General features: G+C 36.7%; 51 protein-coding genes and 1 other annotated feature (2 of these 52 only partly in view). Of the genes, 36 read left to right on the top strand and 15 right to left on the bottom strand.

Going from position 1 to position 57671, the window contains the following annotated elements; genetic code table 11:
* A protein-coding gene (locus MKY13_RS13375; RefSeq protein ID WP_339213263.1) for a TraR/DksA C4-type zinc finger protein crosses the window boundary here: on the bottom strand, positions 1 to 594 show its 5' portion. The gene continues 93 nt to the left of window position 1, outside the view; only the first 594 of its 687 coding nucleotides appear in the window; its start codon is at positions 592 to 594; its stop codon lies off the left edge, out of view.
* A gap of 129 nt (positions 595 to 723) precedes the next feature.
* Between MKY13_RS13375 and MKY13_RS13370 the strand changes: the two genes are divergently transcribed.
* Positions 724 to 2388, top strand: coding sequence for a ribonuclease J (locus MKY13_RS13370; protein WP_339213261.1), 1665 nt, complete (start codon positions 724 to 726; stop codon positions 2386 to 2388).
* Between the two features lie 67 nt (positions 2389 to 2455).
* Here the strand turns inward: MKY13_RS13370 and MKY13_RS13365 are convergent, their stop codons facing one another.
* Positions 2456 to 3022: an integrase gene (locus MKY13_RS13365; protein WP_339213259.1), complete on the bottom strand. Its 567-nt coding sequence runs from the start codon at positions 3020 to 3022 to the stop codon at positions 2456 to 2458.
* A gap of 275 nt (positions 3023 to 3297) precedes the next feature.
* Entirely contained in the window at positions 3298 to 3558 is a 261-nt protein-coding gene (locus MKY13_RS13360) for a KGG domain-containing protein (RefSeq protein WP_339213257.1), read from the bottom strand.
* A 420-nt stretch (positions 3559 to 3978) separates the two neighbouring features.
* On the opposite strand from MKY13_RS13360, the gene MKY13_RS13355 reads away from it, so the two are divergent.
* From MKY13_RS13355 to crtI, 5 genes are all read left to right on the top strand, one after another.
* The gene (locus MKY13_RS13355; protein WP_339213255.1) at positions 3979 to 5775 is read left to right on the top strand and encodes a carbon starvation protein A; all 1797 of its coding nucleotides are present in this window, start codon (positions 3979 to 3981) and stop codon (positions 5773 to 5775) included.
* Positions 5776 to 5976: 201 nt separating this feature from the next.
* On the top strand, positions 5977 to 6663 hold the full coding sequence (locus MKY13_RS13350) for a carotenoid biosynthesis protein (RefSeq protein WP_339213254.1): 687 nt from the start codon (positions 5977 to 5979) through the stop codon (positions 6661 to 6663).
* A gap of 22 nt (positions 6664 to 6685) precedes the next feature.
* Positions 6686 to 7300, top strand: coding sequence for a lysophospholipid acyltransferase family protein (locus MKY13_RS13345; RefSeq protein ID WP_339213252.1), 615 nt, complete (start codon positions 6686 to 6688; stop codon positions 7298 to 7300).
* Between the two features lie 34 nt (positions 7301 to 7334).
* Positions 7335 to 8414, top strand: a complete 1080-nt coding sequence (locus MKY13_RS13340) for a glycosyltransferase family 2 protein (protein WP_339213250.1) — start codon at positions 7335 to 7337, stop codon at positions 8412 to 8414.
* On the top strand, positions 8411 to 9859 hold the full coding sequence (gene crtI / locus MKY13_RS13335) for a phytoene desaturase family protein (RefSeq protein ID WP_339213248.1): 1449 nt from the start codon (positions 8411 to 8413) through the stop codon (positions 9857 to 9859). The genes MKY13_RS13340 and crtI overlap by 4 nt, the downstream gene beginning before the upstream one ends.
* A gap of 8 nt (positions 9860 to 9867) precedes the next feature.
* Here crtI and MKY13_RS13330 read toward each other — a convergent pair whose 3' ends face one another.
* Positions 9868 to 10431: a GNAT family N-acetyltransferase gene (locus MKY13_RS13330; RefSeq protein WP_339213246.1), complete on the bottom strand. Its 564-nt coding sequence runs from the start codon at positions 10429 to 10431 to the stop codon at positions 9868 to 9870.
* A 224-nt stretch (positions 10432 to 10655) separates the two neighbouring features.
* On the opposite strand from MKY13_RS13330, the gene MKY13_RS13325 reads away from it, so the two are divergent.
* The 3 genes from MKY13_RS13325 to MKY13_RS13315 are packed head-to-tail and all read left to right on the top strand — an operon-like array spanning position 10656 to position 13155.
* Positions 10656 to 11420 carry an ABC transporter ATP-binding protein gene (locus MKY13_RS13325; RefSeq protein WP_339213244.1) on the top strand — a complete coding sequence of 255 codons (765 nt, stop codon included), beginning with the start codon at positions 10656 to 10658 and terminating at the stop codon, positions 11418 to 11420.
* Positions 11421 to 11440: 20 nt separating this feature from the next.
* Positions 11441 to 12373, top strand: a complete 933-nt coding sequence (locus tag MKY13_RS13320; RefSeq protein ID WP_339213242.1) for an ABC transporter substrate-binding protein — start codon at positions 11441 to 11443, stop codon at positions 12371 to 12373.
* Between the two features lie 20 nt (positions 12374 to 12393).
* Positions 12394 to 13155, top strand: a complete 762-nt coding sequence (locus tag MKY13_RS13315) for an ABC transporter permease (RefSeq protein WP_339213240.1) — start codon at positions 12394 to 12396, stop codon at positions 13153 to 13155.
* 16 nt (positions 13156 to 13171) lie between these two features.
* Here the strand turns inward: MKY13_RS13315 and MKY13_RS13310 are convergent, their stop codons facing one another.
* Complete coding sequence (locus tag MKY13_RS13310; protein ID WP_339213238.1) at positions 13172 to 13600, bottom strand: helix-turn-helix domain-containing protein; 429 nt, start codon at positions 13598 to 13600, stop codon at positions 13172 to 13174.
* Positions 13601 to 13803: 203 nt separating this feature from the next.
* Between MKY13_RS13310 and MKY13_RS13305 the strand changes: the two genes are divergently transcribed.
* Together MKY13_RS13305 and MKY13_RS13300 are read left to right on the top strand one after the other, a co-directional pair.
* Complete coding sequence (locus MKY13_RS13305; RefSeq protein WP_191700395.1) at positions 13804 to 14319, top strand: DUF4242 domain-containing protein; 516 nt, start codon at positions 13804 to 13806, stop codon at positions 14317 to 14319.
* Between the two features lie 20 nt (positions 14320 to 14339).
* Positions 14340 to 15383 (top strand): acyl-CoA dehydrogenase family protein, encoded by a 1044-nt coding sequence (locus tag MKY13_RS13300; RefSeq protein WP_339213236.1) that lies wholly within the window; start codon positions 14340 to 14342, stop codon positions 15381 to 15383.
* A 37-nt stretch (positions 15384 to 15420) separates the two neighbouring features.
* On the opposite strand, the gene MKY13_RS13295 is transcribed toward MKY13_RS13300, so the two are convergent.
* Complete coding sequence (locus tag MKY13_RS13295) at positions 15421 to 15630, bottom strand: helix-turn-helix transcriptional regulator (RefSeq protein WP_191700393.1); 210 nt, start codon at positions 15628 to 15630, stop codon at positions 15421 to 15423.
* A gap of 9 nt (positions 15631 to 15639) precedes the next feature.
* On the bottom strand, positions 15640 to 16110 hold the full coding sequence (locus MKY13_RS13290; protein WP_339213234.1) for a DUF2975 domain-containing protein: 471 nt from the start codon (positions 16108 to 16110) through the stop codon (positions 15640 to 15642).
* Between the two features lie 165 nt (positions 16111 to 16275).
* Between MKY13_RS13290 and MKY13_RS13285 the strand changes: the two genes are divergently transcribed.
* The gene (locus MKY13_RS13285; RefSeq protein ID WP_339213232.1) at positions 16276 to 19473 is read left to right on the top strand and encodes a DEAD/DEAH box helicase; all 3198 of its coding nucleotides are present in this window, start codon (positions 16276 to 16278) and stop codon (positions 19471 to 19473) included.
* A gap of 104 nt (positions 19474 to 19577) precedes the next feature.
* Here MKY13_RS13285 and MKY13_RS13280 read toward each other — a convergent pair whose 3' ends face one another.
* On the bottom strand, positions 19578 to 20027 hold the full coding sequence (locus MKY13_RS13280) for a universal stress protein (protein ID WP_191700390.1): 450 nt from the start codon (positions 20025 to 20027) through the stop codon (positions 19578 to 19580).
* A 136-nt stretch (positions 20028 to 20163) separates the two neighbouring features.
* Entirely contained in the window at positions 20164 to 20760 is a 597-nt protein-coding gene (locus MKY13_RS13275) for a biotin transporter BioY (protein ID WP_191700389.1), read from the bottom strand.
* 204 nt (positions 20761 to 20964) lie between these two features.
* On the opposite strand from MKY13_RS13275, the gene MKY13_RS13270 reads away from it, so the two are divergent.
* From MKY13_RS13270 to MKY13_RS13260, 3 genes are all read left to right on the top strand, one after another.
* Entirely contained in the window at positions 20965 to 22428 is a 1464-nt protein-coding gene (locus tag MKY13_RS13270) for a YdiU family protein (RefSeq protein ID WP_339213228.1), read from the top strand.
* Between the two features lie 147 nt (positions 22429 to 22575).
* Positions 22576 to 23073, top strand: coding sequence for a sigma-70 family RNA polymerase sigma factor (locus MKY13_RS13265; RefSeq protein WP_191700387.1), 498 nt, complete (start codon positions 22576 to 22578; stop codon positions 23071 to 23073).
* Positions 23060 to 24193 (top strand): hypothetical protein, encoded by a 1134-nt coding sequence (locus MKY13_RS13260; protein ID WP_339213225.1) that lies wholly within the window; start codon positions 23060 to 23062, stop codon positions 24191 to 24193. The genes MKY13_RS13265 and MKY13_RS13260 overlap by 14 nt, the downstream gene beginning before the upstream one ends.
* Before the next feature lie 40 nt (positions 24194 to 24233).
* On the opposite strand, the gene nspC is transcribed toward MKY13_RS13260, so the two are convergent.
* From nspC to MKY13_RS13235, 5 genes are all read right to left on the bottom strand, one after another.
* Entirely contained in the window at positions 24234 to 25424 is a 1191-nt protein-coding gene (gene nspC, locus MKY13_RS13255; RefSeq protein WP_339213223.1) for a carboxynorspermidine decarboxylase, read from the bottom strand.
* On the bottom strand, positions 25424 to 26653 hold the full coding sequence (locus tag MKY13_RS13250) for a saccharopine dehydrogenase family protein (protein ID WP_191700384.1): 1230 nt from the start codon (positions 26651 to 26653) through the stop codon (positions 25424 to 25426). Before MKY13_RS13250 ends, nspC begins: the two co-directional genes overlap by 1 nt.
* A gap of 158 nt (positions 26654 to 26811) precedes the next feature.
* Positions 26812 to 27288, bottom strand: coding sequence for a hypothetical protein (locus MKY13_RS13245; protein WP_339213221.1), 477 nt, complete (start codon positions 27286 to 27288; stop codon positions 26812 to 26814).
* A gap of 108 nt (positions 27289 to 27396) precedes the next feature.
* Positions 27397 to 28206: a pyrroline-5-carboxylate reductase gene (proC, locus tag MKY13_RS13240; protein ID WP_339213219.1), complete on the bottom strand. Its 810-nt coding sequence runs from the start codon at positions 28204 to 28206 to the stop codon at positions 27397 to 27399.
* Positions 28207 to 28364: 158 nt separating this feature from the next.
* Complete coding sequence (locus tag MKY13_RS13235) at positions 28365 to 28823, bottom strand: hypothetical protein (protein WP_339213217.1); 459 nt, start codon at positions 28821 to 28823, stop codon at positions 28365 to 28367.
* A 260-nt stretch (positions 28824 to 29083) separates the two neighbouring features.
* Here MKY13_RS13235 and MKY13_RS13230 point away from each other — a divergent pair, with 260 nt between their 5' ends.
* From MKY13_RS13230 to MKY13_RS13155, 16 genes are all read left to right on the top strand, one after another.
* Positions 29084 to 30076, top strand: coding sequence for a DUF3196 domain-containing protein (locus MKY13_RS13230; protein WP_339216939.1), 993 nt, complete (start codon positions 29084 to 29086; stop codon positions 30074 to 30076).
* A 109-nt stretch (positions 30077 to 30185) separates the two neighbouring features.
* The gene (gene tig, locus MKY13_RS13225) at positions 30186 to 31475 is read left to right on the top strand and encodes a trigger factor (protein ID WP_191700379.1); all 1290 of its coding nucleotides are present in this window, start codon (positions 30186 to 30188) and stop codon (positions 31473 to 31475) included.
* A gap of 420 nt (positions 31476 to 31895) precedes the next feature.
* Positions 31896 to 33167 (top strand): ATP-dependent protease ATP-binding subunit ClpX, encoded by a 1272-nt coding sequence (gene clpX, locus MKY13_RS13220; RefSeq protein WP_191700378.1) that lies wholly within the window; start codon positions 31896 to 31898, stop codon positions 33165 to 33167.
* A gap of 156 nt (positions 33168 to 33323) precedes the next feature.
* Complete coding sequence (lon, locus tag MKY13_RS13215) at positions 33324 to 35666, top strand: endopeptidase La (RefSeq protein ID WP_339213212.1); 2343 nt, start codon at positions 33324 to 33326, stop codon at positions 35664 to 35666.
* The gene (yihA, locus tag MKY13_RS13210; RefSeq protein ID WP_191700376.1) at positions 35666 to 36247 is read left to right on the top strand and encodes a ribosome biogenesis GTP-binding protein YihA/YsxC; all 582 of its coding nucleotides are present in this window, start codon (positions 35666 to 35668) and stop codon (positions 36245 to 36247) included. The genes lon and yihA overlap by 1 nt, the downstream gene beginning before the upstream one ends.
* Before the next feature lie 169 nt (positions 36248 to 36416).
* Complete coding sequence (locus MKY13_RS13205; protein WP_339213209.1) at positions 36417 to 36590, top strand: YjfB family protein; 174 nt, start codon at positions 36417 to 36419, stop codon at positions 36588 to 36590.
* Between the two features lie 173 nt (positions 36591 to 36763).
* Positions 36764 to 38458: a phosphate ABC transporter ATPase gene (locus MKY13_RS13200; RefSeq protein WP_339213207.1), complete on the top strand. Its 1695-nt coding sequence runs from the start codon at positions 36764 to 36766 to the stop codon at positions 38456 to 38458.
* Between the two features lie 79 nt (positions 38459 to 38537).
* Entirely contained in the window at positions 38538 to 39986 is a 1449-nt protein-coding gene (locus tag MKY13_RS13195; RefSeq protein WP_191700373.1) for an S-layer homology domain-containing protein, read from the top strand.
* A gap of 12 nt (positions 39987 to 39998) precedes the next feature.
* A complete protein-coding gene (locus tag MKY13_RS13190) occupies positions 39999 to 42956 on the top strand; it encodes a VWA domain-containing protein (RefSeq protein WP_191700372.1) in 2958 nt (985 codons plus the stop codon).
* A gap of 295 nt (positions 42957 to 43251) precedes the next feature.
* Entirely contained in the window at positions 43252 to 44610 is a 1359-nt protein-coding gene (gene hemA / locus MKY13_RS13185; RefSeq protein WP_339213203.1) for a glutamyl-tRNA reductase, read from the top strand.
* Between the two features lie 134 nt (positions 44611 to 44744).
* Positions 44745 to 45572: a cytochrome c biogenesis protein CcsA gene (gene ccsA / locus MKY13_RS13180; protein WP_191700370.1), complete on the top strand. Its 828-nt coding sequence runs from the start codon at positions 44745 to 44747 to the stop codon at positions 45570 to 45572.
* Positions 45573 to 45590: 18 nt separating this feature from the next.
* A complete protein-coding gene (hemC, locus tag MKY13_RS13175; protein WP_191700369.1) occupies positions 45591 to 46523 on the top strand; it encodes a hydroxymethylbilane synthase in 933 nt (310 codons plus the stop codon).
* A complete protein-coding gene (locus MKY13_RS13170) occupies positions 46513 to 47256 on the top strand; it encodes a uroporphyrinogen-III synthase (RefSeq protein ID WP_339213198.1) in 744 nt (247 codons plus the stop codon). Before hemC ends, MKY13_RS13170 begins: the two co-directional genes overlap by 11 nt.
* The gene (hemB, locus tag MKY13_RS13165; RefSeq protein WP_339213196.1) at positions 47253 to 48233 is read left to right on the top strand and encodes a porphobilinogen synthase; all 981 of its coding nucleotides are present in this window, start codon (positions 47253 to 47255) and stop codon (positions 48231 to 48233) included. Before MKY13_RS13170 ends, hemB begins: the two co-directional genes overlap by 4 nt.
* A 1-nt stretch (position 48234) precedes the next feature.
* Positions 48235 to 49524, top strand: a complete 1290-nt coding sequence (gene hemL, locus MKY13_RS13160; protein ID WP_339213194.1) for a glutamate-1-semialdehyde 2,1-aminomutase — start codon at positions 48235 to 48237, stop codon at positions 49522 to 49524.
* A 64-nt stretch (positions 49525 to 49588) separates the two neighbouring features.
* Positions 49589 to 50242, top strand: a complete 654-nt coding sequence (locus MKY13_RS13155) for an alanine racemase (protein WP_191700365.1) — start codon at positions 49589 to 49591, stop codon at positions 50240 to 50242.
* A gap of 300 nt (positions 50243 to 50542) precedes the next feature.
* On the opposite strand, the gene MKY13_RS13150 is transcribed toward MKY13_RS13155, so the two are convergent.
* The gene (locus MKY13_RS13150; RefSeq protein ID WP_225223664.1) at positions 50543 to 50734 is read right to left on the bottom strand and encodes a hypothetical protein; all 192 of its coding nucleotides are present in this window, start codon (positions 50732 to 50734) and stop codon (positions 50543 to 50545) included.
* 115 nt (positions 50735 to 50849) lie between these two features.
* Positions 50850 to 51233, top strand: a binding site (T-box leader).
* A 57-nt stretch (positions 51234 to 51290) separates the two neighbouring features.
* Between MKY13_RS13150 and MKY13_RS13145 the strand changes: the two genes are divergently transcribed.
* From MKY13_RS13145 to MKY13_RS13125, 5 genes are all read left to right on the top strand, one after another.
* Positions 51291 to 53933 carry a valine--tRNA ligase gene (locus MKY13_RS13145; protein WP_339213191.1) on the top strand — a complete coding sequence of 881 codons (2643 nt, stop codon included), beginning with the start codon at positions 51291 to 51293 and terminating at the stop codon, positions 53931 to 53933.
* A 97-nt stretch (positions 53934 to 54030) separates the two neighbouring features.
* Entirely contained in the window at positions 54031 to 55302 is a 1272-nt protein-coding gene (locus tag MKY13_RS13140) for a folylpolyglutamate synthase/dihydrofolate synthase family protein (RefSeq protein ID WP_339213189.1), read from the top strand.
* Positions 55299 to 56555, top strand: coding sequence for a Mur ligase family protein (locus MKY13_RS13135; RefSeq protein WP_339213187.1), 1257 nt, complete (start codon positions 55299 to 55301; stop codon positions 56553 to 56555). The genes MKY13_RS13140 and MKY13_RS13135 overlap by 4 nt, the downstream gene beginning before the upstream one ends.
* Before the next feature lie 160 nt (positions 56556 to 56715).
* Positions 56716 to 57315 (top strand): translation initiation factor 2, encoded by a 600-nt coding sequence (locus MKY13_RS13130; RefSeq protein ID WP_339213185.1) that lies wholly within the window; start codon positions 56716 to 56718, stop codon positions 57313 to 57315.
* Between the two features lie 105 nt (positions 57316 to 57420).
* Positions 57421 to 57671 carry the start of a Maf family protein gene (locus tag MKY13_RS13125; RefSeq protein ID WP_191700360.1) on the top strand. 343 nt of this gene lie beyond the right edge of the window, so only the first 251 of its 594 coding nucleotides appear in the window; it begins with the start codon at positions 57421 to 57423; the stop codon falls past the right edge of the window.

Here is a 57671-nt window from a genome sequence, read left to right as displayed (position 1 = left end):
CAATGCCGAATACATTTCCTCACCATCTTTGTCCTTGTATAAATCATTGTAATGGTCATAATCTCCTTCAAAATCAGCAGGTGTATCTGAATTTCCGTATTGAGCAACGATTTGGAACGAATCTTCATTATCTTGCAGTTCATCATGATCTTCTCTACCTGAAAATGAATTGTCTACAGCAGGATGAAGTAGCTCCTCTTCGATTGGACGATCGGTTGGTACTGATTTTGCTTCACTATGATCGATGCAAAATGTTGTATACGGTATTGCGCGAAGGCGATCATAAGGAATTTCTGCATGGCATGTTGCACAAACTCCATATGTACCATGCTCCATCCTTTCAAAAGCAGCATTTACCTGTACCAATAGATCATCACTATGGACTTTTAGCGCCATATCCTTTTCGCGATCATATAACTCAGTTGCTAAATCTGCTGGGTGATTATCGACTGTTGATAATTCATCTGTTGAATCACGTAAGCTTGCGCGGGCAAGTAGTTCGTTTTCATTTTCATTTACATCACCGATTAATTCTGATTTTTGTTCGATCAGCTGTTTTTTTAATTTAGCAAGTTGTTTTTCTGTTAGCATCATTATCAATCCTTTCTTAGTTAGTATGAACGAAATGGCGCAAAATATTTCATGACTTCAATCTCCGTTCTCGTATAGTTCATACCGTATAGGCAATACTATTTTTTATGATGCGAACAGGAGGAATGAAAGTTGCAAAATACCGATAATAAACTTTCCATTTTCGCTTTAGGTGGTATAAATGAAATCGGAAAAAACATGTATGTCATTGAATATGGGGAAGAGCTAGTAATTATTGACTGTGGTGCAAAATTTGCAGACCAAAGTTTATTGGGAGTAGATTTGATTATTCCCGATTTAAGTTATTTAGAGGAAAATAGACATAAAATAAAAGCTTTAGTTGTGACGCACGGGCATGAAGATCATATTGGCGGCATTCCCTTTATGCTAAAGAAGTTAAATATGCCTATTTATGCTTCCCGATTTACGCTTGGATTAATCGAATTAAAATTAAAGGAACATAAACTTTTACGGGATACTGTTTTAAATGAGATTAATGCTGAATCTCGTATTGATTTTGAGCATTTGTCTGTAACATTCTTTAAAACAAGCCATAGTATTCCTGATTGTTTAGGTATTGTATTTGATACTCCAGAAGGGAAAATAGTCCATACAGGAGATTTTAAATTTGATTTTACCCCCGTAAACGATCAAGTTTCGGATATTCATAAGATGGCAGCAATCGGTACAGAAGGGGTATTAGCGCTAATATCTGAAAGTACAAATGCGGAGCGACCAGGATTTACCCCTTCTGAACAAATTATTGCCAACCATTTAGAAGAAGAATTTCAAAAAGCGACAGGCAAAGTATTTATTTCTACATTTGCTTCTAATGTAAATAGAATTCAACAGATTGTAGAAGCAGCAAAAAAGACGAACCGAAAACTTGTACTGCTAGGTCGGAGTATGGTAAACGTTACTTCTGTAGCAATGCGACTCGGTTATTTAGATATCCCGGCTTGGATGTTAGTTGAACCACGGGATATGAGAGAACTTCCTCCAGAGAGGATAGTTGTATTATGTACAGGTAGCCAAGGAGAGCCACTAGCAGCATTATCGCGGCTTTCAACGGGCCGAAATCGTGATGTGAAAGTTATACAGGGAGATACAGTGATTTTTGCTGCTTCGCCAATACCGGGAAATGAAAAGGACGTTTCTAAAATTGTTGATAACTTATTTCAGCTTGGTGCAAAAGTGGTATATGGAAATTCCAGTGTAACCGGAATGCATGTATCAGGTCATGGCTATCAGGAAGATTTAAAAATGATGCTGACACTTATGAAACCGAAGTATTTTATCCCTATTCATGGGGAATATCGCATGCTTCATATCCACCGATTACTCGCAGAAGCAGTGGGTGTTAATTACAATAATACTTTTATTCTAAAAAATGGGGAAATTGTCGATATTAAAAATGCTGAAGCTAGGCAAACTCGTGCCATTACTGCAGGAGATACGTATGTAGATGGTGTTGGCAGCGATGAAGTGGGGGAGATTGTACTACGCGATCGCAAGCAGCTATCAGAGGAAGGTATGCTCGTAATTGTTGTAACCATCAGTCAATATGATGGTTCGATTATTTCGGGACCGGATAGTATTTCACGAGGTTTTGTTTACGCGAAAGAATCCGAGGCATTAATAAATGATATAAATGAGATTTCAAAAGCGGCAGTAATGAACTTTAAGGAATCCAATCCATTTGCTATGAAAAAGGCGATTAAGAAAGCTGTAGATCAATATATATTTACGTTGAAAATGAGAAAACCAATGATTTTACCGATTGTTATTGAAATCTAAATGCAACGAAAATAACGTTCTGAAAGGATAAAAATCCTTGCAGAACGTTTTTATATTATCTAAATTATTATGCCGGTTGAAGTTTTGATTCATCTTGAATTTCCTTAAATAGGGCTAAATCTTCTCTGTAATTATTCAAGTATGAGGACAAACTGTGATTTTTTATTTTTTCAAACGTATCGATATTTACTAATTGTAACTTATTATTAAGGATTTTTGCATTAAACCATGCTGTCTCTTCGAAGGCAATATTCATTATATGTTCTTCAATAATCATACTTAAAAGGCTAGTTGTATTATAGATTTCATTTAAAGAATTTTCATTTCTCATTTCAAAAAAATCAATTGTTCTTGGTAGAGAAGCCTGTAATGCCGGTCTGTCAATAGCATGTCCTAGCTCGTGTAGTGTTAATGCCTTTATATATATTTCTAAAGGTATAATATTAGAGAATTCTGCGGCAGCTTCTACTAAACGATTCGCATCGAAACTAACGATATGCGTAATGAAATTATAACTCATATTTACACCTGTATAATCTTGCTTTAGTTCAATATTCATGCCGGTAGCTAGAATAGTAGAATGAATAATTTCTTTAAGATATTGATTTGTATATTGGTGCATGAATATTGTCATTTCCCTCTCTCTATTAAATAAGTTATATTAAAATATTTGTTTTTATAAATGAACATAAAGTAATATATAATTTTTTTTGAATAATTTCAAATAGTTTGTTTACAATTTTATGTAATATGCTATTTCTTAAAGTAAAAAATAGGGTTAAAGCTTGTTATGGTGCTTATTTATGCATAAAAAAGATGCCTGCCGTGTTTTATACAACGGCAAGCATCTTTTTATTATACGCGTATTTTACTGTTCATTTTTATTTGATTTCATTCATGTTGATTGTCTTAATTGTTATTATTGTTGCTGTTATTTCTACTGCTAGCTTCTCCGCCTTTGCGGCCAGCTTCTTCACGGCTCATTTTACCGCCATTGTTATTGCCATTGTTGTTCTGGTTGTTTCCATTACTTGCTTCTCCGCCTTTACGGCCGATTTCTTGATAAAATTCTTGGTTGTGGTTATTGGATGTAGCTTCTCCGCCTTTACGACCCGCTTCTTGAACTGTCATTTTCCCATTGTTGTTCTGGTTACGATTGTTATTAGCCATTTCTAACATCCTCCTAGAATATTTTTTAAGCCTATTGCTAAGCTTACTAGTTTAATTCCCACCCTTACATTTATTAAACATTAATTATATTTCAAATATATTACAAGTAAATGATTGATTTTTATTATATATCTTAATTGAGCATGGTGTGAATCCTTAGAGTGCCTGGTTACAGCGCCATGTTAGATGAGTATTTATCATCAAATTATGACAACCAAAAAAAAAATAATTCTTCTTCTATTTACAAAAATATTTAATATCTTTTTATAAAATGGAAAATGTATTCAATTTTGTAACTTTGTACGTTAAAATAACTATTACACAAAATTTTCTGTTAATTTTTAATTTTTGTAGTACAACAGAGTTTTTTTTTGATATTGTTATATTACAACAAAAATATAATTTAGGAGGAAAAGAGAAGTGAATGCAATTACACTAGTTATAGGGGCTATTTGTATATTAGTAATAGCTTATCGTTTTTATGGTATTTTCTTTACTAAGAAAGTATTAAAAATTAATGAAGACAAGCCAACACCTGCTCATGAAAAAAATGACGGACAAGACTATGTACCGACAAATAAATGGGTAGCATTCGGGCATCATTTTGCGGCTATTGCAGCTGCAGGTCCATTAGTAGGACCTATTTTAGCAGCACAATTCGGTTATTTGCCGGGTTACCTTTGGCTATTAATCGGTGCCGTTATTGGGGGAGCCGTACATGATGCGGTCGTATTATTTGCTTCCATGACAAAAGGTGGTAAATCGCTCTCCGAAGTAATGAGAGAAGAGCTTGGACCGGTTGCAGGATTCTGTACAGGTTTAGCAATGCTTTTCATAATTACAATTACTATGGCAGGTTTGTCAATGGTTATATTGGGAGCGCTTGCAGAAAACCCATGGGGAACATTTGCTGTTGCAGCGACAATCCCTATTGCTATGCTGATGGGCTTAATTAATAAGTTCTCGGGTAACTTAAAGCTCTCTACTATTATAGGGGTCGTCTTACTCGTAGCGGCTGTCTTCTACGGTCCATCGATTCAAGGAACTTGGCTCGGTGAGGTATTAACATTAGACCGTGAAACATTATCAATTTTATTACCGATTTATGCATTCTTTGCGGCAGCTTTACCAATATGGTTCTTATTAGCGCCACGTGATTATTTAAGTAGCTTCATGAAGATAGGTGTATTTATTGCCTTGATTATCGGGGTATTTATTATTAATCCTACAATTCAGTTTCCAGCAATTATTCCTGACTTTTTAGGTGGCGGAGGACCGATCGTAGCGGGTCCTGTTTGGCCATTCGTTTCAATTACAATTGCCTGTGGTGCAATTTCCGGTTTCCATGCTTTTGTCGGTTCAGGAACAACACCGAAAATGCTAGATCGCTGGGAAGATATTCGTGTAGTAGGTTTTGGGGCAATGCTCGTAGAATGTGTCGTTGGGGTTATGGCTCTAATAGCAGCAACGGTTTTACATCCTGGAGATTATTTTGCAATTAACTCAACGCCTGAAAAATTTGCGACATTAGGAATGTCTGTAGTGGATTTACCTGCATTATCTGAAGCAATTGGGATGGATTTAGAAGGACGTACAGGGGGCGCGGTAACGCTTGCTGTCGGTATGGCATCAATATTTGCCGGGGTAGAATGGTTCAGTCATTTAACGGCATATTTCTATCAATTTGTTATTATGTTTGAAGCGGTATTTATATTAACAGCAATCGATGCAGGTACACGTACTGCGCGTTATTTAATTCAAGATTTCTTAGGAAATGTGTATAAGCCATTAAAGAAAACCGATTGGCTGCCCGGTGCAATCGGCGCGAGCGCCCTGGCCTGTGTCATGTGGGGTTACTTACTGAATTCCGGGGATATTGCATCCGTCTGGGCATTGTTCGGCGTATCCAACCAATTAATGGCGTCAATCGGTTTAGTATGTGGTGTAACTTTCGTACTGAAGATTGCAGATAAACGCATTTACGTATTAACATGCTTTATTCCATTAGTATATTTATATATTACAGTAAACGTAGCAGGATTCTGGATGGTGAAAAATGTCTACTGGAACAGCATGGCTGGCGGATACAATATTTTAAATGGAATTTTATCTATCATCATGTTAACGCTAGGTTTAATTATTGTCATAACATCATTTATTAAATGGCGTGAATTATGGGCACACCCGCGCTTTAAAAAACAGGCAACAGCAAATTAAATGTATGATCTAAACCGAAATGGAACCAAACCTCCATTTCGGTTTTTATTTGAAACGAAATCGCATTTGTTTACGGGTTACAAGAGAAGTGAATATAATGGAAAAAGGAAATAATGGTTTAATAAGGGAGTGAATAAAATGCGTTTTGCAGATTACATATTTTACTTTTTTCTTTTTTGGTACATATGCGGAGTAGTACTTGTGGGCTTTGATTTGTTGCCTAGTTGGCTTGAATGGTCGAATAGTGTATTTATTATTACAACCGGAATATTAGGAGGGATTTATTTCATTATTCATTTCCGCTTTAAATTGGGGTTCTTAATATTTGTTGGAATATTTGTGTCTACATTCATCATTGAATACTATGGGTCATCTAGTCAATTTTTGTTTGGTGATTATACGTATTCCAATTATTTTGCACCGAATGTTATGGGGGTTCCAGTTGCAATCGGTTTCGCATGGGTAATGGTTATTGCAACAGGTCATGCTATTATCATGAAGTTTGGTGTGCAAAATATAATTTTAAGAGCACTACTCGGTGGTGTTTTAGCGCTCACAATGGATTTAATATTAGATCCAGTAGCCTATAAAGCAAAACAATATTGGATATGGCACGAACCGGGAATATACTATGACATTCCGTGGACGAACTTTTTTGGCTGGTTTATTATCGCTTTTTTCATTCATATAATTCTTTCATTCATTTCTGTTTCACAAGTGAATAAAGTTTGGCAGGATCGACTCGTTCTTTTGTATATCTTGATTATTATCATGTTTGCTTTAATCGGATTAATGAATGGAATATATTTGGCCAGTATAATAGTTGTGACATCAGTTCTCTTTTTAATATTTTCACTTCGAAAAGAGGGGCAATATGCGAGTAGCTAAAAAGAATAAAATCGCTAGGAGAATGTTTCGACTCGTTCAACAGAAATTGTTGAAGCGAAGTTTTGCGCATATTTATATAAAGGAGGATTTTCCTCTCCCCAGCAATGCACTATATATTGCTAATCACAGTTCTTGGTGGGATGGTCTGCTTTTGTTTGAATTGGAGCAAAGGGGATATATTCCAAATCTATTTGTCATGGTAGATGAGCAGGGAATAAAAAAATTCCCGATTTTTCAATGGATAGGTGCGTATTCAGTTAATCAACAAAACCCGAAACATATTATAGAATCCATCCGCTATACGAAAAGTCTATTACAGGATGGAAAAAATATTTGTATATTTCCTCAAGGAAAGGAATGGCATTTAGAGCAAAGGCCACTTTATTTTCAACAAGGTGTAGCAATGATTGCCAAGCAAGTGAAAGATGTTCCGGTCGTTCCTATAACTTTTTACTATACATTTCGGAATGAACGAAAAGCGGAAGTATGGATTTGGATTGGAGAACCAATTCAATATGAAGATAAATGGAGTCGAGAACAGATGACACAGTATTTTGAAGAGATAGTCATGGAGCAGTTAAATGCGCTGAAAAAAGATGTCGTTCAAAATGATTATACAAGTTTCATAAAAATATGATGAGGTGACAAGGATGCTATTTATTTACTGTTTTATGTTAAGTATTTTTGTCATTTGGACAATTTTGAATGGCTTGTTTTTACCTCAAATTAAAAAAAGGCATGGGGAAAATCAAGATCTTGTTTCCATTCTTATCCCTATGCGCAATGAGCAAAGAAATGTAAAAAAATGCATCTCTATGCTAAAACAACTTACATATCCAAAGCTTGAGTTCATTATTTATAATGATCAATCAACCGACTTAACTGGACAAATGCTCTATCAGGAAATTGATGGTGATGCTCGCTTTCGTGTGATTGAGGGAGTGGAGTTGCCGTCTAGTTGGGTAGGAAAAGTGCATGCCTGTCATCAGCTACAGCGAGCAGCCACTGGGAAATATTTGGCGTTTATTGATGCAGATGTAACCTTGTCATCCCACATTTTTGAAAAAGTAGTACCACTTATGAAGAAAAACGAAATCGGTCTAATTACCGGGTTTCCACATTTTATGTATTCTAATTGGCTGGATCGGCTTGTACTTCCGATGATGCATTTTCTTGTGAATTTTCATTTGCCTATTGCTTTGGCAAATTATACGAAATGGCCGGCTGCTACGGCTGCCAATGGGACTTTTTTATTTTTCGAAAGAGAAGCTTATGAGAAAATGGGTGGTCATCTTGTAGTGAAAAACTCTCTATTGGAAGATGTAGAAATAGCGCGGGCGATGAAAAAATCAGGAATGCGGGTGTTATTAGTTAATCTTAGTAAAAACATTTCATGTGAGATGTACACTAATGCATTTGAAACGTGGCAAGGTTTTTCTAAAAATACATTTAAGGGCCTAAATTATTCTTTTAGAAATGCCGTGCTGTTTATCCTTTTTTATAGTGTAACTTATGTGTTTCCGCTGGTACTTCTTATTAATAGTATTGTTTTTTTTAATTGGCTGTATGCTATCCCGTATATTTTGATTGTTATTCAAAGAATGGTTTCCGACTTCAAAAGCAAGTCACCCTTATATTACGCATTATTCATGCCACTGTCTTCATTGGCAATGCTAATTATCTTGTGTAATTCAATTTATTTGTATCAAACGAAACAATCGTATGTTTGGAAGGGACGTGAATACGGATGAAGAAAGTAGCGATAATTGGTGGTGGGCTAGGGGGACTGTCCGCAGCTATTACACTTGCAAATGCAGGGATGGATGTTACAGTATTTGAAAAAAATAAAGAATTGGGCGGAAAAATGCGCTCAGTAGATCTCGGTACACATCATTTTGATTTTGGACCGAATACGATTACAATGCGTCCTGTTTTTCAGCGGGTATTAGCACAAACTGGGGTAAATCCGGATGATTATTTAAATTTTATTCCTTTACGAGTTCATATGAAGAATGTAAGTTCAAAAGGAGAAGTATTATACTTTTCCAACGACCAGCAATATATGATTGAGCAAATTAAAAAGTTTTCTTTAAGCGACGCGGAAAATTATCCTGCTTTTATTACGGAAATTTCAAGAATCTACTTTTTGGCACAGCGTCATTTTTTGCAAACAACATTTACGAGCTGGCGAGACTATATGAAACCATCATTACTATCAGCACTAGTAAAAGTACGACCTTTTGAAACTTTGGAGCAATTTATAAGAAAGTATTTTCAGCATCCGTTTATCGTTCAATGTTTTTTACGCTATGCGACATATATTGGTTCATCGCCATACATAATGCCTGCAACATTTGCTATGATTGCTTATTTGGAATTGGTTGATGGTGTTGATTACGTTGAGGGTGGAACATCAAAGATTGCGCAAGCATTTAAAACCCGTGCTAAGCAACTAGGTGTGAAATTTCATGTAGGGTGTGAAGTGACAAAAGTTCAATATGGAAAGACCCAAATTCACAGTATTATCGATCAGTATGGAAATACACATACAGTCGATGCTGTATTTATGAATTCTGATCGACTAAGTGATGTCTTTGAGATTGAACAAGTAAAAAAAGATATTCAGCCATCCAGTTCAGCATTTGTCTTACTGCTTGGGCTTAATAAACGGATTGAAGGGTTGCATCATCATAATGTCTATTTTCCTGAAAACTATGAACTGGAGTTTGACGCACTCTTTTCAGATCACTATGTTGAAGATCCCACAATTTATATTTGTAATTCTTCGTATACCGATCGTTCCATTTCACCAAGTGGAGATAATTTACTAGTTTTAGTAAATGCCCCACCAACAAAAAATGGAACTTTACAAATCGATTCACATCAATATCGCCAACAAATAATCGGACAGTTAAAGGACCTTGGTATGGATATCGAGGATGCTATTGTGGAGGAAAAAGTAATAACACCCGAGTATTTAGAGAAGGAATTTTATGCTTTTCGAGGCGCATTATATGGTGCGGCATCCAATTCAGTAAAATCCGCCTTTTTTAGACCAAGTAATCGGCATGCCAAACTGAAAAATTTATATTTTGTAGGCGGGACAGTACATCCTGGAGGAGGGTCCCCGCTCGTCACACTGGGGGGCATGAATGTAGCCAAAAAATATATAGCTAAAAATGGTCAGGAAATTTAGAGTTAGCTCTAATTTTCCTGACCATTTTGTGTAATGTATAAATAATTTAAGTAGTCTTCTTTTAAAATTGCATTTAAAATACAGGGCTGTTTTTGTCTCTCCTCCAATAGTAAATGCTCTTCCTGAAATTGCTGTTCAACATTTAATGAAATGAACGGTAGTTTTTCCTGTGCTTTTTGTGAACGGATATTAACAGTACGAGCACCTGCAAACACAACATCCAATTTCAGCTGCTCAAATGCAATTTTTAAAATTTCAATTTTCGATGGCAAATTATAGCCAAGCCCCCAAAACTCAAAACCAATCCAACTACCGATGTGACAATGTTTCTTATGCTGGTCAATAAACATTAGTGTCGTAATACCAACTAATTTTTCTTCCTCATTTAGAATTACACGAGAAACCGTCTTTCCTTCAGATTCTTCTATTAAGTTATTAATAATAAAATTTTCCGTATCTTCTATGGATTGAGTAGGTAAACCAAGTGCATTTTTTACTTCGGGTGCCTGAGATAAACGATGTATTTCCTTCGCATAACGAAGATCATGGGGAACTAACTTCACTTTTTTCATTTTATTTCAACCTCACTTTTTAAATGAACTTCCATCACTATGTAGATAACTATATATTGTTCCATTCTATATTATATTCATAAAATAACCGACATTTTTTTAGAAAATAAAAATAAATCGGAAAATAAGGTTGTTTTATTTAAGTAAGTATAATAATATAACTCATATAATATAAAACCGAGTTGAATAATCGGCATTGGGGTGAAAGGTAATTGTCTTCAGTAATGATTGATATTAGGAATGTAAGTAAGTCTTATGGTGAACAGGGTCCAACAGTACTGCAGGATATTTCTTTCGATATAAAAAAAGGTGAAGTTATCGCGATTTTAGGGAAAAGCGGCTGTGGAAAAAGTACATTGCTTAATTGTATAGGCGGTTTTGAAGCAGTAAACAACGGCCAAATTTTGCTCGATGAAGTGCCTGTCAAGAAACCGAGTAAGCGATGTATTATGCTGATGCAAAACTATGGGTTACTGCCATGGCGCTCTGTCCGGAAAAATGTAGAGTTGGGCATTGAAAATATAAGTTTATCAAAGCAGGAAATAGCTGAAAGAACGCTACATTATTTACGAATGGTTGGATTAGAAGATCGGGCCAATGCTCTACCTAGTGAATTATCTGGTGGGATGCAGCAACGAGTTGCTATAGCACGTGCCTTGGCAATGCAACCAGAGGTCATTTTAATGGATGAACCATTTGGCGCGCTCGATACATTTACACGCTACTATTTACAGGATGAATTAATGCAAATTCAGCATCGAGAAAAGATGACAATTGTATTAGTAACACATGATATTGATGAAGCTATTTATTTAGCAGACCGCATTTTAATTATGAAGCCAAATCCTGGAGAGATTCATAAGGAAATTGTATTGAGATTACCAAAGGAACGAAATCGTGCTGATGCAGACTTTCAGTATTATCGAGAATTAATTTTTAATGAATTTCAATTTACACACGAAAAAGCGACGATCGAATTTAATATTTAAGTTTTCAGGGGGGTTAGTGGATGAAAAAGCTATGTTTAATAATGACAATGTTATTTGTTACACTTTTAGCTGCATGCGGAAATAATGATTCTGCAGTCGATGGTGAAAAACCAACAATAAAAATTGGGTATTTACCAATTACACATGCGGTGCCTTTATATATGCAGAATGATGAGAACTTTGAGGATTATCATTTAGAGTTAGTAAAGTTTGGTTCTTGGCCAGAGCTAATGGATGCGCTTAATACGGGAGCAATTGACGGGGCATCTGTACTAATTCAATTAGCTATGAATGCAAAGGAAAAAGGTATTGATTTAAAAGCAGTGGCACTCGGTCACCGTGATGGCAATGTTTTAATTGCAGGTAATGATATTAATTCTGTTGAAGAGCTAGTCGGAAAATCCTTTGCAATTCCAAGCAGGTTTTCCACACATAATATTTTGTTGTATGAAATGCTGAAAAAACATGGCATTGCCTATGATGAAGTTGATGTAATCGAACTACCGCCAGCAGAAATGCCGGCAGCTTTAGCAGAAGGGCGAATTGCGGGTTATGTTGTAGCTGAGCCATTTGGAGCGATTTCTGTAGCTCTTGAGAATGGTAAGGTATTGTATCAGTCAGAAGAAATATGGAAAGATTCCATCGATTGTGGCTTAGTATTGCGAGGTAAATTTATTGAAGATAATAAAGAATTAGCCGACAAATTTGTTAATGACTATGTAGCAGGTGGAGAGCTTGCACAAGGAAAAGACAAACATATGCATGAAGTGGTCGGGCAATATTTAACAGTGGATCAAAATGTGTTGGATATTTCTCTTGATTGGATTTCATATGACAATTTAAGTATTGAACAAGAAAGCTATGCTATTTTACGTGATGCATTAATGGAAATGGGATTATCTGATGACCCACCATCCTATGAAGACTTTGTTGATGCTAGCTTTGTAAATTAATAGAGGAACGGAGGGATATTATGGCCATAGTGAAAAAACTGTCACCGATTGCGATTGGCTTTATACTGCTTCTTATCTTCTGGCAATTTGCCATCTTGATCGGTGGACATCAGGCAGCACTCTTCCCTCCGCCTTTAAAAGTGGGGGAAGCATTATTAGCAATCATTTCGGATGGTTCTTTGTTTGTTCATATTCAAATTAGTTTATTTCGATTTTTTTCAGGTTATTTAGCAGCAGTAATTGTGGCCATTATTTTAGGCCTTCTACTAGGTAGATCGACAATCGTATGGAAAGTAGTGGACCCAATTGTTCAAGTATTGCGTCCAGTTTCTCCAATTGCATGGTCACCTTTTATCGTATTATGGTTTGGCATTGGCAATATGCCCGCGATTGTCATAATTTTTATAGCTGCTTTTTTCCCGGTCCTTTTATCGACCGTATCTGCTGTCAAAAAAGTAGACAAAACCTATTTACGTATTGCTTCCAATTTTGAAATGAGCCCGTTTGAAACATTACGGAAAATTGTATTACCGGCATCATTCCCGATGATTGCAAATGGTTTGCATATGGCGTTAGGTTCTGCGTGGATTTTCCTTGTAGCGGGTGAAATGGTCGGTGCGCAATCAGGGTTAGGATTTTTAATTATTGATGCAAGAAATTCTTTAAGTCTTGATTTAGTAATGGCTTGTATCGTTGTCATTGGGGTTCTTGGAATAGCGTTAGATAAAGGCATTCATTATTTTGAAAGTTGGGTCAATCGTATTTGGGGCGGCGCAAAATAAAACTGCCTAAAAAGTTTTAGACAGTTTTTATAGGTCGTATTTGAATATTGTCGATTCGATCACCCGTTTTAGTAGAGTAATACCCAATTTCAACCCGATTTTCATCAGGATCGACAATTTCTTTATAACAAGTTTCAAGATGCTCAGCTCCCCAAATAATCATCGCATTAAATACATGCTCCAGGGCAGTGCCTTTTTCGGTTAATGTATAGCGGTAACGAGGTGGATGAGCAACATAAAGTTCGCTTTGGACAATATGGGCTTCTTCTAATTCCTTTAAACGATTGGAAAGAACGTTTGCCGAAAGTCCGGGTAGCTTGAGCTTAATATCATTGAAATTTGTTTCACCTATTAGAAGTTCGTGGATGATTAGAAGTGTCCATCTATCCCCGAGAATATTTAATGTTTGTGCAATGTTACAAGGTAAATCATAACGAGTTTTCATGCTTATGCCTCCTTCGTACTTAGTATAAACATTAATTTTATGCAAAGCGAGTTAATTTTTTTAACTTAAGGGGTTTGAAATTTTCAAAAATATGTACCTCATGACAAATAGGTGCAATTAATTATTGATATTCATAGTGCGATCTAATTGGACGCCTATTTGAATATAGAGAAATTTAATATTAACTACTAGGAGGAATTTAAATGAGTTTATATTTAGTAGAATCAACAATTAATGAAGTATCTTCAAAAGAGGCATTTTCGGCATTAGTAGATAAAGTGCATGCAACAAAAAATGTAGGGGTTATCGAAGTACAAGTAGCGAAGGATTTTTCACGTGGCTATTTTATTATTGAAGCAACGGAAGAAGAAACAGCGAAAGAAGCTTTACAATCACAAGGTGTTTCCATCGACTTAATTAAGGAAGTTCGTTTAATCGGTAAAGAATTAGATGAAGTAAAAGCTGGCGGCGAGCAAGTAAATTATTTAGTTGAGTGGGAAATTCCTGCTGAAATTACAATGGAAAAATATTTGGAACGCAAAAAGAAAAACTCTGTAAAGTATGAAGAAGTACCTGATGTAAAATTCTCTCGTACGTATGTATGTGAAGATATGACAAAGTGCTTATGCTTCTATGATGCACCAGACGAAGCAGCTGTAAAACGTGCACGTGAAGCAGTACAAACACCGATTACATCGTTAACGGAATTATCGGACTAAAAGGAAAGGATGCGGAGAGAATGGCATTGAACAAACAATTATTAGCGCAAATCATCGAGGAGAAATTAAAACCTTTAGTAAAGAAAGTCGATGAGCAGGCACATTATGCAGAAAGCTATATTTTAGCATTAGGCGAGGCTGGATTTTTCCAATCGGCAAATAAAGATCAATCGAGTTTATTAGTAGATGAAGCGACAGTTGTCCGTGAAACAGCAAAAGTATGTATGACGACAGCATTTTGTGTTTGGTGCCATCTAGCCGCATTAACTTACTTAAGAAATAGTGATAATCCATTTTTGAAAAATGATGTGTTGCCTCAATTAGAAAATGGCGTAAAGTTAGGGGCAACAGGATTATCAAATGCAATGAAATACTATTCTGGTTTGGAGAAGCTTCATTTAACTGCCGAAAAGACAGAAGCAGGTTATATTATTAACGGGACATTACCAGCTGTTTCGAATTTAGGGAAGCGCCATTATTTTGGTGCGATTGCTACAATTGATACACGGGAAGTGATGGTGCTCGTTTCAACAAATGCATCAGGTTTGGAAATGACCGAACGACTTGGGTTTATCGGGGTAAATGGAAGTGCAACGTATACTTGTAAATTTGAGAATGTCCTTATTCCAAATGATTTTGTTATATCGGAGGATGCAAAGGCATTTTGCGATATTATACGACCGACATTCATTTACTACCAAGTTCCGCTTGGTGCCGGGGTTATAGCTGCAGCAGCTGATGGCATAGAGAAAGTAAAAGCAAAGCAAAACGGCTGTAATGACTTTTTGAAAGTACAGGCAACTGAACTACGTAGCCATCATGAAAGAATTGAAGCGGAATTAACTCAATTAGCAAGCGATTTAACACTAAAAGATGTAGTAAATACGCGTTTACAGGCAGTCCATGATACATTAGCTGCAGTGCAGGCAAATATGATTCATAATGGTGCAGCGGGCTATGTAGCTGGTAGCGTACCTTCCCGCAAACTGCGTGAAGCATACTTCTTTGCAAATTTAACGCCAACTGTCCGCCATTTAGAAAAAATAAAATCAAATTTTACTTAAGTAAAAAGGGGCTATCCAGTTAGCCCCCTTTTTTAGTTTAGTTTTCTTTTCGATACTCCAACAAATCCCCAGGCTGACAATCAAGCGCTTCACAAATTGCTTCTAATGTAGAAATGCGGATGGCCTTTGCTTTGCCATTTTTTAAAATAGATATATTCGCCATTGTAATGCCGACCCGTTCAGAAAGTTCGGTCACGCTCATTTTCCTTTTCGCCAGCATAACATCTATATTAATAATAATCGTCATCTTTTCACCTCATATCGTTAAATCATTTTCAGCTTTAAACACTAGCGCATGTGTTAACAACTTTTGTAGAACAGCTGCAAACACAGCGATGACGATTGATGCAAAAATGATAATAAGTGAAAATAACATGATTCCGGGTGCATCATCTATATCTGCAATACGAAATAAAAACGGTAAATCTACAATAAACAATACACTGATTGCAATCGCACAGCGCTTGATTTTTTTTAAAGCTTCTACCGATAAATTGGAAAAAGCAAGCTGTTGATCAATATAGCTTAATAATTTTGTCGTTTGGAAAAGAGCAATAAAATAAGGTATTGCAGAGAGATACATAACAGCTACCATTGGAATGAACAATAAAAAGGCCTTCGTTTTTGGAACGAAAATCAAATCATAAGCTAAATACGATAACACTGCAGCAATCGGTAAACCAATTATAACGACGGCAACCTTTAAAAATATAGTTTCACGCTTCATAAATTCCACCTCGCTATTTTAAATTTATATTGATAATAAGATTATATTTATCGATTTACAATAAATATGTATTGAAAGGTGAATATTTTTTCTATGAATTGCTTGGAGCTAGTATTTCGATGTGGTACATGAGAAAATGAACTAAAAAGAAAAAGGGGGATCAGCATGGATATTAAACTTTCGGAAAATCAGATAAAAGATCTATGCGGGACCGTTTCTTTTAAAAAAGGACAGACTTTTTATCAAACAGGGAAAGTAAATTTCCTGCAATATACGGATATTTTCGGAGAAGCGGTTGTGAAAAGTACAGAACAATTCATTGTCCGTGTGGAAAAAGAGACTACTGGTAAGTTTAAAACCTCCTGTAGCTGCCCGACATTAGAGGGCTACAGTAAAAGCTGTCAACATGTTGCGGCGGTGCTTATTGCTATTTTAAATCGTAATAAAAAAACATCTCCTTCTTCGCATACGATTCCTATTGAGCAGAATTTAGATTTTGAAAATAGCTTTCTTTCTATTTTCAAAGAGCCAAAAGTACAAACGAGTCGTCAGCAACGCCATTTTGAAAAGCGAGAAATAATGGATGTGCACTTTTCGCTGACACCAGTCCAATCTATAGAAGGTGACACACTTTTTGCTATCCAGCTCCAAGTAAATGGGGAACGGGTGTTATCTATTCGTGATTTTTTAACACATATTAAAAATAAAAAATCATATCGGATTTCAGAAAGAACGGTTTATAACTTTGAGCGATTCTGCTTCGAAACACAGCACGATGCTATGATACAGCTCCTTATCAAAATAGTAGAAGACGATGCATTATATATAGAAACTACGCAAAATAAGCCAATCCATTTTAAAGAACATCTATTGGTCATTCCGCCATCATCATGGCATCACCTTGCTTCATTACTCTCGGAAATAAAAGATGTTTCAGTCAATTATCAAAATGAAAGCTATATTGGGATTAAACTTTTAGCTCGACCTACAGCGCTTCATTTTTTCATCAATGAAAAAGGTGAGCATTATGAGCTTACTATAGAAGGAATTGAACGAACGGTCTTACTACGTAGTTATCACTTAGTACTGTTTGATGGAGAAATGACACAAATTAGCGATGAAAGTATGACGCAACTATTGGAATTAAAGAAAATACTTCAACAGCAATCCAAGTTAATAATCGAGCAATCACATTGGAACTACTTTTTAGAGCAGATTATTCCGAAGTTGAAAAAGATCGGTAACGTTACAATGGATAGAGCCCTTTCATTACAGCAAATGCAAACACCATTAGTTGCTAATGTTTATTTAGATCGTGTGAATAATCGCTTTCTTGCAGGTTTGGAGTTTCAATATGGGCAGTTTGTTATTCAACCATTAAGTGAATATGACATATCGGATGAAGTGCTAATTATTCGAGATATTGAAAAGGAGTCAACTATTTTAGCGTTGATGGATGAAAGTGGATTTACGAAAACAGATGGCGGTTACTATATGCAAAATGAGGAGCTCGAATATAATTTTTTATTTCACCAACTTCCGAAATTAACAAAGCTCGCTCAAATTTATGCAACAAATTCTGTTAAATTACGTATTGCAAAGGAAAATAACTTCCCTAAAATTCGAGTAAATGTACAAAAAGAACGGACAAATTGGCTTGAATTTAAATTTGAAATGGATGGGGTTTCGAATAAGCAGATAAAAGAAATTTTAGCGGCTATTAAAGTGAAGCAAAAATATTACCGACTGAAAGATGGAGCATTGCTGTCATTGGAAACGAGGGAAATAGAAGAAATTCAGCGCTTTTTAAGAGCCATACCAGCACAAGATGATGAATACGAATTAACGTTTAACATGCCGATTTTAGATAGCTTGCCGTTTTTGGAGCAATTTGAAGAGAGTACAATTTTTGAAGCGGAACAATCGTTTAAAGAATTTACCGGACAATTGTTAAATCCAGCATCACTAACGTTCGAAGTTCCGCCAAGTCTACAATCTATTCTTAGAGATTATCAAAAGCATGGTTACAATTGGTTAAAATTACTTTCCAATTATGGATTTGGCGGTGTACTTGCAGATGATATGGGACTTGGCAAAACGATTCAAAGTATTGCGTTTATCTTGTCCGAATTAGAAATAGTCCGTGCGAATAAACAACCTGTATTAATCGTTTGTCCATCATCACTTTCTTACAATTGGCTATATGAGTTCATGCAATTTGCTCCAGAAGTTGAAGCAATTGTTGTGGATGGGGATGTGTCAGAGAGAAGGGCCCTACTGCGATCAATGGAAGAACAAGATGTTGTAATTACAACATATCCGTTATTGCGACGTGATATATCATTTTATGAACGACAACATTTCCATACGGTATTTTTTGATGAGGCACAGGCATTTAAAAATCCGGTAACTCAAACGGCACGTACAGTCAAAAAAATTAACGCGACCAACCGTTTTGCCTTAACGGGTACACCAATTGAAAATTCCTTGTCCGAATTATGGTCAATCTATCGCGTTGTTTTTCCTCAGCTATTCCGGGAGCTAGAAGAGTTCCGACATATGCAACGGAAAGATATTGCACGTAGAGTTCGACCGTTTTTGTTGCGCCGTATGAAAGAACAGGTGCTGAACGAGCTTCCTCAAAAAGAGGAAATAATCGAAAAAACGGAACTTTTTCCCGAGCAAAAAGCGTTATATGCAGCGTATTTGGCAAAGTTACGGGTGGATACAATGAAACATTTAGACAAAGAGACGTTTCATAAAAATCGTATTCGAATTTTGGCGGGCATAACCCGACTACGGCAAATTTGCTGTCACCCGGCCCTATTTGTCGAAGGTTATAAAGGAAGTTCTGCAAAATTTGAGCAGTTGTTTCACCTGTTGGAGCAATCGAAAGCATCAGGTCGCCGTGTGCTAATATTTTCGCAGTTTACGCAAATGCTGAAAATGATTGCAACTGAGCTATCCAAGCGTGGGGAATCGTATTTTTACCTGGATGGTCAAACTCCATCAGAGGAGCGTGTAACTCTTTGCAATGCTTTTAATAATGGAGAGCGCGATTTGTTTTTAATTTCGTTAAAAGCAGGAGGAACAGGGTTGAATTTAACAGGGGCAGATACCGTGATTTTATATGATTTATGGTGGAACCCGGCAGTAGAGGAACAAGCAGCTGACCGTGCGCATCGAATGGGACAAAAGGAAGTTGTACAAGTTATCAAACTTATTACAAATGGGACGATAGAGGAAAAGATGAGTGAACTTCAGCAAAAAAAGAAACTGCTCATTTCCGATATTTTGGATGGAGATGACCAGTCTAACAGTAGATTAACCGAGCAAGACATCCGTGAAATTTTAATGATTTAACTTTTTGCATATGTTCACGTAAGAGGAGCTTTTAAAAGTAAGTTCGCATCGTGCATAATTTAAAAAGGTTATGAGGACATTAATTAGCCTCATAACCTTTTTTCCTATTTGATAGGTGTACGTACAATTAATACATCACAAGTTGCATGTCGGACGATTGCTTCAGTACTGGAGCCCATGAACATTTGCTCCATTGCATTTAAACCTGTTGCACCACAAATAATAATATCTGCAGGCGCATGTTCTGAAAGCTTTTTGGATAAAACATTTTTCGGAGTACCTTTAGTTAAAATCTTATTAACATTTACAATGCCAGCTTCTTTTGCTTCTAATTCATAGCGGTCCAATAACACTTCACCGTGCTTACGGACTAATTCGACCATATTATCATAAAGCATATCAAAAGATGCGGAAAAGCTTGTATCGATTACGTGGATGATATGTAAAGTCGAGCCAATATTACGTTTTGCTACATCAATTGATTTTTGAAAAGCGAGTTCGCCTAACTCAGAGCCATCTACTGCCACAACGATATTTTGATAATGATTTGCCATACGGAATTCCTCCTTTATCAATATGATAAATTATATCAAATAAATAGATTTCGGTATAATGATGGCGCCAAAATATTGTATAAAAAAGGATAAATGTGTCCAGCAAAAAGCAGTTTCTCTCCACATTTCCAACTGTTTACGAGTGTTTAATCGGAAGGATCTTTAAAACTTTTTGAATACGGAAAGCAAAGAATCCTGCAAAAATAGCTAGAATAATATCTTTTGGCATCGGTGGAATCATCCATAACCAAGCCAGTTTGTAGGAAAATCCTTCTGGCGCCGCTGCCCATAATGTATAAGCAAAATACATCCAAGTTGTTCCTAGAATATAATTAATAGCCATCGCTATAACTGCCGCAATAATATAGGCAAGTCTAGTTTTGTATGTTTCAGCGATTTTACCGGCAATATAGGCACTAACGATAAATGTAACAATAAAACCGAATGTCGGTAGCAAAATTGCTGAGAAGCCACCTGTAAATTTTGAAAACACCGGTGCACCAGCAAGTCCAATAGCCATGTATACAGTACAAGCAATGGCTCCTTTTTTAGATCCTAGAACTAATCCTGCTAAAATAGCAAAAAAAGTTTGTAATGTAATTGGTACACCACCCACTGTTAAGAAGGGTGCAAATGATGTTATGTTTGCACCAATCATAATTAATGTTGCAAACAAAGCACTGTAAATTAAATCTACTGTTTTAAAGGTTTGTGTTTTGTGAACGGTTTCCATTTTCTAACCCCTTTGTTAACTAGAATATTTTTTCGGTTAACGTAAATATAAAATGTAAAACGAGTTGTGTCAACTAAAATTTATTTTTGGTTAACTAAAATGAGACTAGATTACAGTTTTCGTTTTAAAAGACCGGATTTTGGTTAACTAATCTTAAAAGGTTTATAATAAATGTATCAACTAAAAGAAATGAGGCGAAAAACAATGACAGAAAAAGAAGACAATTTTGGTTTTCGTTTTGATAATAGTTATATGAATTTGCCACAAATGTTTTATACCGAGATAGCGGCAAATAAAGTTACTGCACCAGCGATTGTCCTTTTTAATCGTACGCTAGCAGATAGAATGGATTTAGATGCAAATGAATTAAAAGAGCAAGGGGCGGCAATTTTAGCCGGACATGAAATGCCTTCAGGGGCAGCGCAAATTGCCCAAGCATATGCGGGACATCAATTTGGCCATTTCAATATGTTAGGAGATGGACGAGCACTATTAATTGGCGAGCATATTACAAAAGATGGGGAACGCTATGATATTCAATTAAAAGGCTCAGGGCGCACACCGTATTCACGAGGGGGAGACGGAAGAGCGGCATTAGGTCCAATGTTGAGAGAATTTATTATTAGCGAAGCGATGCATGCACTTTCAATTCCTACCACACGTAGCTTAGCGATTGCTGCAACAGGGGATGTTATTTATCGTGAAAAGGCACTTGATGGTGCTGTTTTAACCCGTATAGCGGCTAGTCATTTGCGCGTCGGTACATTTCAATATGCAGCTCAATTTGGAGAATTGTCTGACGTAAAAGCATTAGCGGATTATGCGATAGACCGGCACTATCCTAAGATTCGTAAAGTAGATAATCCTTATATTGCATTATTAGAAACTGTATTAGAAAAGCAAGCGGCACTAATTGCAAAATGGCAAAGTGTTGGCTTTATTCACGGTGTAATGAATACGGATAACATGACAATAAGCGGTGAAACAATAGATTATGGTCCATGTGCTTTTATGGATACGTATGACACATCTACTGTATTTAGTTCAATTGATACTCAAGGACGTTATGCTTATGGTAACCAACCTGCAATTGCTGCTTGGAATTTAACACGATTTGCAGAAAGTTTATTGCCAATAATTCATGAGGATGAAGAAGAGGCGGTTCGTTTAGCACAAGGTATTCTAGAAAAATTCCCTTCTGTTTATGAAGTACATTATTATAGTGAAATGCGTGAAAAGCTCGGACTTCTCTATCCGGGTGATCAGGATGAACAGCTTATTAACGATTTGCTTCAGTTAATGGAATACAATGAAGCGGACTATACGAATACGTTTCGTTCATTGGCAGAGGGAGAACGACCAAACAATAAATTATTCCAATCAGAACAGTTCAAACAATGGGAAAAAGCCTGGTTCGAGCGTATTGATCAACAGGACATGACAAAAGAAGAAACTTTACAGGTGATGAAATCGGTTAATCCTTCCGTAATTCCAAGAAATCATTTAGTAGAACAAGCTATAGAAGAATTTATTGCAGGCAATCCTTCAATGTTTGCCGAAATGCTTCAAGTCTTATCAAATCCCTATGATACAAATGAACAGTTTTCAAAATATACACAGCCGCCAACAGATGAAGAACCACCATTTGTCAGTTATTGCGGCACATAAAAATCGAGCGCGGTACAACGTTAAAGTTGAAACCGTGCTCTTTTTTTGTATCATAATTAGCCTTGAAGAAATTATTATGGAAGATTTTGAACAATTTTTTAAAAAGCAAACGTCTAAGTTGTAGAATTGAAAAGAGGTGAGTGGTCGGTGGAGGAAATTGTAGAACAATATGGAGAATATTTATATCATTTTAGCTATTTATACGTAAAGGATCGTCAAATTGCAGAGGAAATTACACAGGACGTCTTAATGAAGTTTCTATTACATAAAGAAAATTTCCGTAGTGAAGCTTCACTGAAAACCTATTTAACTCGTATAGCGATTAATTGTTGTCATGATGAGCTACGCAAACAAAAGAGAAAAGCACTTCTAACAAAATTAATACCAATCCGTAAAAATGTACCTTCAAGTGAACAAGCATATTTAGAGATAGAAGCTTTCACAACATTAAAACAACATATTTTCGCCTTGCCTGTTCATTATCGTGAGGTCATTATTTTATTTTACTATGAGGAATTTGAGGTATCAGAAATTGCTGATTTACTCATGGTTTCACAAAATACCGTTCGTACAAGAATTCGTCGGGCGAGAGAGCTTTTAAAAAATGATCAGGAATTGGAGGCGCTATTTTATGAAGGAATTTAAAAATCAGCTGAAGCGGGAATTGCAGCAGGATGCACCTTATACAACTGAGCTCAAGCAGCGATTGTTACAGACGAAGCGAAAGCCGAAAAAACGCAATTGGCAAGTACTATCGGTTTCTGTTGCAATGTGCTGTTTAATTGGAATGATAGTATATGCTCAGTTCGCCCCACAGCAAATTGTCCAGACAGCGAATGAAGGGAATCCACTATTGCCAATTATTAAGGATGTTAATGCGTTAGAGGTGATTAAACCCAAAACCGCGTATCTACTAGGTGAACAATGGATGCTGCATGGCTTTCGGATGGTGATAGATGAAGAGGCCAAAATTACATATGGAGATTATGTAGCATATTACGGTCCTGAGGGAATCGTTGTATCAACAGTGCTCGGTTTAGCGAATGATTCGGTGACAATGGATGAAGGGCAAATTCGAGTAAATGGTACGATATTAACTGTCCGAGGGCTTGGAAAGAAAATAGGGGAGGCAGAACAGAAAGATCCCTTTAAAAACCCATATTATTTTTATGAGTGGGGTATACAATTCACACCTTTTGCCAATGAAACGGTAGATACTGCTAAGGACGAGCTGCTTGTTTACAATAAAGAAGACCATCAGCAATTATTAAAAATTAAGGATGCTCAACTAGCAGGCAAGGTGACTGCTATTTATGCTCCAGATGAATTAGCGCTTACATTGACACCTGAAGAACAAGCTGTTTATGAGGCATTTAAAACGGATTATGATTTGGAACGCTTGCGTGGTATTTCACCCATTGCGATTACAAAAATGTTTTTATTAAGTGAAAGTGAACAAGATTATGAAACATATGAAGCCCTTTTTACAAATGTTGAAAATAAACACACTATTGAAGTAAAGCAGTATTATGAAACAACAAAAGCTGTGCGTCAACAGTTATATACACCAGAACTAAATCGTTTAATGATTGCAAGTGGCTTTAATGGTATAGAAAAGGCAACCTTTGAAGTACGCTCAGAAACAGAAGGCTGGGTTGTTTATACTGGGGAAAATGGATTACCTGCAGAAGTGAGAATGGAAAAAAATGAGCAAGGTATATGGCAGCCATCGTTTAGTCGGCCTATTTATATTCCGCTTGAATAAAGAAAAAAGCAGAAACGCAATAAAACGTTTCTGCTTTTTCTTATGATAAACGACCTTTATAATCTTCAAACTGGAATGAACGAATAACTTTTATTCCTAGTTCATCATTGTAAGTGCAAATACTCGGCAAATTCACACCGTTGAACATATGTGTTTTCACCATCGTATAGTGCGCCATATCTGTAAAGACGATTTTGTCGCCTGCCTGAAGTGGCTCATCGAATGAGTAATCTCCAATAATATCGCCGGCTAAGCATGTCATACCACCTAAGCGGTACGTATATGCTTTTTCGTTTGGTTGACCAGAACCGATAATATGTGCGCGGTATGGCATCTCAAGCGTATCCGGCATATGACAAGTAGCAGAAGAGTCTACAATTGCAAGCTCCATACCGTTATGAACGATATCAAGCACTGTTGCTACTAAATAACCTGTATTCAGTGCAATGGCTTCACCTGGCTCTATAATTACTTTTACGTCGTATGTTTCCTGAATACGATTAATTAACGACACTAATAGTTCTACGTTATAACCTGGTTTTGTAATATGATGACCACCACCGAAGTTAATCCATTTCATCTGGTGTAAGTACTTTCCGTATTTTTCTTCAAAATGAACTAAAATACGTTCCAGCACTTCCGCACCTTGCTCACACATAGCGTGGAAATGAATACCCTCCACACCGTCTAGCTCATCTGGCTTGAATGATTCAAACGGGATACCTAAACGTGAATTAATGTAGCATGGATCATAAAGTGGTGTTTCCACCTCTGAATAGCCCGGGTTTACACGTAAGCCGATTGAAATATTTTTCTCGTGATTCAACACTTTATCTTTATATTTATTTAACTGATCAAAAGAGTTAAATACAATATGGTCGACATATGTTAAATATTCATCAATTTCATGTTCTGCATAAGCAGGGGCATAAGCATGTACTTCCTTACCGAATTCTTCATAGCCAAGACGTGCCTCGAATAATGAAGAAGACGTAATGCCAGCTAAATAATTGCGCGCCATCGGAAATGTTGACCACATTGAAAACCCTTTAAGTGCAAGTAAAATATCACAATTTGTACGATCTTGTACAGATTTTAATAGCTTTAAATTGCGCTCGAGTAATCGCTCGTCAACTACGAATGCCGGAGACGGAGCCTGTGACCAATCGATGCCCGTTTCTTCTGCTAAAGCTTCCTCCATAATAGGCTTCTTCATTTTTACATCAGCCATTATTTTGTTACTCCGTTAGAAGTGAATTCTAAGTCGATTAATTCAGGATTTTCAGTTTCGTGCCATGGTAAGCCCCATTTGTTTAAAGCGTCCATGAATGGATCTGGATTGAAGTCTTCCACATTCCATACACCTGGTTTTTGCCATTCGCCGTTCATTACAAGCATAGCGCCTATCATTGCCGGTACACCAGTTGTGTAAGAAATCGCCTGTGAGCCAACTTCTCTGTAGCATTCTTGGTGATCACATACATTGTATACATAGTAAGTTTTTTCTTTACCGTCTTTAATACCGCGAACGATACAGCCGATGTTTGTTTTACCTTTTGTAAGAGGTCCAAGTGTTGCTGGATCTGGTAAAACAGCTTTTAAAAATTGGATTGGCTGAATCATTTGTCCTTGGAATTCGATTGGCTCAATTGAAGTCATACCTACATTTTCTAGAACGTTTAAATGTGTTAAGTATTTTTCGCCAAACGTCATCCAGAAGCGGATTTGTTTTAAACCTTTAATGTTTTTCGCTAAAGATTCTAATTCTTCATGGTATAGAAGGTAGCAATCTTTTTCACCGATTTCCGGTAAGTTATAAACTGTTTTATATTCTAAAGGCTCCGTTTCAACCCACTCGCCATCTTTCCAGAAACGACCGTTCGCAGTAATTTCGCGAATGTTGATTTCCGGGTTGAAGTTTGTTGCGAATGGAAGTCCGTGGTCTCCACCATTAGCATCAACGATATCGATGTAATGAATTTCATCGAAATGATGCTTTTGTGCATGCGCTGTGAATACGCCTGTTACACCTGGGTCAAAACCTGAACCTAGAAGCGCAGTAATGCCTGCTTCTTCAAAACGTTCTTTATACGCCCATTGCCATTTATATTCGAATTTAGCAGTATCTAAAGGCTCGTAGTTTGCTGTATCTACATAATGAGTCTTAGTTGCTAAACATGCATCCATAATAGTTAAGTCTTGATATGGTAAAGCTACATTGATCACCACATCTGGATTAAATCCATTGATTAAGTCAATTAGTTCCTCGGTGTTATCTGCATCCACTTGTGCTGTATGAATAATCGTTTTTCCACCATCTAATTTTTCTTTTAAAGCATCACATTTAGACTTTGTTCGACTTGCGATCATAATCTCTTCGAATACTTCTGAGTTTTGTACACATTTATGTACGACAACGCTAGCTACACCGCCAGCTCCAATAATCAATGCTTTACCCAATTTCTTGTCACGCTCCCAATCTATAATTTAATTGTGTTTCAATTTGAAACAAGATTGATTATATAGAATAGTACGTGACTTAGCAATTATGTTCTCGTATTTTTTTACAAGTTTTAGAGATAATTATAAAAACATGCAAAACATAGTTGTTTTACATGTTAATGAGAAGAATTAATCATTTCAAGCAATAGATAATAATAGCGTAAATTAGCTTTAGTATGCTGAAGGATTTCATAGTAGGAATAACTTTTGAACAGGAACAGGCAAGAGATGAAGACGCAACTCAAATAGAGTGGGTGTTTTAAGCGCTTTGGTTTAATTAGTATGAATGTTACTGTCAAAACGATTGTAAATAATATAAAGCAACTATAAAAGATTAATGGTAGAACGTTACTTGTAGCCTGTTCAATCAAGCTTCTGAACTGCAACAAGGCTTCAGCAGATTTTTCACTTTCTTTAATCTGCAGAAATTGATCTTCAAACTGAATGTTCCAAAAAATTTTATCGTTTTGTTCTATTATTTCATATTGGTATTGAAGTGCATGCCCTTTTTCACCGGTTGCTGCTTCACTTGAAGCGGAAATAAGAAAGGAACTGAATAGGATAATGGCTAAGACTCGCAACGTTAAAGTCATGATACACCTCTTATTGAATGATTTACTAAATAAAGGTAATTATACTATGATAAAAAAGTAAAGCAAGATGAAAAAACCTAGTGAAATTTGATTTCACTAGGTAATAGACTATTTAACTGTTTGCTTTTGAAGAACAGTATCGCGGTTTGTAACGGCATCAACTGCTTCATATATTGTACTTTCGAAATGGTTCACTTGCAGGGATGTGATACCTTGAATTGTCGTTCCACCTGGAGAGCATACTTGATCGATTAATTGCCATGGGTGGGAGTCAGATTGTAATACCATTTTAGCACTACCCAATACAGAACTTGCTGCAATTTTAAGTGCCATATCTTTTGGCATACCTTCGCGGACAGCAGCACGTGCCAACGAATCAATGTACAGGTAAGTAAAGGCCGGGGAGGCGCAACCAATCGTAGTAAATATTGAAAATAATTCTTCAGGAAGTTCATCAATCGTTCCTACTGTAGCAAACAGCTTTTCAACAATAGCTTTTTGTTCGTCATTTCCTATGAGTGTTGAAAAACAGCTTGTAGATGCGCCAATAGTTGAATTTATATTAGGCATGACACGGAAAATAGGTGTCTGTGCCCCAAGCTCACGATGTAAATAGTCAAGTGATTTTCCGGCAGCAATCGAAATAACAATATGATTGCTCTTTAAATTTTGTTGAATTGCTGGAATTACTTGATCAAACATTTGAGGTTTTACTGCAATAATAACGACATCTACTTGTGACATGAGATGCTCTATTGAATCTGCAGTTTGGATCCCATATTGGCTGATGAGTGCCTCTGTTTTTTCGATGCTACGATTAATCCCATATACATCTGTAGGATTAAATTGTCCACTTGTAATCATTCCATTAATAATCGCGTATGCCATGTTTCCAAGACCGATAAATCCGAATTTCATAAATATATCCCACTTTCATTCATTAAAAATATGCATAGCGCTTAGTATACAGCACTGAAAGTTCAATGCAAATAGAACGTATTATCAGCTAAAAAGATTAAAAAAATTCACCATCTTTCTATTTAAGGAAGATGGTGAATGCTATGTACTCTATTATTTTATAAAAAATATGCGTTTTTAATCCCGACAGGCCAGTCGACTAGTTGATCATTGTCGGCTTTTACTTCCAAGACTAATATTTCATTTTCGATCGCTTCTAATAGCCACTCACTGTATAATAACAACGGCTTATCATTTGTTACTAACTTTTTTAGTTCATTATTTGTGATCGTTAAAATTTCGTATTCACAGGTAAGGTGTATGTGCTGAGGTAAAACCGTGATGGATCCAATTTTAATCGTCCCTGGAATTGTTCCTTCGATTTCAATAATATAAGTAGTTACGCTTTGTCCTTTATAATCAACAATCGTTTCCGTTATGAAATCAAATTTTACTGGATACTCTACATCGTTTACAATTGCTGTACTTCGACTTACTACACTAATCGGCAGCTTTTCCAATGAATTTTCGAACCGATTTTTAAACTGTAGCAGTACATTTTCCGATAGTACTACCATAATAGACACTCCTTTTATGAATAGTGGATGTTTTTTACTACGATTATTTACTAAGTAGAATGGGAATATTGAATTAGAGCCTTAAATAATAGCAAGAATTTCAAAAATACTAGTACTTAGTATATAACTTTTTTTAGTATTGTAAATTAATATAAGTATAAATTTTGTGAACATATTGTTGAAATATGGTAACAACGTTAAAATAAGTGCAATTGATAAAGGATGCGAAGATTACCTTTGTCATCAATGGAGTGATTACGATGAAAGAAAACAGTAACAACACAAACAAAAGAAAAGTAATTTTATTTCCGGGTACAGTAGATCGACTATTTAATGAAGCGAAACATTTAGCCGAGACGTTCCATTATAAAGAAGCGAATGAATTATTTGAGCAAGCATTGCTATTAGGAGAAGGGGATGAATTATCACTTAGTGTTTTTGCCTATTCTTTATATGAAGTAAAAAATTTTGAAAGGGCAAAACAAATATGTGAAGAACTATTGGCAATTGGTCCAAGTATGTATTTTGAAGTGATGGAACTTTACTTAACAATTTGTATGCAATTGCGCCAATTTAAACAAGTGGAGAAAATTATTGAATCATTGTTTGATGAAGAGTTAATACCAGAGCATGAAGTCGAAAAGTTTGAGCGTTTAAAAAACTTAAATGCGCATATAGCAGAAAACCAGGAATCTCAGTTACAGTCTCCTCCATTAGTCGATATTGAAGAGAATTTTGAAATTATCGCAAGTGAGTTCCTGAAGTTATCTGTACAAGAACAGCTAATGTTGATAAATGAGCTGCCTGAAATGAATATTCGCCCATATATAACAGAAATTAAAGCCATTATTGAAACAGAAAATGTGCACCCATTTATTCAAAGTTTGCTGCTTATTTTGCTGGTAGAACAGGAAGTTAATCTGGAGTTGAATATAGCTAAATTCAACATGACAAGGAAGATTAACCCTTCTGAATTACCTTTGCCAACAAAAATGCCTCAATATGAAGAAATTGCAGCGATTATAACGGAAGAACTATTACAAGAGCCCTCTACACTGGAGTTTGTACAGCAGTTAATGGCTAAGCATGCCATTGTCCTTTATCCGTTCGAATGGACCATTTTCCGAAGCGAGGATGTTGCACTAAGTTATATTGAATTTGTTAAATCCATGTTTGGCAAAACCGTGGAAATAAATGGTGAAATAGCGGGGTTTTTACAGAACATAGAAAAAATATCAGATTTACAAGAGTAGTGAAAAAAGTTGAAACATTGTTCATCTATGTTATACTAAAATGGTTGTCAAACAATATATATGACGAGTTTGTTTATTCAAACGAATGTTAACTTTGGAGGTAATATATATGTCAGTAAAATGGGAAAAACAAGAAGGTAACGAAGGTTTATTAACTGTTACTGTAGAAGCAGCAGAAGTTGATAAAGCTTTAGACCAAGCTTTTAAAAAAGTAGTAAAACAAATTAACGTACCTGGTTTCCGTAAAGGAAAAATGCCTCGTAATGTATTCGAAAAAATGTACGGTGTAGAAGCTCTTTACCAAGATGCTTTAGAAATCGTTATCAACTCTTCATACCCAGTTGCTTTAGATGAAGCTGGTATTGAGCCGGTTGATTACCCAGAAATCGCTGGTACAGAAAACTTCGCTAAAGGTACTGATTTCACTTACACTGCAACAGTAACTGTGAAACCAGAACCAAAATTAGGCGAATATAAAGGTTTAGAAGTAACTAAACAAGCTACAGAAGTAACTGACGAAGAAGTTCAATCTTTAATCGATGCTCAATTAGCTAAAAAAGCTGAACTTGAAATCAAAGAAGATGAAGCAATCGTTGAAGGCGATACTGCTGTTATCGATTTCGAAGGTTTCGTAGGCGAAGAAGCATTTGAAGGTGGTAAAGGTGAAGATTACGCATTAGAAATCGGTTCTGGATCATTCATTCCAGGTTTCGAAGAGCAATTAGTAGGCGCTAAAACTGGCGAAACTAAAGATGTTGTAGTTACTTTCCCTGAAGAGTACCATGCTGCTGAATTAGCTGGTAAAGAAGCGAAATTCGTAGTAACAGTTAAAGAAGTAAAAACTAAAGTATTACCTGACTTAACAGATGAGTTCGCAAAAGAAATGGACCCAGAAGTTGAAACAGTAGAAGCTTTACGTACAAAGTTAAAAGAAACTACTTTAGCTAACAAAGAAGCTGATTCAGAAGCATCATTACGTGATGAACTTGTAGAAAAAGCAGCTGCTAATGCAGAAGTTGAAATTCCACAAGGTATGATCAACACAGAAGTAGACCGTATGGTACAAGAGTTCGGTCAACGCTTACAAATGCAAGGTATGAACCTAGATTTATACTACCAATTCTCTGGTCAAGACGAAGAAGCATTACGCACTCAAATGGCTGAAGAAGCTGCAAACCGTGTACGTGTAACATTAGTGTTAGAAGCAATCGGTCAAGCAGAAAATATTGAAGTAACTGAAGAAGACATCAATGTTGAGCTTGAAAAAATGGCTGCACAATTTGGTATGTCAAATGACCAAATTTTAACTGCTTTAGGCGGAACAAAAGTTCTTGAGAACGATATCCGTACACAAAAAACAGTTGAATTCCTAGTTGAAAACGCTAAAATTACTAACTAATTTATTTAATTGATATAATTTATTAAATCGTACTTTGTTTAATAACCATGGCTAACTATTAACATTGTCGATTATTATTAGTTTAATCGCTGGGCTACCGTCTTTCATATATGAGTTAGCTAGTAATAAATAAATTAAATCAAAATTTTAACAAGGTGCGGTTTTTCCGTGCCTTGTTTTATCACTTAAAAATTAAAAAGATAATATAGGTTAAATTATTTGTGATTTGAATACATACATATAATTGTTAGGGTATTTGAATATTTGTGGAGAAAAAGATACAATAAAATCCAATGAATGTTGAAGCACTAACGTGAAATTCATAAGACATAAATTAAGACAGTAACAATATGCAATCAATTTATTTGATAAAACAACTAGAATCTTGTAAGATTGTTGCTTGAATAGGGGTGAACCAAATTGTTTAAATTTAATGATGAAAAAGGCAATTTAAAATGCTCTTTTTGTGGTAAGCCACAAGAACAAGTTCGTAAACTGGTTGCAGGACCAGGCGTATATATTTGTGACGAATGTATCGAGCTTTGCTCAGAGATCGTAGTAGAAGAACTAGGAATCGAAGAGGAAATTGAGTTCAAAGATATTCCGAAGCCTAAAGAAATTTTAAATATATTAGGTGAATATGTTATCGGACAAGAACGGGCAAAAAAAGCTTTGGCAGTTGCTGTTTATAATCACTATAAACGTATTAATTCAAATTCGAAAATTGACGATGTTGAATTATCGAAATCAAATATTGTTTTAATCGGCCCAACTGGTAGCGGTAAAACTTTACTTGCTCAAACATTGGCACGTATTTTAAATGTACCATTCGCGATTGCTGACGCAACTAGCTTAACTGAAGCAGGTTATGTTGGTGAGGATGTTGAAAATATTCTTTTAAAATTAATCCAAGCTGCTGATTATGATATTGAGCGTGCCGAAAAAGGGATTATTTATATTGACGAGATTGATAAAGTGGCTCGTAAATCTGAAAATCCTTCAATTACACGCGATGTATCTGGTGAAGGTGTACAACAAGCTTTACTTAAAATTCTAGAAGGTACTGTAGCTAGCGTTCCTCCACAAGGCGGTCGTAAGCATCCACACCAAGAGTTTTTACAAATTGATACATCAAACATTCTTTTCATTGTTGGTGGAGCGTTTGACGGAATCGAGACGATTATTAAACGTCGTCAAGGTGAGAAAGTAATCGGATTTGCTTCTACTATAAATAACGGTGTTGATGAAGATGCTTCTATTATGTCCCAATTAATTCCGGAAGACTTATTGAAATTTGGACTTATTCCAGAATTTATTGGTCGTTTACCAGTATTGGCAACGTTAGAGCAGTTAAATGTAGATGCGTTAGTTCAAATTTTAACAGAGCCTAAAAACGCTTTGGCAAAACAATATCAAAAAATGCTAGAACTGGATAATGTTGAGCTTGAGTTTGAAGATGAGGCATTAGTTGAAATTGCAAAATTAGCGATCGAACGTAAAACAGGTGCTCGTGGACTTCGTTCTATTATCGAAGTAACAATGCTGGACGTTATGTTTGAATTACCTTCACGTGAAGACATTAAAAAATGTGTCATCACGGCAGAGACAATTCGTGATAAAGCAGAGCCAAAATTAATTTTGGATGATGGTTCAGTATTGAAAAAAGATGATAACGAAAAAACCTCAGCATAATTTTTGCTGAATGTTTCCAATTATGTAGCTGACTTAGACTTCTTAAGCAAGTCCAAAGTCAGCTTTTTCTTACAAAAAGGATATACATATTGGTTGGATGAAAATTTTATGAATAGCTGACACATACTTATAATGCGGGTTGTTTTTAAGATTTGGATGGAGGTGAATACCCGCGTGACAAAAAAATTATCAAATATGCCAGTTTTACCGTTAAGAGGACTTCTTGTCTACCCAACAATGGTTTTACATATTGATGTTGGTAGAGAACGTTCCATTGCTGCACTTGAACATGCGATGCTTGGAGACAGTACAATCTTTTTAGTAACTCAAAAGGATTTACGTGTTGATTCACCCGTAAAATCAGATCTTTATAAAATGGGTACTTTAGCGAAAGTTAAACAAATGCTAAAGCTTCCAAACGGCACATTACGCATATTGGTTGAAGGTTTAAACCGTGCGGAGATGGTAAGTTACAAAGATGCTGAAAAATTTGCAATTGCAGATTTAGAAATATTTGAAGACGATCAATTTAAAGATTCCGAAACAGAAGCTTTAATGCGTACAGTTCTATCTTATTTCGAAAAATATGCAAAATCATCAAATAAAATTACAACTGAAACAATCGAATCTGTTCTCGATATTGAAGAACCAGGTCGATTAGCGGATGTAATTGCCTCTCATTTACCATTTAAAATTAATGAGAAGCAGGAAGTGTTAGACATCACTAACATTAAGAAACGTTTAGACCACTTAATGATTCGTCTACATGATGAGCAGGAGATTTTAAATCTCGAGAAAAAAATCAGTACAAAAGTGAAGCAAGCGATGGAGCGCACGCAAAAAGAATATTATTTACGTGAGCAAATGAAAGCAATTCAAACAGAGCTTGGTGATCGTGAAGGGAAAACAGGGGAAGTTGCCGACCTTCGCAAAAAAATTGATAGCTCAGGCATGCCTGATTCCACATTAAAAGTGGCGTTAAAAGAGCTTGATCGTTATGAAAAATTGCCTGCTGCAAGTGCAGAAAGTGGTGTTATTCGTAACTATCTGGAATGGCTTGTTTCAATACCTTGGACAGAGAAAACGGAAGACCGTATAGATATTGCTCACGCTGAAGAAGTTTTAAATCGTGATCACGACGGTTTAGAAAAAGTAAAAGAGCGTGTTTTGGAATATTTATCAGTCCGTCAGTTAATGAATTCATTACGCGGTCCTATTCTTTGTTTAGCAGGACCTCCAGGTGTTGGTAAAACAAGTTTGGCACGTTCCATTGCAGAGAGCTTGGATCGTAAATTTGTCCGAGTTTCACTTGGTGGTGTACGTGATGAATCGGAAATTCGCGGTCACCGTCGTACGTATGTAGGTGCTATGCCAGGCCGTATTATTCAAGGAATGAAAAAAGCAGGTACAACAAATCCTGTATTCTTACTTGATGAAATTGATAAAATGTCAAACGATTTCCGTGGAGATCCTTCTGCTGCTATGTTGGAAGTTCTGGATCCAGAGCAGAACAATACATTTAGTGATCACTTCATTGAAGAGCCATATAACTTGCAAGATGTACTGTTCATTGCAACAGCAAATGATTTAAGCACAATACCTGGCCCACTTCTTGATCGTATGGAAATTATTAATATTGCCGGATATACGGAGTATGAAAAAATTGAAATTACGAAAAACCATTTAATTCCGAAACAAACGAAGGAACATGGTTTAAAGAAAGCGCAATTAGTTATAAAAGACGAAGCAATTACGGATTTGATTCGTTATTATACACGTGAAGCAGGAGTTCGTGGATTAGAGCGACAAGTAGCAACTGTTTGTCGTAAAGCTGCAAAAATCATTGTTTCAGGTGAAAAGAAAAAAGTGACTGTTAGCTCCAAAGTATTAGTGGATATGCTTGGCAAACATCGCTTCCGTTACGGACAAGCAGAGCTTGAAAATCAAGTAGGTGTTGCAACAGGTCTTGCTTACACTACTGTTGGCGGAGATACTTTACAAATTGAGGTTTCATTAACACCTGGTAAAGGAAAACTAATCCTAACAGGGAAGCTTGGAGATGTAATGAAGGAATCCGCACAAATTGCACTATCATTTGTCCGTACATTAACAGATAATTTAGGACTTGATTCAGATTATTTTGATCAACATGATATTCACGTCCATGTTCCAGAAGGCGCAGTGCCAAAGGATGGTCCTTCAGCTGGTATAACGATGACAACAGCCATCGTTTCAGCTATAACTGGAAAAGCAATTAAACGCGAAATTGGGATGACAGGGGAAGTAACTTTAAGAGGTCGGGTATTACCAATCGGTGGCCTAAAGGAAAAATCTTTAAGTGCTCACCGTGCAGGATTAACGACGATTATTATCCCGAAAGACAATGAGCGTGATATTGATGATATTCCAGAAACAATTCGTGAGCAACTCACATTTAAACTAGTGTCACAGGCGGAAGAAGTTCTTGCTCTTGCACTAGATGGAGGTTTTAAAAAGTAATGAAAGTCCATAACGTTGAAATGATCGGCAGTTTTGTCCGACCAGAACAGTTCCCGGAAGACGGGCTACCTGAATTTGCGTTAGCGGGTCGTTCAAATGTCGGCAAATCTTCGTTTATTAATCGTATGATTGGCCGTAAAGCAATGGCACGTATTTCGTCAAAACCTGGTAAAACGCAACAGTTGAATTTCTATAAAATTGAAGAGCAACTTTATTATGTTGACGTTCCAGGATACGGCTATGCAAAAGTTTCAAAATCAGAACGTGCAGCATGGGGAAAAATGATTGAAAAATATTTCATGGGACGCGACCAATTAAGAGCCGTTGTATTAATTATTGATATTCGTCACAATCCCACTAATGATGACTGTATGATGTATGATTTCTTAAAGCATTATAATATTCCTGTTATCGTAGTAGCGACAAAGGCTGACAAAATCCCGAAAGGTAAATGGGATAAGCATAAAAAGCATGTGCGAGAAACGTTGCAAATGGATAAACAGGATCCATTAATCGTGTTTTCTTCAGAGAAAGGTCTTGGCTTCGAAGAGGCCTGGGCTGAAATTGAATCGCGTATGTAATTAAATTAGAACAACTTCGATTAAATTCGGAGTTGTTCTTTTTTGTTTGTAAATTTTTAAAAGTCAAACAACCCTTTGCTTTAATTAAAAGGTTAACCTTCATCAAAATTATAATAATTACTTGATATTAATATGGATTTGTCGATAAAAATTGTAGGAGGTGCTACATATGGATATCGCAGCTTTAGCAATCTCGATGAAACAAGTAGATTTAATGCAAAATGTTTCAATAGCTGTTACAAAACAATCGATGGAATTTCAAGAACAAAGCATAGAACAATTAATAGAAGTAACGAATGTATCTCACCCAACTCTAGGTCATACAATTGATATCTCTATTTAATTAATTAAGACTTACGATGCAAATACCTAGGTAATTTGGTAAACTTAAATAGTTAATGCAGTATTATTTGTAAATTTATACAAATTAAAGGGTTGTGAATTGGAAGAAATGAGGTTAAGTAAGACTATTTGAAATAAAAATTATGGGAAGTAATGAATGAGGAGGAGAAACAATTGCTTAAAAAAATAGTAACACTGTTGACAGCAATTACACTTGCTTTAGCAATTCTACCGCTAGGTCAACAAGCTGAAGCATCTACTACATATACCTTTATGAAAGCAAATTATAATGAAAATGAAGATAAGAATGGAACGGTGACGCGTACATTAAAAAGCGTCACTTTAAAAAATAGTTCTGGAAAAACAGCAACATTCAGCCTTTCAAATACAGGTAAATTCTATATTAATAATACGCTGACAAATATAGCTGGTTTTAAAGCGGGTATGAATGTCACGATTAAACTAAAATCAGGTAAGATCACTGAATTACGCGGTTCTACAAATGACGGGGATGGTTCAATTGTTGAAAATAGTAAACAAATATCAGGTGTAGTTACCCAAATCGATCCAAACGGTCTACAAGTCCGCGTAAAGGTAGATGGGGCATCGACGAAAACGTTTACTGTAACTAATAATACAGAAGTGTTTAAAGGGAAATCTTTTGTAGATATTAGTACCCTATATGTAGGGGACCGTGTACGTTTAAAATTTGCTACAGCCAATACATCTCGTATTGCCGAGATTAATATTATGAGTACAGCCAACATGGTTGCAGATTTATACAAAGCAAATTTAAATACGGTTAATACTAATAAAAATACAATAAATGTTCAAAATGCCCATACTTTATTGAATTGGCGTTTCGGAACTGGAAACATAAAAACAAAGGCTACTTTCAACTTTACTAATAATACAACCATTTATGCAGGGAATAAAAAAATATCAAAAAATCAATTGAAAAACTATAACAACAGCGATATTTATTTTGTAACAAAAGAACAGTTTAATAAAGAAGTTATCGATAAAATTATTGTATTAGCCAAAAATGAACGTACATTCTATCAACCAATTAATCGTGTGAATATTGGTGTAAATGTGCTGGAATTAAAAAATACACAGAAATTAAATTATCATAATGGATCGATTTTAATACGCAACGGTCGATTAGTAGAACCTGAAGGATTAATCGCATTGGATTTAGCACAAAAACCTATTTCTACAACAGCCTTTGTATTAACGGATGGTGGTGCGAAAAATGACTATGCGCATATTGTAAATGTTACAAATGATGCGTTTTTAGCGCCGAATTTATCAAAATACCAACTTTACTTTGGCCGAATTGATGTCGCAGATTTAGACGCATATGAAGTGGACTTATCTGATTTGCAACGTTTTGATAATCATTTCTGGAGTTCAGATAATCAAATTTCCCAATTTGGATACAGCAATTCTACAATTGCATCTGAACTGGATGGGACAAAGCAATTTAAAGTAATACCTGAATTGGACTTAGATTTATATGATAATTATACAAACTCGCCAAATCCTTATTATGCATACTTCTATGTAAAGGATGGACATATTCAAGGCATTCACTTTGTTCCAAATGAAAGATTGGCAACGTTAACTTTGACAGGACGAGTAAGCTCGGTGAATTTCAATACGAAAAAGATTTCAGTTATTAATAGTAGCCAGTGGGGGAACGACGGCCATTGGAACTTCCGATACGGTTCACTTACATTAGACTTATCCAAAGCAATGATTGTTAAAGATGGAAAAGTGGTTGATATTGAGGAAATTAATAAAGGAAGTCAAGTAACAGCTGTTGCACGTTCGACATCTGATGTGTATGTACTACTTATAAACTAAACTGATAAGGCATGTGGGATGTGCCTCTCACATGCCAATACTATTTTGCGGAATAATTTAAGGAAATGAGGACGAATTTGTGAGGAAAAAGTTTAACTTAAACTTTGTAGCAGCATGTTCATTTTTAATTATAGTACTACTCGTCCACCCGTCGAGTAGTTCAGCCCAGTCAATCGATTTAACAGGTGGAGTTAAAAATGAGTATGAATACGAAGAGTATTTCTTTTTAACAGGGAAACCAATTAAATTTACGGGAACTAATAAAAACGTTTCTGTAAACAAAACAGAGCGTCAAGGTAAATTAACTGAAACATATAAATTTACGTTAACAGGACCAAGTGGAGAAAAATTAACGAGAAACTTTACGTATACATATGATGTAACAAACTATGACCAGGTCGGTCAAAGTTCAGCGACTGGTAGCGTAACAAAATTTACAGAAAAAATTACTATTGGTGACCGTACATTTACATTAGCGGATTACCAACTTTCAAAAAGTACAATTACAGACAAGCGTCCAGCATCTGACTATTACTCTGGAGAAGCGATTGCCCGTAAAACATATACCGAATCGACAGGTCGAGGAAAAGATGCAGTAACAAAAACAATTACAGTAGAGGCAAGCAGCCGAAATGAAGGATATGAAAACTTCTGGGGTGCCACTGAAACTCAAATTACCGATTTTGAAATTGTGTATGAAGATGGCTCAATCGGAACGGTAAAAAACAAAGTTTCTACAGCTAAATCACGCACTTTGGACTTCAATCAAAGTGATGCTACTTTATCCAGCTTTAACGGCAACTATAAAACAGTTAGCTCGGCAGATTCATTATCTGAATATGAATACGATTTACCTGCCGGAAGAGGAAAAGTGGCAAGTAGCATTGACTATATGCCAAAGCTAGAAATGCTGAAGATCCCAAAATTCCGTGATTTATCAACAAATTGGGCACGTGAACAAATTGAAAAATTATATTCGCTTGGGATTTTGGAGGATCAATCCAACTTCTTCTCTCCTAATACACCAGTGCAACGTTTAGACTTTGCCATTGCAATCGGTAAAGCAATAGACCTGCGTGTATTGGAAGAGCAAAACAATCGCCGTCCTACTTCCCAGCCGACCATTTTTAAAGATGTAAAGCGCACTACGAAAGATCACAATTATTTAGTTGCAGCAGTGAATAAAGGGGTTATTAAAGGGACGACACCGAATACTTTTGACCCTGATGGATTTTTAACACGTCAGCAAGCAGCGACAATTTTAGTACGTGCCCTTGGTTTAGAAGGGAAAGCACCAGATCCAGGCTATACAACGGATTATAAAGATGACTACAGAATTACAGATTATGCACGAGATGCCGTATATGTAGCGACACAGTTAGGGTTAATGTCCGGCAGCAACGGTTATTTTAATCCGAAAGATACGTTAACACGTGCACAATCTTCGGCAATCATTGAACGATTTTTACGCTATTTAGAAAACGATTTAAAAGAAAACTACCGTGACAATATTCTGTTCTTTAACTAAGGAGTTGCAAAAATGAATAAAATGAAGAAACTAATGGCGATGTTGCTATCTTGTCTTCTAGTTCTCTCTTTAGCTTTTCCATTTGGTCCGATAGAGGTGGAAGCAGCAAACAAGCAAATTTCGGATATTGCTAAATCTAATTCGAAATATAAAGCGGCTAAATGGGCAGTAGACAAGGATTATATGCAATTATATGGCGGGAACAAATTCCAATCTGGCACTCTCGTTATGGAATGGCAAATGCTTCAGTTTTTAGCGAAGTTGGATAGTAATTATCATTTCAATACGAACAATAAGGATATGTTATATGAATATTACAGTGAGTTGAATATACCGCTATATGGAGCAGACAATCCATCAAAGCGTAATGCAAACATTTCCAGAGGTCATTTTGCCCGCTTATATGCAGCAGTTAATGGTTTAGATTTATCGGAAGTACAAGCAGTTCAATATTTATATATGAATGAAATTACTACTGGAACATCTGGTAAGCGCACATTTGAAGATTATAAGCCGACCCGCAATATTAACCGAGGAGATATGGCCGTTTTTATGTATCGAATTAATCAGCAAGGGAAAATGGCGATAGAAGGATTATCAAGCGCTCCTACTGGTAAGGACAATAATAAGATAACGTTGCCAACAAACTTTATTGAAAGTAAAGATGGAACGGTAACCATTCCAACAAAGCCAGGCAAAAATCCGGATGATAAAACGACTAGACCGGACGTTTACAAAGCTGTAAAAGACATTAAAGTAGCAAAAGAAGAACTTACTGCCAACGGTCTGGATTCCTCTTTAATTACAATTAATTTGCGCGATAGCTATGGCAATGACATTTCATATGATGAATCGCTTGCGTTTAAAGTTACCTCTGTAGCTGGAGCGAAAGTATCGGAAACGAACACGAGTACAAGTGGACAATCGACAGTAGTATATACAGATGGCCCTCAGTTAAATGTATATGTGACAGCACCGGCACTTACAAAGTCGGTAGTTGATACGATTCGCTTTGAAATGGTCAATCCAACGGAGAAATACCACACATATAAAAATCAAGTCATTGAAGTATCGATGCGATATGTACCAAAAGCAGAGCTTCGCATCACGTATGAAGTGTTTGATCCAGAGCAGACAGAATGGAACGGCGGTACGGTTGATCCTGGAGTAAAACCATTGCCAGCTTTACCACAAGGTGTAGTTGGAACAACGACTGTACCATATACACCAAATGGGATTATTACAATTACCGATTATGACGAAGATATAAAAGTAATGACAGGCTCTAAATGGGAATCTTATACGACATCCGATGGTAAGTTAACACAAGGGCAAGTCACTTCAAAGGAAATACAATACGGAAATGCCGACTTGAAATTAGAAGGCCAAATTATTTCTGTTTGGTTATTTGAACAAATTTTAGATTATATGATTGAAGGACCGAAAGATGAATCTTCATGGGGCGGTCTAGGAAATGCGAAAGTAATGTACACAGTAAATAATGAAGGACGAGCAACATACGATCTTCAAGGCGTTATGAGTGAAGAAGATACAGTTCCCTTCAATTCTATGCTACATGCTGTCATTATTTATTTAACAGGCAAGTTTTTACCGATTGCAGATCAAATTACATTAGCGCATGAAGAATCGGTCGAAGTAATAAAAGCAATGTACGATCGCTTAGGACAAATCGATAAAAATTTACTGCGAAAAGATTATGCAGACCTAATCGGAAAACTGGAAGGCGCTGTATCAAAAATTGCCGTTTTACAGGCAGGAAAAGAATTACAACAACGTCCGGAAGGCATGGATCGATATACAAAAGTTATTGTCAATTTAGTAGCGCCGAGTGGTGTTATTATTACTGATTATAAAGGAACAGTAGAAGTATCGTTCAATGGGAAAACTCGTGTTGTATCATTTGATACGAATACAAAAGACTACAATAATAACACAGGTAGCCGCGGGTCTGCAGTTGTATACTTTGATGATATTCTATACGGCAATTCACAGGTAAAAGCACGATTGATTGACTTGGATCCACGTTATGATAAAGTTTTTCAAGGACTGAAAAATACGACTGTTACACAATCTGTATTTTCAAATCCACGTTTTGAAAATAATTTATGTGCAGTTGAATCTGAAGTTATGTTTGTTGTGGATCATTCAGGTTCGATGAAAGTACGAGATGCGAAAAACTATACAGCAGACAAAGTGAAACAGACGGTGAAGCAAATTGGAGCGAATCCGAGTCATGTGTATCGATTCAGCAATCGTTCAAACCATGAAGCAACAGACACAGCAGCAATCGTTTCAGGTATCGATAGCTTACTGAGCTATAAAAATGAGAATCGTTCGACGAATATTGTATCAGCATTAAAAACGGCAGTGAATAATTTCACTACAAATCAATATACAAATAAGGCAATTGTATTGGTAACGGATGGCTATTCAAATAGTAATGGCTTAGATGAGGTTATCCGAATGGCAAAAGAAAAGGGAATTGCGATTCATACTGTTTCAGTTGGCTCATACACTACTGTGAATGAAAAGTTATTGAAAGATATATCATCTGAAACAAAAGGTACGTATCAAAACATTTCAACAATCGAGAATTTACATGGCTCGTTACAATCGATTATTACTACGATTTTATGTAAAACTCCAACTTTGAATAATAGTTGTTTAGTAGGGGACACAATCTTTAATCGTACAGATGTACGTATAGAAGAACGTGTAACAATTCTCGCGGATGTAAATACAGGCTGTGAAAATGTAAAAGCGGTGCGTGTCGTATTTATTTCGCCTAGTGGAGATGTGCGTTATGATTTACCTGAACGTGGTTCATCGCGCTTTATGCATCGACCGCAATTGTATGAATTCCCTGAATTTGATTTATACGTAGAAGTTGAATTCCAAGCTCTAGATGAATCAGGAAACGTTATCGCGACAAAAATTCATAATATGTGACAAATTAGAAGCTCATTGCATAAGTGAGCTTCTTTTTCGGTTTGTATGATTGAAATCTATGTCGAACTTTGTTAAACTTACATTAGAATAATTCTAATTTAACTTTTTGAAATTAGGGTATATATCATCGTAGCAAAAAATTTTTAACTCTTACCGATCAAAAATCGGAAAAGAGGATTTGATTTATCATATTCAGCAAATACTTTCATAGCATGTTCACAAACTAAACGTGAGTCATGCTACCTTTATGTTACAATAGAATCTATGAATTAGAACGTGTGAGGTGTAGAGGTTCATGCATACATTAGTAGTAGGCTTGAATTATAAAACAGCGCCAGTAGAAATTCGTGAAAAGTTATCGTTTATCGAATCGGATCTTCCGAATGCTATGGAGGCGCTACAAAAGCAAAAAAGCATATTAGAAAACGTAATTATCTCTACTTGTAACCGTACAGAAATTTATGCGGTTGTTGATCAATTACACACTGGCCGCTATTATATTAAACAATTTTTGGCTAACTGGTTTAACATCCCAATGGAGCAATTCGAGGATCATTTATTCATTTATGAAGAGGATGAGTCGTTAAACCACCTATTCCGTGTAACGGCTGGTATTGATTCGATGGTATTGGGCGAAACACAAATTTTAGGACAAGTTAAAAAGAGCTTTTTACAAGGTCAAGAAATTGGTACTACTGGAACCGTTTACAACCAGTTATTTAAACAAGCAGTTACATTTGCTAAACGCGCCCATAGTGATACAGCGATTGGTGAAAATGCTGTATCTGTTTCATATGCAGCCGTAGAACTTGCAAAGAAAATTTTCGGTTCTTTACAAAATAAACATGTTGCAATTTTAGGTGCCGGTAAGATGGGTGAATTGGCGATTCAAAATCTATATGGCAACGGTGTAGGTAAAGTAACGGTTATTAATCGTACATTTGAAAAAGCCCAAAATTTAGCATCGAAATTCGATGGTAAGGCAAAAGCAATGAATGAATTACAATGTACTCTTTTAGAAGCGGATATTTTAATCAGTTCTACAGGAGCAACAGATTATGTCATTGATTACGATCTAATGAAGGACGTTGCAAAATTCCGTAAGGGTGACCCATTATTTATGGTCGATATTGCAGTACCACGAGATTTAGATCCGCGTATTGGCGATGTACCGAATATTTTCCTGTATGATATTGATGATTTACAAGGAATTGTACAAGCGAACTTGGCGGAGCGTGAGCGTGCGGCAAATGAAATTATGACGATGATTCATAACGAAATTATACAATTCAAAGATTGGTTTAATACGCTTGGTGTCGTTCCGGTTATTTCTGCATTGCGTAAAAAAGCGTCATCTATACAGGAAGAAACGATGATGAGCATTGAAAATAAGATGCCAAACTTAACGGAACGTGAGCGTAAAATAATTAATAAACATACGAAGTCAATTATTAATCAGTTGCTGAAAACACCGATTCTTCAAGCAAAAGAGCTTGCCAATGACAAAGATGCAGAAGCACAGCTAGCACTATTCCAACAAATTTTCGGGATTGAAGATGAAGTGCAGCAAGAAGTACAGCAGATGCATGTTGTCAAACCAACTTCCAACAAAAAAGTTAAAGAAGTAAACTTAAGTCCGGGTTTAACTTATTAATTGAACAATAGCCAATAGACATTGAGCCTTACCAAATGAACATAAGCGTTTTCGTATCTATATGGTAAAATCATAGATACCGAAAGCGCTTTTTTCATAAGTGGGTTTTAGTTTTAAACAGGAGTAGGGTGCATATGACAGAACTAGTAATGACAAGATTATATGAGCTCATGATTATTCTCTACGGGCTTTGTATCGTACTGTATTTTACTGATTATCTTTATAAAAATGTGAAATTCAGACGTGTTGCGTTTTGGTTTGTTTCGATAGTGTGGATATTGCAAATATTATTTATTGTATTGTTTATTTTCGAAACAAAACGATTCCCAATTTTGTCTCTGTATGAGGGTGTATTCTTTTATGCGTGGCTTCTAACTACGCTGTCGATCGTGCTACATTGTATTGCCCGTGTCGACTTACCGGTATTTTTTATAAATGTATTGAGCTTTATATTTATGACAATCCATTTATTTGCACCTCAATCAAACGCTCAAATTGTGAGTGATTCTTTAGTCTCGGAAATGTTATTGATCCATATTAGCTTTGCGATTATGTCTTACGCCGCTTTTTCTGTGGCGTTTGTCTTTTCGCTACTATATATAATTTTATATCGAATCTTAAAGCGGAAAAAATTAAATAATTTGTGGTCAAGATTGCCAAGTTTGCAACAAATGGTTAAATGGATTAATCTATCGACAATAATCGGAATTCCATTGCTGCTTATAAGTTTAATTTTAGGGTTGGAATGGGCATTTTTAACATTAGAGAATGTTTCTATTTTTGATGTTAAAATTTTAGGCTCTTTCATCGTATCCGTTATTTACTTAATTATTTTCTTGCTGCATCGAAGAGGTAGGTTAGTTGGGACGACTTATGCACAAGTGCATGTTGGGTTATTTCTGCTCGTCGTCATTAATTTCTTCCTTGGCAGCAAACTATCAAATTTCCATCTATGGGTTTAACAGAAAGGTCGGAGTATATTGAGAAAAATTATTGTAGGATCTCGTAGAAGTAAATTAGCATTAACACAGACAAATTGGTTCATTAATGAATTAAAGGCTGCAGGCGTTCCTTTTGATTTTGAGGTAAAGGAAATTGTCACAAAAGGAGATCGGATTTTAGATGTTCAGCTTTCTAAAGTTGGGGGTAAAGGTCTTTTTGTAAAGGAAATCGAACAAGCTTTATTTGATAAGGAAATCGATTTTGCAGTGCACTCTATGAAGGATATGCCGGCAGTATTACCGGAAGGTCTTGTAATCGGCTGTATCCCACCGCGTGAAGATGCGCGCGATGCCTTTATTTCAAACGGTCATGTGAAATTTGCCGATTTACCAAAAGGGGCAGTTGTCGGTACAAGCTCATTACGCCGAAGCGCCCAGTTATTACACGTGCGTCCAGACCTAGAAATTAAATGGATTCGTGGAAATGTGGACACGCGCCTAAACAAATTAAAAACAGAAGGCTTTGATGCGATTATTTTGGCGGCAGCTGGCTTAAAACGCCTTGGTTGGAGCGATGATGTCGTAACTGAATATTTAGACACAGATATTTGTCTACCAGCAGTTGCGCAAGGCTCGTTAGGTATTGAGTGTCGTGCAGATGATACAGAGCTTCTTGAACAATTAGCGAAACTAACAGATCAGACAACGTGGAAAACAGCACATGCAGAGCGCTCATTTTTAGCGGCAATGGATGGCGGTTGCCAAGTTCCGATTGCAGGCTATGCAGTAGCGGATGGAGAAACACTTACTTTAACAGGTTTAGTAGCAGCACCAGATGCTTCTGTGACATATAAAGAAACATTAACGGGCACAAATGCTGATGAATTAGGTAAAGCAGTTGCCGCAAAATTAACAGAGCAGGGCGCCTTTGATTTAATTCAAAAAGTAAAGGCTGAGCTTGATGCCGAGTAATGCTCTTTTAGGAAAGACGATTATTATTACAGGTTCATCTGTTGTACAGTCAGTACAGCAATTAATTGAGCAACATGGTGGGAAAGTATATAATTATCCATTAATCGAAACTGCTGAAATAGTTTCGGATGAAGATAGCATATATACGGCTAACCTCGACTCGTATCAATGGTTAATTTTTACGAGTCAAAATGCCGTGACAAGCTTTATTAATAAGTGTGAGCGCAGTAGAATAAAGGTCCCATCGTCTATAAAAGTCGCAGCTGTCGGAGAAAAAACAGCTACACTTTTACAGCAGCACGGCTATTCAATTCACTTTATGCCGACTGTTTACAGTGCCGATGTATTCGTTAAGGAATTTGTTATGGAGCCAACAGAACGTGCATTATTTTTACGAGGCTCGATGGCGAAAAGTACAATACATGATGGCACTGGTGCAGACGAATGGACAGTTTATGAAACACGTCCTTGTACAACTTATTTACAAGAGCTTGAACAATGCATACTTGAACACGAAGAACCAATTGTTATTTTTGCAAGTCCATCTGCAGTTGACATTTATGCTGAGCATATTGTTCCGAATGTGGACTGGCGATATGTTAAATTTGGCTCAATTGGTCATGTGACAACGTCCGCCCTTGCTAAATATGGGGTGGAACCAATTGTACAACCGAAAATCTATACGATGCAGGCTGTTATTGAGCAGCTCATCCTGGAGGAACAGAAAAAATGACAGAACTTTATTTCCAGCGTCACCGTCGCCTACGTCAAAGTGCAGCGATGCGTGCCCTAGTAAAAGAAACATACTTACAAAAAGAAGATTTAATTTATCCATTATTTATTATTGAAGGCGAAAATATTAAAAATCCTGTTAGTTCTATGCCAGGTGTATTTCAATTATCACTGGATAAGTTAGCTGCCGAAGTGGATGAAATTGTTGAGTTAGGTATTCAGGCGGTACTTCTATTTGGTATTCCGGCTGAAAAGGATGCTGTAGGTACCGGCGCTTACCATGACCACGGAATTGTTCAAAAAGCGACTCGCTTAATTAAGGAGCGTCACCCTAATCTTTTAGTAGTAGCAGACACTTGTTTATGTGAATTTACTGACCATGGTCATTGTGGTGTAATTGAAGGAGAGCAAGTCTTAAATGATCCATCACTTGATGTGCTGGCTCGTACTGCTGTTTCTCAAGCGAAAGCAGGTGCTGATATTATAGCACCATCGAACATGATGGACGGTTTTGTTGTGGCAATTCGTGCAGGATTAGATGCAGCAGGATTCCAGCATATACCGATCATGTCATATGCAGTGAAATACGCATCAAGCTATTATGGTCCATTCCGTGAAGCAGCTGAAGGCGCTCCTCAATTTGGTGACCGTAAAACGTATCAGATGGATCCTTCAAATCGAATGGAAGCAATTCGTGAAGCAACTTCAGATGTAGAAGAAGGAGCAGATTTCCTTATAGTTAAACCAGCACTAGCCTATATGGATATTATTCGCGATGTAAAAAATAGCTTCCCTGTGCCAGTAGTTGCGTATAACGTTTCAGGGGAATATTCGATGGTGAAAGCAGCTGCACAAAATGGCTGGATAGATGAAAAGGCTGTAGTACTTGAAACATTATTAGGTATGAAGCGTGCAGGATCTGACTTAATTATTACGTATCACGCAAAAGACGTTTGTCGTTGGCTGGAGGAAAAATAATATGACTAGTTATGAAAAATCAAAAGCAGCATTTACAGAAGCTGTAGACTTAATGCCAGGTGGAGTAAACTCGCCTGTACGTGCGTTTAAATCAGTAAACTTGGATCCGATTTTTATGGAATCGGGCAAAGGCGCGGTAATTAAAGATATTGATGGCAATGAATATATTGACTATGTATTATCATGGGGTCCGTTAATTTTAGGACATGCACATCCTGAAGTAGTATCTGCTATTCAGGACCAGGCTGCGAAAGGTGCATCGTTTGGTGCTCCAACACTTTCTGAAAACAAATTAGCAAAGCTTGTAATGGACCGCCTACCTTCTGTTGAAATGATTCGTTTTGTTTCTTCTGGAACTGAAGCAACGATGTCTGCATTACGTTTGGCACGTGGTTATACAGGACGCGATAAAATTTTGAAATTTGAAGGTTCTTACCACGGGCATGGTGATTCCCTTTTAATTAAGGCTGGGTCAGGTGTAGCAACGCTTGGTTTACCGGATTCTCCAGGTGTACCGGCGGATATTGCGAAAAATACTTTAACAGTTGCATACAACGATTTAGAGTCTGCAAAATTAGTATTTGAAAAATTTGGTTCAGAACTGGCAGCTGTTATTTTAGAGCCTGTTGCAGGAAATATGGGGGTTGTACCACCTCAACCAGGTTTCTTGGAAGGTTTGCGTAAGCTTACTGAGGAAAATGGAACACTTTTGATTTTTGATGAAGTAATGACAGGCTTCCGCGTGGATTACGGTTGTGCACAGGAGTACTATGGTATAACTCCGGATCTTACATGTTTAGGTAAAGTTATCGGTGGTGGTTTACCAGTAGGTGCGTTTGGTGGTAAACGTGAAATAATGGAGAAAATTGCTCCGGCAGGTCCGATTTATCAAGCGGGAACATTATCAGGCAACCCACTTGCTATGACGGCTGGCTATGAAACACTATCTCGTTTAAATAAAGAATCATATGAATATTTCCGTAAGCTAGGTGACCAACTAGAAGAAGGTTTCCGTGCAGCAGCAACGAAATATAATATTCCACATACTGTGAATCGTGCAGGTTCAATGATCGGTTTCTTCTTTACAAACGAAGATGTAATTGATTTTGAATCAGCAAAAAGCTCTGATTTAGAATTATTTGCGGAATACTTTAAATTAATGGCGGAAGAAGGCATTTTCTTACCACCTTCTCAATTTGAAGGATTGTTTATTTCAACAGCGCATACAGAGGAACATATCGCTAAAACAGTGCAAGCATTCCATCATGTATTTGCTAAATTAGCAAGATAATCTTACTTAATAAACTCATAAATCCCCTTTCTATGCATAATGTAAGCGTAGGGAGGGGATTTTTATGCAACAATGGCATATGAATGAAATGTTTACATTTCCGAAGCAATTAGGAAATATTCAACAAAATTCGAAAATAGTAGTTGAACCGAAATGGCATGAAGAATTTAATGAGGATTCTGTAGTGATAAGAGGTATTTATGTAGTAAAAGGAAATATACAATTTGACCATAAAGCGAGAGAGGAGGAAATAGAGGAAGGCATATATATTGAGCATATCGATATAGAAAAGGATTACGGCTATTTTGAATATGCATTGCCTTTTTCGGTTGATTTCCCAAATGATCAGATTGAAAAGGTTTCTCTGCAAATAAATGAAATAAAACTAGAACCAAATAACGGGTACTGTTCATGTAGCTGGCAAGTTAATTGTAATGTGGAAAGAAAAGTACAAGCAATAGAAGAAGTTAAGAAAATTGATGAGGTAAAGGAAGTAAAAGCGGAGAAGGAAGTGGAAGTAATTCAGGAAATTGAAGAAACTGTCGAGCCAATTCAGCATATGGCTACTTCAGACCAACAGGAAGAAGAGGTTGAAAGTCATATTTTATTTCATGAGGAAGTGCAACGACAGGCTCAACATCTTCCAGCAGAAGAGATTGATTTTTTGGAGCAGTTAGCAGATGCATACAGCCGTGTTCAAATTCAATTAAAAAAATAATAAAAGGGATTGGGACATAACCCAAAAGTTCCATTATTCTCAGGGAGAATAATGGAACTTTTTTTGCTGGCATTAAAATTGATTTCCATTCCGGGACGCTTTCCGCGGGCACGGCCTGAGCCTGTAGTCTCTGGCGTCGGTGCTCCTGCGGTTACTCGTCGCAAAATAAATTTTGCTATTCTCGCAGGAGTCGCCCTCCATTCCAATCAATTTTTAAAATATTCCTTACTTAATAAAGGTCTTTTCTTTTATCCAATGAAATTTCTTCTGTCCTAGCCTATTTTGTTTAACAAACCAGACTTAAATAAAATCTGTCAATAATAAGTAGCAAAATAAAATTAGTATGGCTAATAATATGATATCGCCTGTTGTCGGAATGAGTATTGTACGTATTGCCTGGAAAATTGTCAGCGGTAGAATGCAATATCTCATGTAAAATCGGAATTTTCGTAACCATGGAGGTAATAAGAAAGGGTTATAATTTTTTCGCAATTTCCAAACTCCTTTTGCATAGTATATGTTTAGAAATTAAAAAAAGTGTTTTCCGATAATGAATATGATACTTGAAATTTCATAAAAAACAGCTTAGAATTATTTTAACTATATATTTGAAGCGTTGAATAGGAAGAGTATGTATGAACATGATGTGCAGAGAGGAAACAGTAGCTGAAAAGTTTCTACATCATACTTACAGAAGGTAGCCTAGGAGCTGACTTAGTGAAATAGCAGTAGCTGAGTTCCGGTTAGACACCGTTATCGAATGAAGTGCCGATTGGGCATAGTAACGCCGCATTGTATGCGAGCGCTTGACATTTAAATCACAGGGTTTAAAGAAAGCGCTTGTCAGACGAGGAACGTAGCCGAGCGAAGACGCGAATTGAACATAGTGTTCATGAGCGACTGAGAGAGGCAAGTGACAAAGTATGCGAGCGCTTGACTAAACCCTTCGGAATTAAAGGTGGTACCGCGAATTAACTCCCTCGTCCTTTTTTAGGCGAAGGGAGTTTTTTATTTTATTCAACTTGTATTTGAAAAGGAGAGATTCATCATGACGGAAATTACAATGCCAACAAAGTATGATCCAAAGTCAACAGAAGCCGGCCGCTATGAATGGTGGTTAAACGGTAAGTTTTTTGAAGCAGATCCAACGAGCGATAAAGAGCCGTATTCTATCGTTATTCCACCACCGAACGTAACAGGGAAACTACACCTTGGTCATGCTTGGGATACAACATTACAGGATATTTTAATCCGTATGAAACGTATGCAGGGATATGATGCGCTTTGGTTGCCGGGTATGGACCACGCGGGTATTGCGACACAGGCAAAAGTAGAAGAAAAACTACGCGGTGAAGGCATTTCACGATATGATTTAGGCCGCGAGAAATTCCTGGAAAAGACGTGGGAATGGAAGGATGAATATGCTTCCCATATTCGTGAGCAATGGGCAAAACTTGGTTTAGGTCTTGACTACTCAAAAGAGCGCTTCACATTAGATGAAGGCTTATCAGAAGCAGTTAAAGAAGTATTCGTTAAGCTGTATGAAAAAGGCTATATTTACCGTGGTGAACGTATTATTAACTGGGATCCAGCTGCAAAAACTGCACTTTCTGACATCGAAGTAATTCATAAAGAAGTAGAAGGCGCGTTTTACCATATGGAATACCCATTGGCAGATGGCTCTGGAAAATTACGTGTAGCAACTACACGTCCAGAAACAATGCTAGGTGACTCAGGTGTAGCTGTACATCCAAACGATAAACGTTATGCACACTTAGTAGGGAAAACGGTTATCCTTCCAATCGTAGGTCGCGAAATTCCAATCGTTGCGGATGATTACGTAGATATGGAATTTGGAACAGGTGTCGTAAAAATGACGCCAGCACATGACCCGAACGATTTTGAAGTAGGGAATCGCCATAATTTAGAACGTATTTTAGTAATGAACGAAGATGGTACAATGAATGATTTAGCTGGTAAATATGCTGGCATGGATCGTTTCGAGTGCCGTAAGCAGATTGTAGCCGATTTACAAGAGGCAGGCGTATTAATTGAAATTGAACCGCATACACACCAAGTAGGACACTCTGAGCGTACAAATGCAGTAGTAGAGCCATACCTTTCAAAACAATGGTTCGTAAAAATGGCACCACTTGCAGAAGAAGCATTAAAAATGCAAGAGGATGAAAATGAAAAAGTAAACTTCGTGCCAAACCGTTTCGAAAACACATATAACCGTTGGATGGAAAATATCCATGACTGGTGTATTTCCCGTCAATTATGGTGGGGGCACCAAATTCCAGCTTGGTACAATAATGAAACAGGCGAAATTTATGTTGGTAAGGAAGCACCAGCCGACAAAGAAAACTGGACACAGGATGAAGACGTATTGGATACGTGGTTCTCAAGTGCTTTATGGCCGTTTTCTACAATGGATTGGCCAAATGAAGAAGCAGAATTATACAAACGTTACTATCCAACAAACACACTAGTGACTGGTTATGATATCATCTTCTTCTGGGTAAGCCGTATGATTTTCCAAGGTAAAGAATTTACTGGTAAACGCCCATTCCAAGATGTGTTAATTCACGGTTTAGTACGTGATGCAGAAGGTCGCAAAATGTCTAAGTCACTAGGAAATGGTGTTGACCCAATGGATGTAATCGGTCAATATGGCGCGGACTCACTACGTTACTTCTTGGCAACAGGTTCTTCTCCTGGTCAGGATTTACGTTACTCTACAGAAAAAGTAGAATCTACATGGAACTTTGTAAACAAAATTTGGAATGCCTCTCGTTTTGCGTTAATGAACATGGAAGGCTTAACATACGAGCAAATTGATTTAACAGGTGACCTTTCAACAGCGGATAAATGGATTCTTTCACGCTTGAATGAAACAATCGACCGTGTAACAACTTTATCTGATAAATATGAGTTCGGTGAAGTAGGACGTGAGCTATACAACTTCATTTGGGATGATTTCTGTTCATGGTATATCGAAATGGCGAAACTACCATTATACGGTGAAGATGAAGCAGCAAAATTAACAACACGTTCAGTACTTGCCTATGTTTTAGACAATACAATGCGTTTACTGCACCCATTCATGCCATTTGTAACAGAAGAAATTTGGCAGCACTTGCCACATGAAGGGGAGTCTATTACGATAGCTGCATGGCCAACTGTTAACCCAGCATTTAACTTTACGGCAGAAGCAGGCGATATGCAGCTGTTAATGGATATTATCCGTTCAGTACGTAACATTCGTGCAGAAGTAAATACACCGATGAGCAAAAAAGTAGCGATGACGATTTCGGCAAAAGACGCTGGTATTGCAGCAGTTCTTGAAGCAAACAAAGGTTACATCGAAAAATTCTGTAACCCTGATGGCTTAACAATTGGTACAGAGCTTGAAGCACCAGCACAAGCAATGTCGGCAGTTGTATCAGGCGCAGAAATCTTCATGCCGCTTGCAGGTTTAATCAATATTGATGAAGAAATTGCACGTCTTGAAAAAGAGCTTGAAAAGTGGGCAAAAGAAGTGAAATTAGTTTCTGGTAAATTATCTAATGAACGCTTTGTATCTAAGGCACCAGAAGCATTAGTAGCAACTGAACGTGAAAAGTTAGCCGACTATGAAGCGAAATATGCAACAGTTGAAAAACGTATTGCAGAATTAAAAAATATGTAATTTATACGAAAGGGGTGCCGGAATTCGGTGCCTCTTTCTTTTTATTTCGCTATAATATAACTGATTACATATTAACCTTACTAGGGAGAGAAATTAAATGTTTCAATCGATTGAGCAGTGTACAAATTTTATTTTTCAATTAAAAGCAAGCCAATACAAAGGAGAACCTTTACAGTCAGCCAAAATGATTTTAAATGCACTTGGCAATCCGGAGAAAGAAAATAAATTTATTCATTTTGCGGGTTCGAATGGAAAGGGTTCTACTTTAAATGCGACACGTGAAATTTTAATGGCGCATGGTTTAACGGTAGGTGCTTTTATCTCTCCTCATTTAGAACGAGCAAATGAACGGGTGACTATAAATAAAAACCAAATCTCTGATGAAGATTTTCTAAATATCGCGAATCAGCTGAGTGAAGTAATTAAAGAAAAATTGGACGGCAAGTTTCCGAGCTTCTTTGAGTTTATGACACTCCTTGCCCTGCAATATTTTGCAGAACAACAGGTAGATGTCGTTTTGCTTGAAACAGGAATCGGAGGGCGTTTGGATTCGACTAATGTTGTTATACCGGAAGTAAGCGTCATTACAACAATTTCATTAGAGCATACAGATATGCTTGGTGAAAGTTATGGGGAAATTGCAGCAGAAAAAGCCGGGATTATAAAAGCGATGAAACCTGTAGTTGTAGGAGTAAAAAATAAAGAAGCATTATCGGTGATTAAAGAAGCGGCGATTCAATTACATGCACCAATCTATCTGATAAATGAGCAATTTTATATTGAAAACAATAAAAAATCGAATTTCAACTATGTATCGGATATAAATATCAGCAATATAACAATGGCTATGGTCGGTGAGCATCAAAAGGAAAATGCCGCACTGGCTATTACTGCAGTGAAATTGTTCTTGCCATCTGTTGATGAAAAAAAAGTAAAACAAGCCCTTCAAGAAGCAAAATGGGATGGCCGATTTGAAAGGGTGACCGGCAATATCATATTAGACGGTGCACATAATTCTGAAGGCACCATGGCATTAGTCGAAACAATAAAAGAGGTTGCCCCACATCATAAAGTAAAGTTTATTTACGCAGCATTACAAGATAAAGACCATGCTCTCAGTATTGAATTAATGGATAAATTCGCTGCTGAGATGCATTTTACTCAGATAAATTTACCGCGCGCTGCAACAGCGAATCAGCTTTTCGAACAAAGTAACCATGCTAAGAAGTTTATGAATCCGAATTGGCAACAGTTGATTGAAACAGAAAAGGCAAATCTAGCGGAGGATGAACTGCTTGTTATTACGGGCTCTTTATATTTCATCGCTGAAGTACGAAGTCTATTTGTAAAGAAAGGGTGGATTTCATGATTCCGTTATTAAACCTTTATAAAGAGCGGTGGCAAGTGGAAAGTGAACAAATAATTAAGCCAGGGTTAGCGGCAATTGAATCGGCACTTACTTTATTGGGACATCCTGAAAAGCAATTAAATGTCGTACATTTTGCCGGTACGAATGGAAAGGGCTCTACATTGTCGTTTGTAGAAGGAATAGCGCGGGCTCACGGGCTGTCGGTAGGAAAGTTTATGTCACCTTGCGTTGTAGATGTGCATGATCAAATACAAATCGATGGGGAGCCTATTTCTACAGATCAAATGGATCGTTTGTTTCAGCACTTGGCTGAGGCGGGGCTAAGCGGGAAATTAACGGATTTTGAATTATTGACGGTCGTGGCTTTTCTTTATTTTGCCAATCAAAAGCCCGATTTAGTTTTAATCGAGGCAGGAATGGGTGGAAGAGAAGACAGCACGAACGTAGTTATACCTATTGTTTCGGTTGTCCCGAGTATTGCATTGGAACATACAAAATTTTTAGGTGATACATTGACGAGTATCGCACGCCATAAAGCAGGGATATTCAAGGATAACTGCCCTGCTGTAATAGGGGAAATGACTAATAATATAAAGGATATTTTTGTACAGGAAGCCAAAGCAAAAAACGTAGCGTTATATTGTTATGGGCAACATTTTACCGTTACAAAAACAAACGTTTCCGAACTTTACGAAAATACGGTGTACGAAGTGAAATTCGGAAATTTACAGCGTCAGCTTTTAGGAGCACATCAAGGTCATAATATGTCTTTGGCCATTACTGCCTTTATGGAAGTGGTGAAAAAATTCCAGTTGGAGCTTGATGAGAGTAAAATTCAGTTTGGTATAAAAACTGCTGTTCTTGCAGGCCGCTTTGAACAAGTCCTGCCAAATATTTATTTTGATGGTGCACATAACCCGGCAAGTATTCAATCACTGGTCTCAACAATAAAAGAGCATTTTCCTAAGAAGCGAATTGAATTCCTTGTAGGATTACTGGCGGATAAAGATGTCCAATCAATTTTGAAACTATTAGAGGAAGTCGGAGATGTTTTTTACTTTGCCGATATCCAAAATGAACGGGCGATGAAAGCATCGGTTATTTTTGAACTGAGCCAGGCTAAGAATAAATATATTATTAACGACCCAGTTAAGATTTTAACGGAGCCAGTGAAAGGTGATACGGTTAGAATTGTAACCGGCTCATTATATTTGTTAAGCGAGATTCGACAAAAATGTAAAAATATCATATGATTTTGCTAATAAACTTCGATTTGATGGTATTTCTTTGTTGTCGAGTGAAAATAAAGAAGAATATTAGCGAAACATTTTTAATGGGCGACGACAGCAGTCTCGCCCTTTTTTATGTCTATTTTGCTATGGTTGATTAAAAAGAGATGGAGCTGTAGCAAATATGAAAGCTTTAAAGAATAATGCCATTTTCCAAGCAATGTTCATTGGAAGTCTTACAGGGCTTGCTGGCGTCCTAGTATTTATTTTTATTTTACAATTACCAACAACAGAAAAAGAAGTTGCAGAAACTATTCCGACAGTGCAAACAACAGAGGAACAACAGCAAGTGAAGCAGCAATATTTTGCATTACAACATGGCGTTTTCTCAAATTTTGATAGCGCAGCTCAATTTTTAGGAACTTACCCTACTTTAAATAAAGCGGCTGTAGTGAAAGTGGACGAGCAGTATTTTGTTTGGTCACGTCTTGATACAACGAAGGTCGATGCTGCATTAGCGTTAATACCAAGTGGATTTTATAAAAGTATAACAATTGCAAGCAGTTGTCCTAATAATGCTGAACTCCAGCTTCCAATTACTTTGAAAGATACGAAAATGTTTACAGGTCAACAAACTGATAAAATTGATGAACAACTTGTGCCAACGGACTGGATTGGGCTGGCATCGGAAGTTTCAAAGCTTTCAACTAACCCCAATATTATTCGGTTGCATATGTTTTTAAATTATTATGAGCGTCTAGATTGCCTTAAAGTAACATTTTAGTATAGAAAAATGCTAGAAATAGTCTATTTTATTGAAAAGTATCCACGGCAGTACAATGTTCAAATTTCCTATTGTCGGTTACTATAGATAATAGGAGGATTGGAAATGAATTTTACTACGAATGAACAACTTATTTTAGCTTCTTCATCACCACGAAGAAAAGAATTGCTCCAAATGATAAATATTCCCTTTACTATTGTCACAAGCGATGTAGTGGAAACAAGTGTCAAAGCAAATACAGTCCAGCAATATGTAACAGAAGTAGCGCTTTTAAAAACACGTGATGTTGCAAAAAAATGCCCGGATAAGTGCATTATTGGAGCGGACACTATTGTCGTGTTTAATGATCAAATATT

It is taken from the genome of Solibacillus sp. FSL W8-0372 (genome assembly GCF_037969735.1).
GTDB classification, from domain to species: domain Bacteria; phylum Bacillota; class Bacilli; order Bacillales_A; family Planococcaceae; genus Solibacillus; species Solibacillus faecavium.
The sequence above is the reverse complement of the archived record's forward strand: the minus strand, read 5'-3'. Positions and strand labels throughout refer to the sequence as shown.

Coding starts and splice junctions, on each gene's coding strand:
- MKY13_RS13365 (WP_339213259.1), bottom strand. CDS start 3,022: ATGACAATATTCATGCACCAATATACAAATCAATATCTTAAAGAAATT.
- MKY13_RS13360 (WP_339213257.1), bottom strand. CDS start 3,558: ATGGCTAATAACAATCGTAACCAGAACAACAATGGGAAAATGACAGTT.
- MKY13_RS13345 (WP_339213252.1), top strand. CDS start 6,686: ATGTTTCGACTCGTTCAACAGAAATTGTTGAAGCGAAGTTTTGCGCAT.
- MKY13_RS13340 (WP_339213250.1), top strand. CDS start 7,335: ATGTTAAGTATTTTTGTCATTTGGACAATTTTGAATGGCTTGTTTTTA.
- crtI (WP_339213248.1), top strand. CDS start 8,411: ATGAAGAAAGTAGCGATAATTGGTGGTGGGCTAGGGGGACTGTCCGCA.
- MKY13_RS13330 (WP_339213246.1), bottom strand. CDS start 10,431: ATGAAAAAAGTGAAGTTAGTTCCCCATGATCTTCGTTATGCGAAGGAA.
- MKY13_RS13325 (WP_339213244.1), top strand. CDS start 10,656: ATGATTGATATTAGGAATGTAAGTAAGTCTTATGGTGAACAGGGTCCA.
- MKY13_RS13320 (WP_339213242.1), top strand. CDS start 11,441: ATGAAAAAGCTATGTTTAATAATGACAATGTTATTTGTTACACTTTTA.
- MKY13_RS13315 (WP_339213240.1), top strand. CDS start 12,394: ATGGCCATAGTGAAAAAACTGTCACCGATTGCGATTGGCTTTATACTG.
- MKY13_RS13310 (WP_339213238.1), bottom strand. CDS start 13,600: ATGAAAACTCGTTATGATTTACCTTGTAACATTGCACAAACATTAAAT.
- MKY13_RS13305 (WP_191700395.1), top strand. CDS start 13,804: ATGAGTTTATATTTAGTAGAATCAACAATTAATGAAGTATCTTCAAAA.
- MKY13_RS13300 (WP_339213236.1), top strand. CDS start 14,340: ATGGCATTGAACAAACAATTATTAGCGCAAATCATCGAGGAGAAATTA.
- MKY13_RS13295 (WP_191700393.1), bottom strand. CDS start 15,630: ATGACGATTATTATTAATATAGATGTTATGCTGGCGAAAAGGAAAATG.
- MKY13_RS13290 (WP_339213234.1), bottom strand. CDS start 16,110: ATGAAGCGTGAAACTATATTTTTAAAGGTTGCCGTCGTTATAATTGGT.
- MKY13_RS13285 (WP_339213232.1), top strand. CDS start 16,276: ATGGATATTAAACTTTCGGAAAATCAGATAAAAGATCTATGCGGGACC.
- MKY13_RS13280 (WP_191700390.1), bottom strand. CDS start 20,027: ATGGCAAATCATTATCAAAATATCGTTGTGGCAGTAGATGGCTCTGAG.
- MKY13_RS13275 (WP_191700389.1), bottom strand. CDS start 20,760: ATGGAAACCGTTCACAAAACACAAACCTTTAAAACAGTAGATTTAATT.
- MKY13_RS13270 (WP_339213228.1), top strand. CDS start 20,965: ATGACAGAAAAAGAAGACAATTTTGGTTTTCGTTTTGATAATAGTTAT.
- MKY13_RS13260 (WP_339213225.1), top strand. CDS start 23,060: ATGAAGGAATTTAAAAATCAGCTGAAGCGGGAATTGCAGCAGGATGCA.
- nspC (WP_339213223.1), bottom strand. CDS start 25,424: ATGGCTGATGTAAAAATGAAGAAGCCTATTATGGAGGAAGCTTTAGCA.
- MKY13_RS13245 (WP_339213221.1), bottom strand. CDS start 27,288: ATGACTTTAACGTTGCGAGTCTTAGCCATTATCCTATTCAGTTCCTTT.
- proC (WP_339213219.1), bottom strand. CDS start 28,206: ATGAAATTCGGATTTATCGGTCTTGGAAACATGGCATACGCGATTATT.
- MKY13_RS13235 (WP_339213217.1), bottom strand. CDS start 28,823: ATGGTAGTACTATCGGAAAATGTACTGCTACAGTTTAAAAATCGGTTC.
- MKY13_RS13230 (WP_339216939.1), top strand. CDS start 29,084: ATGAAAGAAAACAGTAACAACACAAACAAAAGAAAAGTAATTTTATTT.
- tig (WP_191700379.1), top strand. CDS start 30,186: ATGTCAGTAAAATGGGAAAAACAAGAAGGTAACGAAGGTTTATTAACT.
- lon (WP_339213212.1), top strand. CDS start 33,324: ATGGAGGTGAATACCCGCGTGACAAAAAAATTATCAAATATGCCAGTT.
- yihA (WP_191700376.1), top strand. CDS start 35,666: ATGAAAGTCCATAACGTTGAAATGATCGGCAGTTTTGTCCGACCAGAA.
- MKY13_RS13205 (WP_339213209.1), top strand. CDS start 36,417: ATGGATATCGCAGCTTTAGCAATCTCGATGAAACAAGTAGATTTAATG.
- MKY13_RS13190 (WP_191700372.1), top strand. CDS start 39,999: ATGAATAAAATGAAGAAACTAATGGCGATGTTGCTATCTTGTCTTCTA.
- hemA (WP_339213203.1), top strand. CDS start 43,252: ATGCATACATTAGTAGTAGGCTTGAATTATAAAACAGCGCCAGTAGAA.
- ccsA (WP_191700370.1), top strand. CDS start 44,745: ATGACAGAACTAGTAATGACAAGATTATATGAGCTCATGATTATTCTC.
- MKY13_RS13170 (WP_339213198.1), top strand. CDS start 46,513: ATGCCGAGTAATGCTCTTTTAGGAAAGACGATTATTATTACAGGTTCA.
- hemB (WP_339213196.1), top strand. CDS start 47,253: ATGACAGAACTTTATTTCCAGCGTCACCGTCGCCTACGTCAAAGTGCA.
- hemL (WP_339213194.1), top strand. CDS start 48,235: ATGACTAGTTATGAAAAATCAAAAGCAGCATTTACAGAAGCTGTAGAC.
- MKY13_RS13155 (WP_191700365.1), top strand. CDS start 49,589: ATGCAACAATGGCATATGAATGAAATGTTTACATTTCCGAAGCAATTA.
- MKY13_RS13145 (WP_339213191.1), top strand. CDS start 51,291: ATGACGGAAATTACAATGCCAACAAAGTATGATCCAAAGTCAACAGAA.
- MKY13_RS13140 (WP_339213189.1), top strand. CDS start 54,031: ATGTTTCAATCGATTGAGCAGTGTACAAATTTTATTTTTCAATTAAAA.
- MKY13_RS13135 (WP_339213187.1), top strand. CDS start 55,299: ATGATTCCGTTATTAAACCTTTATAAAGAGCGGTGGCAAGTGGAAAGT.
- MKY13_RS13130 (WP_339213185.1), top strand. CDS start 56,716: ATGAAAGCTTTAAAGAATAATGCCATTTTCCAAGCAATGTTCATTGGA.